Raw genomic sequence first — 57,671 nt, 5'->3', positions numbered from 1 at the left:
GCATCATCAACGGCCCGTTGCTGGCCCACTTCGACAACCTGCGCGCCACCGCCCGGGTCCTCCTGGAGCCGGAGAACTGGGACGGTCGCACCGCCACCGAGTTCCGCACGTCGATCTGGCCGACGTACGAACGCACCCTGACCGACCTGCACACCCAGCTCGACCGGTTGCGCATCCGCCTCGCCGAGATCCAGACCGACATCCAGGCGGCCGGCTGACGAGGTCGTCACCGGGCGCCGCCCTGGCTGGGTGGGCGCTGCCGAGCGGGGGTCGTCAGAGACCGGCCCCCGAGGGCTCCGTAAGCAGGTTGACGGCGTCGTCGGTGTCCAGTTGCACGCATCCGGCGCGGGTCCGGATCGTGGCCTCGGCGAGCTCGATGTCCAGCAGCACCCAGGAGCCGCCGAGCTCGAACAGGTCCCCGGTCGGATGCCGATCGGCGAGGTGCAACGCCAGGTCGGGGACGGATCGCTCGGCTACCGGCGCGACCCATCCGCCGAAGACGACGGACACCCAGTCGCAGCCGTCCGAACGCACCGGTCCGCACATCTGGAACCGGCAGGCCTGGTCCTGATCCCCCAGGACACGTCCCACCGATGCCGGCGCCAGCAGCACGATGCGGGCGGGCACGCCACCGGCTCCGAACAGATCCAGCGATTCGGAGCCGGTCGGAACGGCGTCGGCGGGTCCCGTCGCCTCGGTGCCGGCCGGAGTGGGACCGGTCGCAGTGGGACCGGCGGGAGCAGGGCCGGCCGCAGTGGGGCCAGCGACGGTCGCGAAGCGGAGGCCGTGCACGACCCATCCACCCCACATGACCAGGCTGCCGTAGGCGGCATCGTGGACCAGCTCACGCGCGGCCAGCACGTGCACCGCCCCGGTGGGTGCGGTGCGCGTGCTGATCGACGGGTGCCCCGCGCCGTGCTGATCGATCATGCCGTCCACCACGTACTCCTCCGCGCCCACTATGGTTAGGTTCGCTTTATTTAAGGTTACCTAACCTAAAGGAGGAGGCCCGTGCGCCACAAGCCCGTGGCCAAACTGAGCCGGAGCATCGGCCTGCCGCTGACCGACAAGGCGGCCAGGTACTTCGAGAACCGGCCCTACCCGCCCGGCCCGCACGGCCGCGGCCGCAAGACCATGTCTCCCTACAAGGAGCGCCTGCGGGAGAAGCAGCGGTTGCGCTTCCAGTACCACATCAGTGAGAAGCAGCTCCGGCGCGCGTTCGACGAGGCCGACCGGGGGGCCGGCCGAACAGGCCACCTGCTGATCGAGGATCTCGAGACCCGCCTGGACGCGGTGGTCCTGCGCGCCGGCTTCGCCAAGACGATCTACCAGGCCCGCCAGTTCGTCAGCCACCGCCACGTCCAGGTGAACGGCAGCCGGGTGGACCGCCCCGGGTACCGCGTCCAGCCAGGTGACGTGGTCACGATCGCGGGGCGCAGCCGTCCCATGGCGCCGTTCCGAATCGTCGCGGAGACCCAGCCGGCGGGGACGGCACCGCCCGCCTACCTCGACGTCGACCGCACCGCGCTGGTGGCCGTGCTCAGCCGGCGGCCGACCCGGCCGGAGATCCCGGTCGTCTGTGACGAACAGCTCGTCGTCGAGTACTACGCGCGTTGACAGGATCCGGCCGAGCACGGGTGATCCTCAGCGCTCGGCCTGCTCTGATTTCCCGTCACGGCCGGACGGTGGCGGCGGGCCGGCGGTCACGGCCGGCCTCAGAGTTCGAGTTCGGGCAGCTGCGGGTCATGGATGAACCTGAAGGTCGCGGTCACCTCCTCGAACAGGCCGTGCAGCGCCGGAGCCAGGCCGGTGTTCGGGCTCGCGCAGGAGATCACGGCGACCCGGTCGAGCCCGGGGATGGGCACCGTCGTCCGCATCACGAGGCGGATGGCCGCCGGCCCGCCGTCCATCGGTCGCTGCTGCTCGAACGCGCAGGTCCGCACGGCGCGGCCGGCGGCGGGAAGGTCGACGAATCCGACCCGCCGCCACCAGCGCCGGGACGGCAGGTAGGGCACCGCGCGCCCATGCCACAGCAGGTCGCGCCCCGGACGGCCGAAGTCGCGTCCGTGCCGTGACGATCGCCGGAGGTCAGGCTCGTCCTGGGCGGAGTGCAGGCACACCGTGAGACACGCGGAGAGGCCGGCCCCCCGAACTTCCTCGATCATGACCGCGCAGTAGACGGCGCCACGCCTGTCCGCGTACGCGGCGGCCTCGCGAAGGATGCGGGCGACGGACGAGCCCTGCCCCGCGAGCCGCGGATGATCTCGTACCCGTGCGGCGGCCATCCGGGAGATCGCCACCGAACTGCGCGCGGCCTGTGTGTCCAACGCGAACCAGTTGTCCGGCACCGTGATGGTGAAGCGATCGGGTTTCCACCGCTGCGCCTTCGTATGCCCCTGCACCCAGGTCGTCCTCTGCTCGGATGTGACCTCAGAACACTGCCATCTGTGTTGGAACTCCAACACGTCACGCTCACGCCCGCGCTTCAAACTCCCCAATTGGCAGAGGTATGCACGATCACCCCGAACCATAACAAGTCGGACATCCCAGGCAAGACAAGGGAGTGCGGGACGCGAGGCGCGGGAGGGCGCGCGGGCGCGGAGGCAGCCGGCATCGCCTATGGGCGCGGGGAAGCGCGGAGGCGAAGGCGCCTCCGACGACTCGTTACAGTCAGCAAGCCACGTGTCCTTTGTGTGAACGCTACGGCCGCTCGGCCGGAATATGACCTGTAGTGAGCCCAGACGTGGTGAACTGTCACATTGTGATCCAGGCGGGCAATTCACGACCGACCGCAGGCAACGGGGAGCGCCGGCGCGGCGGCTCCGGCGCCGCGCTCCTGCTGGGGCTCGGCGTGGGTGTTCCCGTTCTCCTGCTCGTCCTCACCGGCACACCGGTCGCCGCGGCGGTCGGCGACGAGGGCGCGTTCACCGGCGAGTTCGGCGCGGGCAAGGTGCTGCGCCTGATGGTCCTGGCCGCCTGGCTGGTCTGGATCCACTTCATGGTGTGCGTCATCGCCGAATGGCGCGCCGAGCGGCGGCAGACGGGGCTCGCCCCGCGGATCCCGTTCGGCGGTGGCAGCCAGGCGCTGGCACGGCGCCTCGTCGACGACGCACTGCGGCTCACCTCGCCGCGGAACGGCTCGACGGGCCGCTCGGGCGCGCGGCACCCCGCCCATGCCCCGGCTCGCGGTGGGTCCGGCGGCCCGGCACGCGGTGGCTACCGGGCCGGCGGCACCAGCCGGACGAACCCCGGCGGGCGCACGAACCCCGGCGGGCGGACGAGCGCAGGTGGGCAGGCGAGCGCGGCTGGGCGGGCAGGCACCGGTGGACGGGCGACCGCCGGCAGCCGCGCGAGCGCCGGCAGCCGAGGCGGTCGACCGTCCACACGGCCGGCGAACGGCCCGGCGGACACCGGCGCCGCCGGGAGTGATGAAGCCACGCCACACGGTGGTTCCGAGCCGGCTACCCGTGCCGGGAGCACTGGGGCCCGGGCCGAACGCGGGTCCCGCACCGACCGGGCGACCCGCACCGAGCGGGCCGCCCCGACGGGGCCGCTACGCCGGTCGGATCCGGCCGCGATCTCACGGCTGGCCCGCGGGCTCACCGGGCAGCAGCCGATCCCCGCCGGGCCGGGCGGGGCCGCGCCGCCGGTGCCCGGTACCAGGCCGGGAACCCGCTCGGCTGCCGGCGGCCTTCTGCCGGCCGGCACCGGCGGTGGCGGGGCCGAGGCGCGTGGCGGGGCGGGCCGGGGCGTCCCGGCCGGTGCCCCATCAGGCGTTCCGGGCCGAACCGCCGGCGCCAACGCCGTTCCGGCCACCCGCGGCACCGCCGGTCAGGCCACCGGCACCAATGCTGGTCCGGCCGCCGGCGACAGGTCGGACCAGGGCGGCGCCTCGGGAGGCTCCGGTCCCGCGACCGACCACTCCGGGGGCTACCGGTGGGATGAACGGGAAGCCGCGCCACGGGCGCTGACCGCCGGCGAAGAGGCCCCGGCGGACCTCTTCCCGGACGGCATGGACGTCAAGTTCTGCGAGGTCCGCCCGCCTGACGGGCGCCAGTACGACACGCTGTGGGCGATCGCCCGGCGGCTCCTCGGCAACAGCCTGCGCTACCACGAGATCTTCGCGCTCAACGAGGGCCGCGCGCAACCCGACGGCCAGACCCTCACCAAGCCCTCCCTCATCGCCCCGGGATGGGTGCTCATGCTTCCCCCGGACGCCGAGGGCGAGGAGGTACGGACCCTGCGGGTCCCGCACCGCGAAGCCTCCTGGGTCGAGGAGGTCCACGCCCGCTTCGCCGCCCAGGGCTCCGCGGCTGGTCGCGGCGGCACCGACGGTGCCCCGGGAGGCGATGACATCGGTGGCGGGCCGGCATCCACCGGGCCGCTGCGCAGCGGTGCGGGCGGCTGGTCCGACGGGCCGGAGGCGGGCCAGGAACCGTCGCCCTACGGGCCGGGTACCGGGAACTCCGGCGAGCGTTCCGCGTGGGGCGGCGAGACGGGCACGCCCGGCGGGATGGGGCCCGGGCGGCTGGGGAGCGGGCGCGGCATCACCGGCGCGACCCTGCTCGCGGCGGGCGTGCTCACCGCGCTGACCAGGCGCCGGCCGGGCGGCGCCGGCGCGGACCCGTTCTCCGCCGAGGTCGAACACGCCCTGCGGCTCGCCGCCGACCTGCCCTCGGCCCGTTTCGTCGACCGGTCCCTGCGGCTGATGTCCGCCGGGCTGACCTCGCGGGGCCGTCCCCTGCCGCCGGTGTACGCCGCGATCCTCACCGACGCCGCGCTCGTCCTGCACATGGCGCCGGCTGTGCCGGAGCCGCCCCCCGCCCCCTGGCGGCAGGGCAACAACCCGGGCTCCTGGCGGATCGAACGCAACCCCGAGGCACCCGACGGGCTGCCCTTCGACGCGAGCGCCAGCCTGTCGGCGGACGTCCCGGCGCCCTACCCTGCGCTGGTCACCCTCGGCCGGGATGCCACCGGCTGCCGCATCCTCGTCGACCTCGAGGGCGCACCCGGGATGATCAGCCTCGTCGGCGACCCGGCCGTCGCCAGCGAGGTGGCCATCTCCGTCGCGGTGGAACTTGCCACCAACATGTGGTCCGACGACCTGCGGGTCTGTCTCGTGGGCTTCGCGGACGACCCCAGCCCGATCGCGCCAGGGCGGCTTCGGACGTCCTCGAGCCTCTCCGACGTCCTCGACGAGCTCGAGGCGCGCGGGCCGCGGGACACCGGATGGGGCAACGAACCGGGCGCCGCGCTGCGCGGGCGGCAGGCCGCCCACATCCAGTCGCTGTGGGCGCCGGATCTCCTGGTGCTGGCCGGGCCACCCGCGCCGCAGCACGCCGAACGGCTGGCCCGGCTCTCCGGTGGGCGCGACGAGACGGTGGGCGTGCTCATGGTCGGCGACAGCCCCGCGGCCCGCTGGCGGTTCGCGGTCGGTCCCGACGCGCGGATGTCCCTCGGGGTGCTCGGCGTCGAGGTCAACGCCCAGACCCTCGCCGCGGCGGAGTACTCCGCCGTTCTGGCGATGTTCCGCATCGCGACCGGCGCGCGCCCGGCGGAGGCTCCGCGCCCGTCCTGGGCCAGCCGGCGCCTGCTGACCACGGGTGCGGACGCTCCCGTCCCCACCGGCCGGCCCTCCGAGCGAAGCGGCGCCTGGGACGACAGCGAGGCCCGGGAGGACGACGAGGTCCGGGGCGACAGCGAGCATCGGTACAACGCCGAGCACCGGTACAACGGCGGAGACCAGCACGGCGACGATAACCAGTACCGCGGCGGACACCAGGACGACGGCGAGGACCAGTACGGCAGCGAGAGCTGGCCCGACGGCACGGACCGGTACGGCAGCGAGGAGTGGGACGGCAGCCCGGGCGGCCAGGCCACGGGCGGCTACCCGCCAGCCGGGGCTGCGGACGATGACCCTTACCGAACCGGGCCCTACCCGATCGCGGGCGGTTCCCTCCACCCGGTGGACCGTCCAGCCGGCCATCCGGCGGACTACGCGGACGACTACTCGGCGGAGTACGCGGCGGAGTACGCGGCGGACGGGCCCGACGGACACGCACCGGAGCCGACCGCGCCGGCGGGCCACTACCCGCCGCCCTACCCCGAGGAGCACCGTCCTCCGGCCCCGGACGGCCCGGAGGGTACCCGTCCGCCCCGGGGCTCGGGTTCGATCCCCGGAGCCGTGCCCTGGCTACCCGTCCCGCAGACCGGGCCCTCCGTCATCCGGATGCCGGTCGACGGGCCGTCCGGGCTGCCCCCGAGCAGCCCGCCTCAGGTCCCCCCGCCGACGGTCACTCCGCCGCCAGTCCCACCAGCCGCCCCGCCGACGGTCGCCGCGCCGCCGGGCTCCCGGCCGCAGGCCGCCACGCCGGACGTGCCGGGCCGCGCGGGGCAGCACCAGCCGTCCGACGCTCCCCCGCCCTACCTGGTCGAATCCGATCGACCGGCCATACAGCCGACGGACGTGCCGCGAGTCCCCCGCACGCTGCTGGTCCGGCCGGCGCACAGGCACGACGAGGCACAGCAGCACAGCCCCGACCCGCTGCAGCCCGCGCACCGGGACGAACCCGCCACGCGGCAATGGCAAGAGCACCCAGGCGTCCCGGCAGCCGCCACCGGCGCCACCAGCGGCGACGTCGGCGACGTCGGCGACGTCGGATGGGACCGGCCCTACCCGCCACCCCCGCCCAACGAGCGCGAACCGTATCAAGCCCAACCGCCGGCGCACCCGGCGCAGCCGTACCCGCAGGCGCCGTCCTCGCAGGAGTCGTATCCGCCCGGCTCTCACCCGTCATATCCGGAACCCCACTCGTCAGAGCAGGGCTATCCGGCGGCTTCGCACCAGGAGGCCGACGCCCCGCCGGCGCCCCTCCACGGGAACGGCCCGCTCGAGACCCTTCCTCGCCTGGACCCGGACCCGGCCGGCGCCACCGAAGCCGAGGTGCACGTGCTCGGCACCCCGTCGGTCGACGCCCCCGGCCGACCCGACCGGAACCAGATCGACCTGCTCACCGAGATCGTCGTCTTCCTCGCGCTGCACCGCGACGGCGCGTACCCCGAGGACGTCAGCGACCTGCTCGACCTCCCCCTCGGCTCGGTCCCCGATCCGCGGTCGCCGGGGGGATCAGGCACCGGCGTGCTGGCCGGGCTCATCGCGGCCCGCACCTGGCTGGGCGTCGACGCCGGCGGGCGGCCCCGGTTGCAGCCCACCTCGGACGGGCGCTGGGTCCTCAGCACGGACGTCCGCTGCGACTGGGAGCTCTTCGTCGCCTACACCCATCGTGCGGCGCGGCCCGACGATGCGAGCGATCCCGAATCCGACCTGCGGGCGGCGCTGAACCTGGTCAGCGGGCCGCTGTGGTCCGGCCTGCCCGAAGGCAGGTATGGGTGGGCCCGGTCGACACCCGTCGAGAGCACGATGCGCTCCGCCGTCATCGACGCCGCGCACCGCCTCGCCATGCTGACCCTGGAAGCCGGCGACACCGTCACCGCGATGGCGGCGTGCCGGACCGGCCTGCGCGCCGCGCCGACCGCGGAAACGCTGTGGCGTGACCTGCTGCGCACCGTGGCCGCCCGGGGTGACCGCCGGACCCTCGAAGCCGTCGCCGGCGAGCTGTACCGGACCGTGTCGGCGCAGTCGACCCGGCGCGGCGGCGCGGCGGAACCGGAGACGGACGCGCTCGTCCAGCAACTCCTGCCGGGCTTTCGCCGCCGCCACCACTGACCGGAATCCCCCGCCGCCGCCAATCGGCCTCGGCGCGTACCGCCGGACGCGCAGGACCGACCGGACGGGCAGCGCCTGCCGGATGACCCGCGGTCACGACATGTCCGCCGAGTCCTGTGGTCTCGGTGGAACAGGCCGCCTCGGCGGGGCTGATGCTCCTCGTTCCCCGGAGGTCCACGACGACCGCGCGGGACCGGCCAGCGTCCCGGCGAACAGCGCGATCGCGCAGGTGAACGCGACCACGCTCCACAGGGCCCCGCGCAGTCCGACGAGTTCGGCCAGGCCTCCGATCAACGGCGGCCCCGTCAGCCATCCCGCGTAGCCGACCGAGCTGACCACGGCGATCACCGCCCCGGCCGGCAGCCCCACCAGGTTCGCGGCGCGGGCCGCGGCGGAGAAGGCCGCCGGGATGACACACGCCAACCCGGCGCCGAGCACCGCGAACCCGACGATCCCCAGCGCGGTTCCCGTCCGCGTCGCTCCGGACGCGAGTGCGACGGCGAACATCACCGCGGCGGTAAGAGCCAGCGGACGGACCACACGCCGGATCCCGAAGGTCTCCACCGCACGATCGCCGACCAGGCGCACCACCAGCATGCAGGCCATGAAGGCCACGTACCCGATCCCGGCGACGCCGGCCGACGCCCCGGTGACATCCGTCAGATAGACGGCGCTCCAGTCCGCCGCCGCGCCCTCCCCGAGGAAACTGGCAAACGCGATCACGCTGAGCGGGACGAAGGGCAGCAGCGCCCGCGGAGTCACAGCAGTCACCGGCCTCGCCGCGGGCACTGGAGGCGGCGCAGGCGCCGCAGACGCTGGGGACAGCCCAGTTGCCGGGGGCGGTGGGAGCATCGACGTGGCCGGCCACGCGTGGGTCTCGGCGCCGGCCTCGACCACACCGTCCCTGGCTCCGACCGCGCTGTCGCCGGTCTCGACCTCCCCGTCGGCGCCATCGACCGCATCGGCGGCGGCGTCGGATACGACGAAGCCGGTGGACGCGGACTCCCGACTACCGTCCCCGCGAAGCATCCATCCGGTGAGAGGTAACGCTCCGGCCACGGTAAGCGCGCCGAGCACCGAGAACTGGATGCTCAGCGGTAGCTCGATCGCCGCCGCGGCGGCGCCCAGGCCCGCGCCCACGAGCGCACCGGCCGTCCAGGCGGCATGGACCATCATCATGATCCGACGTCCGAAGCGGTGTTCGACGGCCGCGGCCTGGGCATTGGCGGAGAGGTCCAGGGCACAGCTCGCACCGCTCAGCAGCGCGAGCGCGGCGAACAGCGACAGCGGGCCGGTCGCGGCAATGATCACCAGCCCGAGGGTCGCGTACGCGACCAGCGAGAACCGGATCACCGGCACGCTGCCCAGCCGGCTCACCAGAACACCGGCGCCCCACAGCGTCACGATCGCACCGACCGGCGCGCCGAGCAGCGCGAGCCCGAGCTCGCCGTCGCCGAGCGCGAGCGCATCCTTGACCTGTGGGATCCGCGGAGCCCACGCGGCGAGCAACAGCGCCAGGAAGAAAAAGACCACCATGGTGGCCACACGAGCCCGTCGCAGTCGCCGCCACTGCGCGGCGGTCCATGCCATGTCGACCGCCGCCCATCCGCTCCCGTCGGCCACCGGCTCGGCACCCATCCGCCGAGTCGACATCCGCCTACCGGCTCGGAATCGGCCCGTCAGCTCGCGACCACCCCGGCCCGCCCGCTCGCCCCGACGCCGCCCGGCCAGGCGGCCGGCCGCTGCACGCTACCCCCGGGCGCACGCTCAGAACACCGAAAATCACGGACACTGGACCAATGCGTCTCGTCGTCCTGGCCGACACTCACGTCCCGGCGCGGGCCCGCGATCTGCCGTCACGGGTGTGGGCCGCGGTCGACGAAGCCGACGCCGTCCTCCACGCGGGCGACTGGGTCGGCCCCGAGCTGCTGCGCCAGCTCACGGAACGATCACGGCGCCTCATCGCGTGCTTCGGCAACAACGACGGACCCGAGATCCGCGCCATCCTGCCCGAGATCGCCCGAGTGACATTGGACGGCCTGCGCTTCGTGATCGTCCACGAGACCGGGGCCGCCGCCGCCCGGGATCGCCGCCTGGCCGCCGCCTACCCGGAAGCCGACGTCATCGTCTTCGGCCACTCCCACATCCCGTGGGACACGACGACGATCCGACCGCAGGACGGCCGCCCGCTGCGGCTGCTGAACCCCGGCTCACCCACGGACCGCCGGCACCAGCCCCATCCGACCTACCTGACAGCGACGATCGAGGACCGGACACTGCTCGATGTCGAGCTGCACCGCCTACCGCAGCCGACCCCCGTCCGAGCACGCTGACGGGCCATCCCGGGCGAAAGGCGCCCCCGCGCGGAGCGTGCCCTGGGCGCCCCGACCCGGGGCGCGGTTGGAGGGGAGGGGGTTCGAAGGCCGCCCTCCGGGTGCTGTAAGCTGGCGAAGCCGGCCGCGAGAGTGACCGGCAGGCGCTCGTAGCTCAACGGATAGAGCACTTGACTACGGATCAAGAGGTTGGGGGTTCGAGTCCCTCCGAGCGCACGTCTGGTTGAGACAGGTCAGAGCCCCGCAGCCGATAACATGGCGCGGGGCTCTGTTCTTTCTGACAGCCAAGAGCCTGTCAGGCTTCCTCAGCGCCGGTCGTACCGTCATCCTCCGTGGGGAACCAGCCGTCGAACTTGGACGCGGCATCCCGGTGCACGGTGTCGATCATGTCCACGTAGATATCCATAGTCGTCGACAGCATCGTGTTACCGACGGTGCTCGGGAAGATCAGCCCATGTTCGCGCCACGATCAGCGAGGTACGACACCTGCGCCACGGCTTGGCGATGCTCGACGGCGTCCTCGACGTCGCGGACCGCTACTACACTGGATGACCTGGCCGGCTAATCCTCGTCAGGCACCGGCCAACGAGGCGGCGCGCCGCAGGTCCTCGGGCGTTGCCGGAACCTGCATGACCAGCAGGAGGTCCGGGTATTCGACCGGCCGCAACTGGTAGACGTCCAGGGCGATCCGACCGGCAGCGGGGTGGTCGACCGAAATGGTCGCTGGCCTGAAGTCGCGGATCGGATAGCCGCTCCACCACTGGCCGAATTCGGGACTTTCCTCGGTCAGCGCGCGGACCAGCTCCACGAACCGGGGGTCGTCCGGGCGCTGCCCCACGGCCGCGCGGAACTGACTCAGCAGGGCGCGCGCGGCCGCTTCCCAGAACGGCATCCGGGCGCGGTTCTCCTCATCGGTGAACATCATCCACAGCAAATTGCGCCGGTCGTCCGGTAACGCGGCGGGATCATGCCTAATCCGAACGTAGGGCGCGTTCCAGGCGATGAAGTCGAAATGCTGGTCGAACATGACGGACGGGTTCGGCGCGGTCGCGTCGACGAGGCGCTGCACCCGGGGCTCGACGTCATCGGGGACGGTTTGTGCCGGCGGCACGGGCAGGCTGGCCAGGATGCGCAGGTGCCTGTGCTGGTCGGTATCGAGTCGCAGCGCGCGGGCCAGCGCGTCCACGACCTGTGCGGAGGCCGCGATCGGGCGGCCCTGCTCCAGCCACGTGTACCAGGTGATCGAGAGCCCGGCCAGCTCGGCGACCTCTTCGCGGCGCAGGCCGGGTGTCCGGCGGTGGCCGATGCCGTCCGGCAGGCCGACGTCCGCAGGCCGCAGGCTCGCCCGCCGCGCGCGCAGGAAGCTGGCCAGTTCGGCGCGGTCCATAGATCCTCGTTTCCTCACTGTCCAGGAGACCTGGGTAGCAGCATTGCCACCAGGTTGTCGGTCGTGACCGGGGCTAGCGTGACGCCCCATGGATGATCACAAAGAATCGGTTCTTATCATCGGCGCGACCGGCCAGCAGGGCGGCGCGGTGGTCCGGGCGCTGCTGGGGCGCGGGCGGACGGTGCACACGCTGGTACGTGACCCCGACCGGCCCGGCGCGCGGGAACTACGCGCGGCGGGGGCGCGGCTCGTCACCGGCGATCTGGACGACCTGGCATCGATGCGTGCGGCCATGGACGGCGTCGGCGGTGTCTTCCTGATGCTGACCAGCGTGACCTCGGGCACCGTGAGCTTGGAGGACGTCGAGGCCGAGGTACGGCGCGGAAAGGCCGTCGCCGACCTCGCGGCGGAAGCCGGCGTCGCGCACTTCGTGTACAGCTCGGTCGCCGGCGCCGGCCAGAACACCGGCATTCCCCACCTGGAGAGCAAGGGGCGCATCGAAGCGCATATCCAGGGTCTTGGCCTGCCGGCCACCGTGCTTCGGCCGGTGTTCTTCATGGAGAACTTCACGACCGTCACCCGACCCGTCCTGGCCGACGGCGGGCTGACCGTCGCCCTGGCCCTGCGCCCGACCAGCCAGCTGCCGCTGATCTCGATCCCCGATATCGGCGAGTTTGCGGCCTTGGCGTTCGACCGCCCCGAGACGTTTATCGGTCAGACCCTCGTGATCGCAGGCGACCACCTCTCCGCCACGGGAATGGCCGAACGGTTCGGCGAAGCAGCCGGGATTCCGGCGCGTTTCCACCAGACCCCGCTCGAGCAGCTGCGTGCCTTCGACGAGGAGGTCGCGAAGATGTTCGCCTGGTTCGATTCCGGCGCGATGGAACGCCCCGACCTGCCGGCCCTGCGCGCCCTGCACCCGAAGGTCATGACGCTGGCGGCGTGGCTGCGCTCGACCGCCTGGCGCCCGTAGGACACGCCGCCAGTCGGGTGTGCCGGTCGGGTTGGTCTCTGATTCTTCGGCGGTGCGGCCCTTTCCGGTCTGGTCCGCCGGCCTGGGCGCCGTTTGCGAGATGCTTCCTGGTCGCGTTGAATCGCGCGTCGGACGAGTGGTACGCCAAGCTCCACACGGCCTGACGTCGCTTGGCAGACCACGATCCTGAACAAGTCAGCCTTGATCTTGAACCGCTCGGCACCCCGGACTTCGCGCACCTGCTCCACGTCAAGCCGAGACGGCAAACGTGTGACTCGGTTCCGACGCCAAAGGAAAGGTTGCCACGTCAACGTACGACCGTCGAGAGTCAAAACCCCGTAACGCCAACGACGAGGGAAGGCGCCTGCGGCGCCGTGTAGGAAACATGTGACGGCCACGGGCTGTCCGATGAGTCGACCCGCGTCCATCTCGGCCACGACCTTGGTGACGGCATCCGGATCAGTTGGTCTCAACAACCCGCGGAGAACGTCGAGGGCGGTCCGGCTGCCAGGTGATCGTCGCACGCGGGACATAACCGCGATGATGGCCCATCAAGCCGCGACAGGTAGGGGGCGGACGAACGCTCTGTAACTACAGCCGGCCGGGTCGCCGTACTGCAGTTGTACTGCAGCCGGGACGGACGCCCGTGGACGTCGGTGGACATCGCCGGGCCCGAGACCTGGACTTACGGACGTCAGTAGCCGTTGGTGGACGGCGCGCCGAGGGCTACGGATCAGATACTCACAGAGGGCAACGCCACCCTTGATCCGACCTGTCGCACCCAGGTGGCAGACTGCCCCCGTGAGTTTCGACCTTGCGATCTGGGAAGGCGAGCGACCAGCAGACGACCTGGCCGCTGGGTCTGCCTTCGAGGAGATACTCCGTCGCTACGACGACGAGGAGCCGGAAACGCCCGCGACGGACCGCATCGCCGCCTACTGCGAGGCTCTGGCGCGCCGGTGGCCGGATGACTACACCGCTCCGTGGTCGGTCACGCCCGGCCCCTCTGGGCCGTTCCTCTACCTTTGCGTCGTGTGGAGCATGGCCGATGAGGTGTCCGCCTACGCAGCCGAACTCGCGGCATCGATGCGTCTGGTCTGCTATGACCCCCAGGCGGAGACATTGCTGCCGTAGCCGATGTCGCCAAGGCACCCGAGCGTCCTTGTTTGGTGCACTTCCGCCATTCGCCACGGAGAGCAGGCCGCAGTGCACGGCAGCCAGAGTGGCAGCCAAGCCCGCGAACAGCGGCGGACGGTCACGGACTCGGCGGACGAGGTCGAGCCCGTGAGCGGCGTCGGCGGACGAACCACCGATGACGCTTCTATGTTTCGTCAAGTGGCATCGCTGTGTTCCTGGGTCATGGGTTGGCGGGTTACTCGTGGTCGGCGGTGCCGGTCATGGTTGCGGTGAGTGTTCGGAAGAGCGCGCGGGCGATGTAGCGTTTGAGGCAGCGGCGGATCTCGGCGCGGTTCTTACCCTCGGCGCTTCAGCGGGTGACGTAGGCCTTCGTGGTGGGACAGGACCGCATCCGGATGACGGTGATCGTGTGGATGGCGCGGTTGAGCGCACGATCGCCCCCTCGGTTGAGCCGGTGACGGATCGTTCGGCCGCTGCTGGCTTCAAGGGGGCTTGTGCCAGCGAGGGCGGCGAAGGCCGCGTCGTTACGGCAGCGGCCGGGGTGGGAGTAGCTCACGACCACCTGCGCGGCGCTGACCGGGCCGACACCGAACCGGTCGAGTAGACCAGGGACAAGGGTCACGGACGATCTCGGCGAGGTCGGCGGCGTTGGTCTTCAACGCGCGAGCGGCGGCACGCAGCGCCTCGGCGAGGCGGCGGATCTCGCGATGGCGCACCATCACGTGGCGGGCGGCATCGCGGGGTGGGCGACGACGCACGAGTGAGGACAGGACGGTGTCGCCGAGCGGGCCGCGGGCGATGGCGCGGTCCGCGTCGTCTCCGTCGAGCAGGAGCGCGCGGAGCCGGTTGGCCTGGGCGGTGCTGGCAGCGGTCAGCTCCCGACGGGTCCCGAGCAGGATCCGCAACGCCTCCCGATCCCCGTCCGCGCGGGGTTGCGGGAGGCGGTCGGCATCCAGGCGCAGCGCGGCCAGAACCGCGAGGTGAGCGTCGATCTGATCGGTCTTTCCTCGACCCCGGCGGGATGTCCGAGCCGGCTGCTCGCACTCGATGACAGGCAGCCCCGCCGCCGTGATCGCGCGGGCTAGACCGACGCCATAGCTGCGCGTGCCCTCTATCGAGACTGCCGCCCTCGGACCCGGGGCGTGTTCACCGATCCAGGCGAGCAGCTCGGTGAAACCCGCGCTGTCGTTGCGCACCGAGCAGGTCGCGATCGCCACACCACTCGGGAGTGCGATCTCGGCCTGATGACTGTCCCGGTGCGTGTCGACACCCACCACGGCGTCGACGATCTCTGCCAGCATGGGCACTGGTCGTGCTCCCTTCCCGAGTGCGGTCACCAACGACACCGGCCTGGATGGGAGTCACCGACGGCACATCTGTGAGGAGTCACGCCCACGGCGGACAGGCTTCTGATCAGGCCAGCAGGTGGACCAGGCCGGTGCCCGTGACAGCGACGGACGGGTCATCGGGAGGGCACGCGAACGCGGCCGGATCTCTTATGAGTCACGTCGAGTCACAGGCCCCAGCCTGGCGGTCCTCGTCCAGGAGCACCGACTCGACACTCACAGATCTCTTAATCCGCGGGTCGCCCACTTTGCGATCCCTAGACATGGGTTGGTTGCGATGACTGGAACACCGATCGGGCTGAGCGGGCCGCACTGCTGCGCCGCCATGCACGACCAGGTCACCTTCGTCTGTGAAGATGGCCATCCCGATCCGGAGGACTGCCCGGACGCACTCGTCGGCTTCGCACCCAAGTTTCAGGAGTACGGGATCTGGATTCATGACGGCGGCTCCTCCTGGATAGCCATCGCCTACTGCCCCTGGTGCGGCACGCAGCTCCCGGACTCCGCCCGGGACCGGTGGTTCGACACCCTTGACCGGCTCGGGCTCGACCGGGACGACGATGCTCTGCCACGGACGGGCATACGAAGACGAACGATGGCTGACCCTGGACCACGGCGCCGTCTGACCGTGCATGTTGACAGCCGCTGACCAGCGCATACGGAACAGTCCGTGACCGCTGGCAGGTGGGCGGCTGTACTGCAGTTAGTGGCGTCCACTGACGTGGTGTACGTACATCGATGATCTAGCGATCCACGTCGAGACTGTCGGCGGCCGTAGTCGTGGGTGCGTTTCAGCGTGTCGCCGGCCGAGTGCCTTCGCGATTAACCGCGCGGAAAGATCTTTGCTCAGCTGCCGGGAAATGAGTTCGCGTTCCTCGACCTCAAACACTCCCGCCGGCCCATCCAGTCCTCGACGCCAAGACGATCATTCTATCGAGGCGTCGCTACGACTATTTGACCCCGCCGAGGTTTGCGTGCCTTTGGGCCTCGGTGTGACGCGGGGTGCTTGCTGATCCGGTGGGGAATGGCGCCGGGCGCGATCGTACAGGGCGAAGACGATGCGGACGACGCCGTAGCAGGCCACGATGGGAGAAGGTAGTCCGAAGAATTCGGCCGCCGCGTTGCCCCAGCCCGCCACCCGAGCATCGGCCGGACGACCGGTGTCGTAAATGATGGGAATCTGTTCACCGATCTTCGGATCTGTTGGGGCCTCCCGGCTCCACATCGGGCTGTCCTGACGGAAAAGGAACTGCGCGTGGCCGTCGCTGAAACGCACGGTGACATGCACGGCGCCTCTCGCGCCGTACTCCACTGACATCACGGTGCCGGTCGCGCGACGCCAGCCCGCCGGAGTGGAGGCCGTGGACCACCAGCATGCCGCGAAGCCCGTTGTCAGAGCCATACCCAGCAGTAGGAGCAGGACCCCGCGAAACAGATTCCGGCGAAAGTCCCGCGCCCTGTAGGCAGCCCGGCGCCGCCCAGCCCTGCTCATCACGCCTCCGCCACCTGCCTCACCTCATGCTAGGCAGACAGGGCCGCGACGCGCAGGACGTGCGCCGCAGAGACGTTCCATCCGGGAGGAAGGCGTCATGGTCGTCGAAGTCCCGCGCCAGCAGGCGCTCCATCGGAGCCCGGCTCAGCGCGGAGCGCGCAGGCTACCCATGCTGTGCCTTGGGCGGCGGGCGAGGACAGGAACACCCCGGGAAGGGGATCATCCAGGGAAGCAGAGAGCGGACCGGGCGGGCAGTGGCGTCCACTGACGCAGGTCGGCCGTCCTGCCGCCGCGAAGCCAACCGCGGTGTTCTGCACGCCGTTCGCATCGCAGACGGAGGGGACATCTCCGAACGAGCTGTCATGGGCCCGGTATGGCCGGGACGCGCGGTTCCTCAACAGCACGCGGATCTCGCTCAGGTCGACGCCGGGCCACGCCGGAGCGGACAGCACGTCTATCAGCGGAACTGTCTACCGGTCGTACCTGGGGGCGGTGACGGGAACCAGATCGGGAGACCTCGCGTCCAACGCGTCATGGCACCCCCACATCCCGCCCGATTCTTCCTGCTTGCCGCGGCTCTAACCGGCTGGCTGACGTTGACCGCCTGTGGTGACAACCCACAGCCGGCACCGCCGGTCGCCGGCAAGCAGTCGTTCACGGCAATGGACGCGTTGAATTGTGGCAGCGAGCGGATCGATCCCAGGAACCTGGCAGCCGGAGACGCCCGGCGGTGTTTCGTCGAGGCGGTCGCGGCTGGTCGGGCCGCGACGCTGACGAGCACCGCGACCACCACCGAGGGCGACCCGATCGTCTACTCCCTCAGCAGCGACACGAGCGGCGCCATCACGATCACCGAAGACACGAGCCAGGACCGCTTCCGCGGCGTCGGCGCCCCAGACCGCACGCGCTACGTCTGCACCTCGATCGACGACAACAGCGAGACACGGCCCCACACGGGCGATGTCATCGTCACTCATCTCCACGGATGCACCACACCCGAGCCGCTCTGACATGGTCTAGGAGGTCGTCGACCGCTCGGACGACTGTGGTCACCAGTCCTGCTTGCCGTCGCCATTCGTGATATCGGCGGAGCGTGTAGCCGGGTCAGAATCCCGTCCATGCTGCGCACGGTCTGGCGATAGGACGCCTGCTCACTGGACCGACGACTTTTTCCATCCGACTACGACGACACAATGCGACCCACCTCGCTTCTCGTAGTTACTGAGCGATCGATAGCCTGTGCGTCTCGTACTGGTTGGAGACGTTTTCCACCCTGGGATGTGCCTGGCATGCGGGCCGCACACTGATCGCCCGCCGCGCATCTCCCACTGACCCTGGAGGTATGCATGGGCTTTCGGCGACTCACCCGTGGGAGTACCGGCGGACCCGCTTCACTCGTCCTCGCCGCGACAGTGACCTGCGGCTTTCTCGTCGCGGGGTGTCAACCGGTAGCTTCCGGCCCGGGTGGCGGTGGGCCGGCGGCCACCGCCACGCCTTCCCCCACCTCGACGACCACCTCCACACCCGACTCGACGGGCGGTGCGACGCCGACCGCTACCAGCCCGGCACCGACTCCGGCGCCGACCACGCCGGCGCCGACTCCGAGTCAGCCGAGCCAGTCGCCATCCGCGGACGACGAGCGGAAGGCCGTGCAGGCCAGAGGCAACGTGCGCACAGGCGGGATCGATGTCGGCGTGGTCGTTGTAGGCGACGTTTCCACTCTCTGGCCGACCGGCACCATCAAAGTGTACGAGGGAAACACCCTCCTCGGTGAGGTGACCATCGAGCACAAAGACATGGATCCGTATTCGATGGGGCGCCTCGACATAAATCTCGCCCCCGGCTACCACACCCTGACACTTGACTACAGTGGCGACGAGAACTACCAGCCGGACCGGCGCACGATGGCGGCGAACATACCGAATGCGCAGATCATCGCGTCGATCCCCGGTTCGACCGTCGTCTTCGCCGAGCCGTACACCGTCGATGTCCAGGTGAAGGCCGTTCCCGGTACCTCTGGAACTCCGACCGGCAAGGTGCGCAACCGGGAGAACTTCGGTCTTCCCTCGTTCGAGGCGACCCTCGACGCGAACGGGCGTGCGACACTCACCATCGACCCGTCGTGGTCGGGCACCGCTCCGTTCACCTCACCCCGCCCAGCCGCTATTTTCATTGAGTACCTGGGCGACACTGACTTCGTGCCCACGAGTGTGATGGTCGAGTTTACCGAGGTGCCCAACGCGGCGTAGCCCATGCCACCGACCGGCAGGTCCGCTAAACGATTACATTTTCGCATGATCTCGGGTTGTGCGGCCTGCCCGGAGATCGAATTTTTCCGGGGAACCGGCGTATCAGGTCCTTTGACGAGGACCGTTCCCGTGGGCCGGGTTCCTCGGCCGGTTCCAGGACGGTGTGAGCCGGGGCGGGCCGGTCTGGTCGGCACAGCAGAGGTGCGGCCTGGTCGCCGTTCCGGGGACAGCGACCGGGGCCGTGCGGGTCGTCATGGCCGTGTGCACGTCAGGTCGAGACGTGTCAGCGGCCACCAGGGTGACAGCCGAGCGCGCGGTCCAGCGTGGACCTCCACGGACGACGATGGACGGAGCGCACCAGGTCAGCGGACAGTATGGATGTCCACGGACGCGGGATTGCGATGGTTCGCGAGCCCACCGGCCGCCACCCGTAGCCGGGCCCGTGACCACTGCCCGGCCCGTCCGCGTCAGCGGCACCCGAAAGGCAATCCGCAGGTATCAGGAAACCCTGAAGAACGTCTCCGAGTCGTCGGGATCGTCGACCGTGAACACGATCCACGTGCCGCCCGCGACCTGGTCCGACGGCACTGACTTGCATACGTTCCCCTGGACCGAGGCACCGGCGTACACATTCCCGGCGTCGATGAGCGGTTGCGGGAGCGCCCCGCAGTTGTCGTCGACGTTGAGGTAGAAAATGTTGCCCTTAGAACCGACGAACTTGAATCCCAGTTCCGCCCATGCCGTGCCCTCGTCGGGTCCTCGATAGGTTGCCTCCAGGGGCACCATCACGTACACCGTGTCCAGCTCCAGTCGCACGACCTTGTGGACCTCCGCAACCATGCCGCTACCGCTGTACAACCCACTTGCAACCACCATCCGGATACTTCTGGTCGCAGCTGAAGGCACGGCACTCGGCAATCATCGTGGAGTCACCCACCTTTACTGGAGTTTTTTGTGACCACTCACCGGATCAAAACACTGCTCTCCCTGCTCTTCACGCTCGTTCTGGCCGCACTCGGCGCACCGTCTGCGGCATACGCCGAAGGCGCGAACTCCACTGCGATACATAGCTCCGCGGCCGACGCGAAATGCGTAGGACTGGCCGACCGGGGCAGTACCGCCGAGGGCACTCACCTCGTCCTGTGGGACTGCCATTACCATCTCGACCAGCTCTGGCACGGCGCCGATACCACTGGTCTGGTAATCAGCACATCCGCAGGAGACAAATGCATGGGGCTGGGGGTCGAGGGTAGCGCAACCAACGGCACCCTGCTGGTCCTGGAGCGCTGCAGCGGAGACCCCGACCAGCAGTGGGAATTCTATCCTCTCGGCGAGAACACCTACATGATTCGCAACTATCCGTCCCGCAGGTGTGTGGGGCTGGCGAACCGCGGCAGCACCATCAATGGTACGGATCTAGTCTTGTGGGACTGCCATCTGCATCCGGACCAGCGGTGGGTTTTCACGGTGCCACCACGAGAGTACGGATTCAGGATGCCGATCGTGGGGAGAATATGAGAACAGGAAGGGCTTCTGCCCTCTCAGTCGTCACCGAACCCACCATAACGCAACGACAGGCAGCGTGAACGTAGGCACGGTGCGTAGCGACCGCGGCCACAGCGGTTGGAGATGCCTGATGTGCGGTGCCGAGCGCACGCCTGGTTGAGACAGGTCGGAGCCCCGCAACCGATCACACGGCGCGGGGCTCTGGTCTTTCCAGACCGCCTGTACTGCAGTTGGAGACGATGTCCTCTCAATCGGACCGCCCTTCTCTTCGCTATCACCGTCCGTAGCTGGCGGCGGCCGCGCTAGGGCTTGCCGGCCTCCACGAAGCCGGACTCGTAGGCGATGATGACCGCCTGGGTGCGGTCACGTGCGCCGAGCTTGGCCAGCACGCTGCTCACGTGGGTCTTGACGGTCTGGGCACCGAGGTACAGCCGGTTGGCGATCTCGTTGTTGGACAGTCCCTCGCTGATCAGCCGGAGTACGTCGGCCTCCCGGTCAGTGAGCACGGCCCGTCGCATCGTCTCGTGGGCCTCCCGGTTCGGTCGCTTGCCTGCCATGTACCGGATCGCTTCGGGAAACAGCAGGCTCTCACTGGAGACAATCGTGCGGACGGCCTGAACGATCTCCGCGGGCCGGGCTCGTTTGAGCAGGAACCCGTTGGCCCCGCTGCGGAGCGCTTCGTAGACGTAGTCGTCCAGCTCGAAGGTGGTGAGCACGAGGATCTTCGGGGGCTCGGCAACGTCTGCGAGGATTTCCCGGATGGCCGCCAGCCCGTCGACCTTCGGCATCCGGATGTCCATGATTACGACGTCCGGGGTATTCTTCCGGATCAGTGGCACGACCTGTGAGCCGTCAGAGGCCTCTCCGACAACGTCGATCTCGCCACCTGACTCCAGGATGACCCGCAGCCCCACACGCACCAGTTCTTCGTCGTCGACGAGGAGGACTGAAACCGGCACCGGGCCAGCCTGGGCGCGTTTCATGTTCGGGGTGTCGCGGACACAACCGGGATCCTCCCAGCGGCCGTCCGCTGTCACGACCGACCGTCCGCTGTGACGGTGCCGCTGTCGTAACTGGAACCGACCAGGTCGCGACGCACGGCCTGAACACCGAATCCCATGCCGAGGGGAAGCCGGGCTTCGACGATCCAGTGGTCGTCCTGGGGCTTCGCGCTGAACTCGCCGCCGAGGAGGACGGCACGTTCCCTCGCTCCTCGCAGGCCTTTGCCGTCCTGCCGCGGTGGGCTGGCGGACCTGGCGGGCAGCGGGTTGACGACACGCAGCTCCAGGCAGGCGTCGTCCACAGCGACGTCGATCGCCACCGTGCGGCCCGGCGCATGCCGCAGTGCGTTGGTCACCGCCTCCTGCAGGATCCGGTAGGCCTCCCGCGACACGACCCCGGGGATGTCGTCGGTCCGTGGACTGACGTCGGCGAGGATCGGGGTTCCTGCGGTCCGTGCGCTGTCCAGCAGGGTGTCGAGCTCGGCCAGCGTGGGACGGGCCCGCGGTCCCACCGGGGCGTCGCGGAGGAGCCCCAGGGTCCGTTCGAGATCGTCCATGGCGCGCCGCCCGGTCTCCTCGATGACTGTCAGGGCACGGTGGACAAACGCGGGGTCGGTGGCCACGAGCTCTCTTGCCGCGCCTGCCTGCAGGATGGTCAGGGTGAGTGCATGGCCGATGGAGTCGTGCAGCTCCGCGGCGAGTCGGTTGCGTTCCAGGAGCTGCTCAGCCCGGTGCTCGACCTCCGCCAGCCGCTCGGCCGGAGACGGGCCGAGGAGGGCCCGGGCCGCTCGCACCTGAAGCGCGCCAGCCGCGACGATCGTCCACATCAGGGCAAGGATCAGGGGCGGCGCCAGGAGTGGCCCCAGGAGAAGGCGATCGCTGTCCAGTACCTGGATTCCGGCGACCTGCAGTGGCCCCTGCCGAAAAGGGGCAAAACCGATCTGGACGGTGAGGGTGAACCCGTTGGCCGTCAGTGCCAGGACGGCAACTCCGAGCCAGACGCGGAAGACCAGCCAAAGCCCGGTCCGCCGCCGGTCATTCAATGAACGCGAGGGCGCGAGGCTGATCTCGGCGCCATCCCGCGGTTTCAGGAGCCATCGCGCCTGGACACCCTCCGCGTGGCGGGTCCCGGGCGCGATCGCGGCGAGCGCCAGCAACGGCAATGGGGAGATCAGGCAGAAAAGCAGGGTGCGTGGCAGGGATTCATCGAAACCGGGTACCACCATGACACAGGCGCCAGCGAAGACCCCGCCCATGGCCAGATGCAGCCAACGCGTGTAGACAGCGGGCCGGAGCAGGGCAGCGACAAAGAGCGGCACTGCTCCATAATGCTCACTGCCACCCCCGAGCACCTCCCCCATGAGAGGGAGCGACGTCAGGACCGCCGGGGGATCCGCCCGTAGCGTGCCATGGCGCTTACTACGACCATGACGGCCAAGAAGGAACGACCGCCCCGGGCTCTCATCGACGTCCGGGATCTCACCAAACGTTACGGGCCGACCCTCGCCGTGGACCGGCTCAGCTTTCGGGTCGAACCGGGTCGCGTGACCGGTTTCCTCGGTCCCAACGGGGCGGGCAAGTCGACCACCATGCGGATGATGCTCGGGCTCGACCGGCCGACGGGCGGCGAGGTGCTCATCAGCGGCCAGCCGTACGCGCAGATCCGGGAGCCGTTGCGGCACGTCGGTGCGCTCCTCGATCCGTCCGCCGTGCATCCAGGGCGGCGGGCTCGTGACCAGCTACTGGTCCTGGCCAGGAGCAACAGGATCCCGGACGCACGGGTGAACGAGATGCTCGACCGGGTGGGCCTGGCCGCCGCGGCCAGACGTCGGATCGGCCGATTCTCCCTGGGGATGCGCCAGCGGCTCGGGCTCGCGGCCGCACTGCTCGGTGATCCTCGGGTGGTCATCCTGGACGAGCCGCTCAACGGCCTCGACCCCGAAGGCATCCAGTGGGTCAGAAGCCTGCTCAAGGAGCTCGCCGAGGATGGGCGGGTGGTCCTGGCCTCCAGTCATCTCATGAACGAGATGGCGGTGACCGCCGACCATCTGATCGTGATCGGCAGGGGCCGTCTGCTGGCCGACGTCAGCATGACCGAGTTCAGCGCCCGGTACGGCCGCGGTCGGGTACGGCTGCGCACACCAAGACCCGAACAGCTGGGCAGGGCCCTGGCCGCCGAGGGGTTCGCCCTGACACCGACGAACAGCGGAACGTGGGAGGTACCTGACGCCCAGCCGGACCAGATCGGCGCGGTCGCCGCACGCGAAGGCGTGCCGCTTCAGGAGCTTGCGCTGCACAGCGACTCCCTGGAGGAGGCGTTCCTGCGCATGACCGCGCACTCCACCGAGTTCGCCGCCGCCGGACGGGAGGGCGCTCTGACATGACCTTGCAACCGGTGCTGTACTCGGAATGGACCAAAATCAGGTCCCTCCGATCCCTCGTCTGGTCGCTGGCACTGGCCGCCGTCATGCTCGTCGGCTTCGGTGCCCTCGCGTGCGGGGCCTACGGCGACGCAGAGGCCGCCGAAGCGGACTACGATCCGCTGGCGGTGGGTTTCTGGAGCTTGAACTTCGCCCAGATCGCGCTGGCTTTCTTCGCCATGCTGTCCCTCGGGGGCGAGTACGAGAAGGGCACCATTAGCACCTCGCTCACCGCCGTTCCCCAGCGAACCCGCTTCTACCTGGGCAAGCTCCTGACCACTGCGGGCCTGTCACTGGCCGTTGCTCTCCCCGCCGCACCGCTGACGTTCTTCCTGACCCAGGGTCTGCTGGACGAGCACGGGGTATCCCTCGGCGATCCCGGAGCGGTGCGCGGCGTGATTTCTCTGATCCTCTACTTTCCGCTGTTGACCCTACTGTGCATGGGCCTCACCGCGATGACCCGTTCCCTGGCCGCGACGTTGGGCCTGTTCCTGCCGTTCCTGTTCCTGCTGTCCCCGTTGAGCATGGAGGTTCCCAGCCTCTGGAAAATCACCCAGTTCCTACCCGACCGGGCCGGACAGTACGCGATCATGAACCTCCAGTCGGACCCCGACGTCTTCTACAACCCGTGGCTGGGCCTGATAATCATGACTTTCTGGACGGCAGCTGCGGTCTTCGGCGGCTGGCATGCGCTGCGCAGCCGTGATACGTGACCACCGGAGCGGACGACGCCAGCCTTGTCCTGACCCTGCCCACCGGTTGCCCGGCCAAAGTCCGCACGTCGGTCCCGCACCTGCACCGCCGACCGACAGCCTCTGCCCACGGCTGGCATCTCGACCAGGCGGGCAGAAGGCTGCGTCGTCTTACGACACGACCTACTGGCACGGTTTGGCGGCCCGAAGCGAGTACATGAGCGGCACCCGCGGGAGCCCTTCCCGCAGCCGGAAGCCATCCGATCCACGGACCAGCGAAGCGAACTGCCGGAACAGCGTCATGTCATGCTCGTGCAAGAAATCAATTCGCAGGCCGGCGCCAGCTACTGCTGAGATCACGCTGCCCAGCCGGTGCTCATACTGCACGGTGGTGTTTTTTCTCGTGGCAGCAGCCGGATCGGCATAGCTACCCGGGTCGGTCCATACGTGCGGACCTTCGTCAAAATAGTCAAAGGCCACCGTCCGACCCGTGGCGTCGTCCAGGGTGTGGGCGAACGGATGGAACTCGACGAGGTACAAGAACCCGCCAGGGGCGAGCAGCCGTTCCACGACCCGGGCCCACCGGGTCAAGTCCGGCAACCAACACAACGCCCCGAGCCCGGTATAGACGACATTGAACGTCTCACCGCCCAGTGCCTCCACCGCCTCGTACACGTCGGCCGCAACGAACCGGGCGCCCGCCTTGACCTCCGCGGCGATCGCCTGCGCTGCCTCGACTGCTGGGACAGAGAAGTCCAGACCCACCACGCTGGCCCCTCGCGCTGCCCAGGACAGGGAGTCCAACCCAATATGACACTGCAGGTGCACCAACCGCTTGCCCGATACGTCACCGACCTCAGTTACCTCGAAGGCGCGGAGCACGTCGGGATGGCGCACGAACCCCGCCACGTCATAAAACTCGCCGGACAGGTGAATCGGGACCCGCTCATCCCAGTGAGACCGGTTCAGCCCCCGCCAATCCAGCTCCTGATCAGTCACGACCCGACCCTACTGGCTGATGCCCTACACCCGTATCCACTCCCAGAGGCCCAACCGACACCGATCAGGGCGGTGTGACGGGTGAGCTCATCGTCAAGCCCGTCGCACCGCCCTGCCGGAGCCTCGGAACGCAGTCGGACCTCAGGCGCATGCTTGTCGGCTGAGGCGAGCCTCTGTTAGTGCTGGATCCAGAGTTCCTCGGGCTGAAGTGAGCCGAGGCCGTACTGAACGAGTCCGCCGACGTTCTTGCTCGAGAAGGCACTGGGTGCCGCCTGCGCGAGGAAGACCACCGGGGTCAGCTCGGCCAGTCGTTCCTGCAGTGTCCCGTAGGCGGATTCGCGCTCGGGCTCCGAAGTCGCGGTGCGCGCGGCCGCGAGGCTTTCGTTGAGTGCCGGGTCGTTGATGCCGGGCAGGTTCGCCGCCGAGCTCCCGTGGAAGGTCGTCCACAGCCGCGGTTCGGGGTCCTGGAAGAAGGCCGACGAGACGAGCACGTCGAAGTCGTGGGTGGTGCGCAGCGCGGCCAGCTCCGTGACCTCGATGGTCCTGATCTTGACGGTGACGTTCTTGAAGCTGCTGAGCTGGGCCTGGATGTTCTCCGCGATCGCCTTGCCGTCCGTCGTGGGGACGCTGGAGAAGACGAAGGACAGCGGTTTGCCGTCGGCGGCCAGCTCGTCGAGGAGCCGTTGCGCCCGTGCGCGGTCGGTTGTCGCCAGCGGCGTGTCCGAGTAGTAGGGAGATTCCTTACTGAACAGGGTGTCGACCGGATGGCCGGTTCCGTTGTAGACGGTCTGGTTGAGTGCGTCCCTGTCGATTGCCGCGGCGAGGGCCTGGCGGGCGCGGATGTCGTCGAAGGGTGCCCTGCGTGTGTTCAGCGCCATGAAGATGCCGCCGCCGGTCGGTATGAGGTTCGTCGGCAGGCCGGCCTGCTCGGCCTTGTCGAGGTTGACCCAGCTCGACTCGACGGCCGCGTCCGCGCCCCCGGTGAGCACCGTGTTGAAGCGCTGGCTGCTGTCGAGGGCCGCGCGGAGGGTGAGACGGTCGAGGTAGGGCTTGGGGGCGTCCCAGTAGCGGGGGTTCTTGACCAGTTCCATGGCGGCCTGGCGTGTCCAGCTCCGCAGGGTGAACGGTCCCGCGCCGATCGGGTTCGCGTCGAAGGCCTGCGGCCCCTTCTCCAGAGCCGCCGGTGAGGCGATCCAGTTCATGGACGAGGTGAGGACGGCCTGGGCGTACTTCGGCACCGGCGTGGCCATGGTGATCTTCAAGGTGGTGCCGTCGACCACGTCGGATGAGGCGATCATCGACGCCTCCGACCGGGAGACGGCAGCCGTCGCCGGGTTCTTGAGCCTGTCCCAGTTGAACTTCACGGCTTCGGCGTCCAGGGAGGTCCCGTCGGAGAACACCAGACCCGACCGCAGTTTCAGCTCGAATGTCGCCCCGGCGTCGGTGGTCTGGAACGACTCGGCCATCGAGTACCGTATTTTGCCGCCCGGGTCGGTCATCAGCGTCCCGTACAGCGCGTTGCCCACGACACCGGTGGTCGCGTAGGCGTTGCCGAGGGCCGCCGGGTCGAGGCTGCGCGGGTCGCTGAGGGTGAGGATTCTTCCCTCGCCACCGGCGACCGGTTCGCTGGAGGCACCCGAGGACGGGGCGGTGTCGCCACCTCCCCCGCAGGCGCCCAGGGCGAGCGTCGCGCAACAGACGGCAGCGGTGACGAGTAATCGTACTTTGGGGATCACAACGGACCTCTTGTCAACGTTCGAGACAGAAGAAAAGGGGCGGAATCGAGAAGACCTGGGTGCGCGCGGGTCCGGGCGGACGGCAGTGACATGGGGTGTTCCGGTGGAAGGCCGGCTGGTAGCCAGCGGGCGGCCACCTGCCGGTCGCAGTCAGTCCGACGCCGGAAGGGTTCTGGGTTTGACCAGTTCCAGGGGCACGCCGTCGAGTTCCAGCGCCCCGGTGCCCTGTCGGACGCAGAGGGCCTCAAAGGCGCCGTCCGGGGACCGGTACCGCTTACCGAGAAGAGTGCGATCCTCCTCCGGCTGGCCCGGCCGGGCGCCGTTGGCGTGGACGTCCTCTGCGGTCATGGGTTTCCCCCCGCAGGTGAGAACGCCACTTCCTCCCTTGGTCACGATCACCTCGGTCGTGCAGGTGACACTGTGCAGGCGGGTACCCGCCCTGAATTCCGTCACCGGGCCCGCCACTAGAGGATTTCCTGATCGCGCAGGTCGGAGATGTCGTCCCAGGTCAGGCCGAGCACGTTGATCAGGATTTCCTCGGTGTGCTCGCCGAACTCGGGCGCCTGGCGCTGGATGCGCGCCGGCGTCTCGGAGAGGGCGACCGGGAAACCGGGGACCCGGGTCTCGCCCAGCACGGGGTGGTCGAACGAGGTGATGTAGTTGTTGGCGATCGCCTGCGGGTCGTTCACGATGTCGGCGGTGGTGTTCACCGCGGTGATCGGCATGTCGCCGGTGGCGAGCAGCCGGCGCAGCCAGACATCCCGGGGTTCGGCTGCGAAGATCTCGTCGAGGAGGGCGACGCAGGCGCGGGCGTTCTCGCAGCGGCTGATGTGGTCGGTGAACCTGGGGTCACCGGCGAGCGGCTCGGGGTTGCCGAGCGCGTGGAGGAGGGTCGCCCAGTGCGGGTCGGACTGGACCATGGCCATCGCGATCAGCTTGCCGTCCGCGCACTGGTAGTAGTTCCACAGCGGGTTGCCCGGGTTCTCCCGTGACGGCGGTTCGTCGCCCAGGTGCTTGCGGAACGTCGAGGTGGCGACCCGTCCGTCCTGGGTCATGAGCTCGAGGGCGAGCGCCAGGCCGCGCAGGGCGAGCATGCTGCCGAACAGGGAGGTGTCGACCCGCTGGCCCACCCCGTGGCGCTCCCGCGCGAGGAGGGCGGCGAGCACGCCGTAGGCGAGCATGATGGCGCCCATCTGGTCGGCGAGGCCGCTGTCGGCGACGTTGACCTGGTCGGAGCCGGGTCTGAGCATCAGACCGGAGCGGGCCTGGCCGAGCAGGTCGTAGGCGCGGGCGGTTCGCTCGGGGCCGTTGGGCCCGTAGGCGCTGCCGGCGCCGTAGACGAGCATCGGGTTGTCGGCGCGCAGCGTCTCGTAGTCCAGCCCCAGCTTCTCCGCGACGGTGGGCCGGAAGTTCTGGATGAACACGTCGGAACGGGCGACCAGCTGGCGTACCAGCGCCACCCCCTCGGGTCGTTTCAGGTCGACGGCGAGGCTGCGCTTGTTGCGGTTGTTGACCTCGAAGTACGGAGAGGTGCCGGTGTCGGGGAAGGCGTACTGGGCCCGGCCCGAGTCACCGCCAAGCCGCTCCTCGATCTTGATGACGTCGGCGCCGAGGTCGCCGAGCATGGCGCCGGCCACCGGGCCGTGCTGCCAGATCGTCCAGTCGATGACGCGGATGCCTGTCAGCGGCCCGTCCGGCTTGCTCATGCCCGGCTCCAGATGCCCTGGCGGCGGTACTCGTCGGCTATCTTGCGCATCGTGGGCAGGTAGGTGGAGGCGAGCCGCATCGCGTGCTTGGGGTTGCCCGGGTCGATCTTCGAGTGAACCTTCGCGGGCGCGCCCACCGCGAAGCAGTACTCGGGGATCTCCACCTGCTCCAGCACGACGGACCCGGCGGCGATGGCACAGTGGGCGCCTACCCGCGACAGCGGCATCAGCGCCGCCGTGTTCCCGATCATGCAGTCGTGGCCGACGAAGGCCTCGATCGTGCAGTTGTGCCCGATCATCACGTTGTCCTCGATGTGCGTGCTGGTGTGCAGCACCGAGTTCTCCTCGATGTGGACGTTGTTGCCGATCCTGATCGGGGTGGTGTCCGACCGGATGACCACACCGGGCCAGATCGAGCACTCCTCGCCGATCTCGACGTCGCCGATGAGGGTGACGTTGTCGGCGACGAGCGCGGACGCCGCCACCTTCGGGCTCTTTCCGTTGAACGGTATGATGATCACTGGAGCTCCTCTGTCGAGGCCGAAGTTCGAAATCCCCGGACCGGGGCGACGCAAGTACCCGGGAGCGCAACGGGAAGCGACACCTTCCCGCGCCCTCTTGCCGTCGCCGGATGGCGGAAGGCAGCTGAAATTTGGCAGGGCTGAAGCCGGGATGGGTAAATTCGGGCGGCAGCGAGAGAAGGCAGCCCGAGAGAGGGCAGCCCAAAAAGGGGCCGGGGTCAAGGCGGCCGATGTGGAGCCTGGGCCGATTCAGGTGCGGCCTGGAGCCGGTCCCGGTCTCCGTCCGCGCGACCACGCGAGAATGTCTGGATTCCGTGCCGGTCGGCCCGCACCGGCGGTGTTCGGTGTTTTCCGGCGGATGGTCTCGAGCGCGCCAGGTGGCCCGGGTTCTCCGCCCGACCCGCGCCGGATCACCCGCGGCCTTCCATGAACCTGAGAGCAGTGGTGATCCGGGGGTAAGGCGGGATCACCTTGTCCGTCTGGACGCATACTGGCTCCACATGTCTGCGTGCCGTGCCACGGCCCGTGTCGCCGCAGGGAGGACGCGCGCCTCCGCCCGAGCCCCGACCTGGTTCGATCTTGTAGTTCAGCCCTGCTACCTGCGAACTTTCCAGCTATGACACTAGTGCAACAGCCGGGGGTGGTCAAGGTGGATGGTGTCGACAGGCGCCGCGGCACCCGAGGGCGGGGCGTCCGCGGTCGCAGGGCGACCGCCATCACCCGCCGGGTCAAGGGGCTAGAATCCTGATGCGTGCCGGAAACACCGACCCGCGAGCGCGATCCGAACGCGAAGCGCGTGCGCATCGCCGACGAGGCCCTCCGCCTGTTCCAAGCACAGGGATATACAGAGACGACGATCGACCAGATCGCTTCGGCAGCACGCGTCGGCCGCCGCACCGTCTTCCATCATTTCCCGACGAAAGAGGCCGTTCTCTTCGACCACCTCGTCGTGCGGCGCGAAACCGCGACCCAACGCCTGCGCGAAAGACCGGCCGATGAAGCGCCCCTGACGAGCCTGCACCTCCTGCTCCGGGAACTCGCCGAGCAGGGTTACGAACGGCGGCTGATCGAGCAGATCCGCTCCGTGGTCGCGACAGAGCCACAGCTCGCGGCGGAGCAGTTCTCGACGGGCAGTAGGGCGTTCGAGACGAGTCTGGCCGCGGTCCTGGAGAGCAGATGTGGCGGCACCATCCCGACACTCGAAATCCGCGCTCTCACAAAAATGGCGCTCGGCTGGTTCAGCACGGCCGCCCACATCTACCTCACCGAGGAACGGCCGTCCCTGCTGGAATGCTTCGACGACGTCGTCGCGATCTGCGCGCAGGCGAGCGTACGGGATCTCCGCTGACCGCGGGCTCGCCCTACGGCGGGCATGGCGTTCGCGCCGTCTCGCTCCGGCCTCAGCCCGAAAGACTCCCTTTCAGGGGCCGGCCAGGCTGGGAGCGAGAGCGAGGAGCTCGACGGCGAGCCGCTCGTCGCCCTCCATCCTCGTGGCCACCGCGTCCACCGTCGCGCGATCGCCGGCCAGCAGACAGAACGGAACGATCCCCGCGGTCACGGCACCCACGGTCACGGCACCCACGGTCACGGCCCCCGCGGTCAGCGGGCCCGACGCCGGGCCGGTCGTGCGCGCCAGATCCGCGGCGGGGCCAGGTTCCACCGGGCCGGCGCCGTTCTCCCACTCGTGCACACCGGAGGGGTCCAGCGACCAGGTACCGCCGCCCGGCCCGGTCAACGTCACGGTGAGCGCGGCCGGCCCGGCCGTCTCCACGACCGCCGTCCACGGGTCGGCCAGCAGGCGCAGCGCGAGATCAGCCATGGTGTGCAGTTCGTCCCCGCCCGGATCCGGTACGGCCAGACCCGCGGCCGCGGCGATGTCCCGGGTGTGGATCCACGTCTCGAACGCCCGGGCGGTCAGGTGGTCCGCCGGGGTGGTCGTCCAGCCGCCCGCCGTCACGGCTGACGGCCCCGAGGCCCGGGTCGCGTCGGCCACGGCCGCGCACACCAACCCCGCGCGTTCGAACCAGCGCAGCCGAACCTGCTCGACCGACCACTCCCGGGTGGCCGCCAGGACGGCCTCGGTGCGCGCCACCGGATCCTCGTCCGGCCGTCCCAGGTCGCCGGGCGCGTCGCTGCCGGTGCCGGTGTCGCTGCCGGCGCCATCGAGGGCGGCCAGCAACAGGCCGTCGACGGCGTACAGGTGCAGCACGAGCTCACGCACCGACCAGCCGGCCGCGGCCGGGCGCCCCCAGTGCTCCGGGGCGAGCTCGGCCAGCAGCCTGTCGAGCGCGGCAGCCCGGCTCCCGTGGGTCGGGGTCCGCGGTCCGCGCGGCCGGGCGGGGCCGGCCTGTGCCGCTGCCGTCAGGCCCGCGACGACCGTGCCGGGCGCGGCGGGCCGGGCGGCGAGCGCCGCGGCGAGGACGGCGTCGAGCGACCCGGGTCGGCCGGGCGTGAGGTCCATGTCGACGTCGGCGGCTGGCGCGTCAGGGGGCCCGGCGGCGGACCAGGCCGGCGGCGCGACGGTGAGGGCGAGCTGTGCCGCGTCGACGGAACAGCTCACGCACCGGCCGAGATGGGTCTCGATGGCGTCCGCCTCGGCGGCCGTGCACTCACCCACCACGTACGCGTCCAGCAGCGCCGTCACACAGTGTTCCGGTGTGGGCGCGGCCGTCGGGTCGACCGTCACGGGGCGGCTCCCAGGCGGGTGAGGGCCAGCGCGAGGGCTGACAGGGCCGCTCGCATGCGCGACTTCGCCGTCCCCTCCGGGATGGCGAGCCGAATGGCCACCTCACGGTAGGTCAACTCCCTGTAGTAGGCCAACTCCACCACCTCGCGCAGCTTCACGGGTAATGCGGCGACGGCGGCCCGCACGGCGTCGGCGTCCTCCCGCGCGAGGAAGTCGCGGTCGGCCGCCGGGCCGTCCGACTGCTCGGCGAGGGCTCGCGCGACCAGGTCGGTAGGGCGCCGGGCGATCTCCCGGCGGACCCAGTCGACGGCGCGCCGATGGGCGAGTACCGCGAGCCAGGTGCGCAGCTCCCCGCGGTCCGGGTCGAACCGGAGCGGATGCTGCCAGAACGCGACCAGCACCTCCTGGAGGACGTCCCGGGCCGCGTCGGCGTCACCGGTCACCCGCGTGGCGACGGCAAGCAGATAGCGGGCGTACCGCTCGTGGACGACGGCGAGCGCCGTGGGATCCCCGGCGACCAGACGGCCGTGCAGCTCGACGACCTCTCGCCGCGAAAGCGGCTGCCGGGCCGCGGCCGGCGTGGCAGGGGTAGGTGCGCCGCCGCCGGTGCCGGCCGCTGACGGCCGGCGCGTCACGGGTGCCGCACCGTCCTGTCCGTGCACGGTAGGCATTCTGCCACGAACACTGCGCCTCCTGGTAGGTGTCCGTGCACGCACCGGCACCGGCACCGGCCGGCCGCATCGCCCGCGGCACCACCCGACCGGATCCGCCCGAGGCGCAGGGCGGGCGCGACGAGGTCGCCGCGCCCGCCCGCCCCTCGCCTGTGGTGTCAGGTGAGCGGCATTACCCGAACGACCCGGATGGACGTGCTGGAAGTGCCGGCGGCGGGGAAGGCGACGCTGCCGTCGGGGTAGGCCTTGGCCTCGACGTAGGTGTGGTCCGGCACGGCGATCGTGAACTGGCCGCCCACGGTGCCGCCACTGGTGGTGTCGTACACCTGGGCGGTGGTCGAGGTTCCGGACTTCCAGGTCAGGAGCATCCTGCCGGTGCCGTAGCCGACCAGGTGCGAGTGTTGGGTCCGGTCGGCGGTGAGGACCGTCCGGTCGGACGCGCCCGTGGAGAAGTGCTCCAGCCGTACCTGGTTGCCGTTGCTCCACGCGGTCCAGTAGCCCGGGGTGCCGGCCAGCACGATGTCGCCGCCGAACAGCGTTCCGTCACAGACCCCGGGCACGACGGTCTGGCCGGTGCCGGGGCGGGCGATGCGGCAGTTGTTGTCCGTGGCGCAGACCATCGCGAAGTGGCCGGTGCGGGCGTCCCAGATGATGTGGGAGTCCCAGGCGTGGCTGCAGCCCCAGTCGAAGCTGTCGTGCCCGGAGACCAGCGCGCCGGTGGCGGCGTTGACCACCTGCATCCGGTCGCCCTCGTGGATGTCGACGCAGCCGCCGTTGGCCACGGTGATCGCCGCCTCGAAGTAGGCGGCGTAGTTGGTGCCGTCGTAGGCCAGGGTGCCGTGGTGGTTGTACCACCAGACGAACAGAGCCCCGGGGTCGTAGCCGCCGCGGCTGCTGCTCAGGTTGGTGACCTGACGCTCCCACAGCTGTCCGCCGGTGTTGTCGAGGCGGACCATCCACATGGTCCTGGTCGGGCTGGACGTCCCGCCGCACAGCGTCCCGCTGCCCTGCGGGCCGGGACGGGTCAGCAGGACCACGACACCGTCCGCATCGGCCTTGATGTCCTGCAGGTCGACCGCGTCGAGGGATGTGGGAGTACCGACCAGCTGGTCACCGCAGTCCAGCTTGCCGAGGCGCACCTTGGAGTCGGTGCCCAGCCAGGCCAGCCAGGATCCCCCGCCCGGCGCGGCGGCGATCGCGGTCGGCAACGGGTCCGTGTCGCCCTGCGGCGCGAAGCTGACCACCGGCGACCCCAGGCTGACCTCGGTGATCCTCGTCGCCGGCGAGGCTCCCGACGTCCGCCCGCAGTCACCGGACGTCGGGCCGGACGGGGACGTGGTCGGCGAAGGCGTCGGGGTCCCCGCCGGGGTGCCGGTCGGCGACGACGGCACGGTCGGCCGGACCGACGGCGAAGCGGTCGGAGTGCCCGCCGGAGTGCCGGACGGCGACGAGGGTGCGGTCGGGGGGACGGACGGCGAGGCGGTCGGGACGGCGCCGCCTCCGCCGCCCGGGCTGACCGGTACGCAGCCGGCGAACGTGGCGGCGGCCACCGCCACCAGCGCCGCGCTCCGGACTGCTCGTTTCAAGGACATGTGACCTCTCCGTCGAATCGGACCCCTCCCCCCGGAAAGTCGTTCCGCGGCTGTGAAGGGTTGCCGATTCGCAGAGGCTTTTTCATTTGGTTGATCCGTTGTGCTCGGTTGCGCACTATGTGTGCCGGACCGCCGGCACTTCTCACGAGTCAGCCACCCCGGTCGTACGCGACCACAGCTGTCCCTACCTGGGAGGACGCCAATTCCTTATCATCGCGGCCAGTCGCCACTCCCGTCACCCCCGACGACCGGCAGCACGCTGGAGCCCGGCTCCGGTGCCCAACAGGTGCCGGCCAGCCGGATTCATCCGTTCACGCATTTCAGAAGGTGTTCGAAAGGCTTGGCATGCCGGGCGATGTCAAGGGATTCAATGCATGGATGCCGCCCTTACGGTTCCGCGGTAGAAGCGGTGGTGGACGGAGCCCCAGCCGCTACCACGGCCGGCCTGGACCAGCTCAGCCAACCTCGACGACGACCTTGACCGCGCCCGACTCGCGGTCGCCCGCCACCCGGAAGGCCTCGGCCGCGTCCTCGAGCGGGAAGCGATGGGTGATGAGCGAGTCCGGGATCTCGGGGCGCGCCGCGAGCATCTCGGCGGCCTGAAGCATCTCCCGCCGGCCGGCGTGCCCGCAGTACCCCATCGACGCGACCAGCGTGACCTCCTTGGTCAGCAACGACGAGTACGGCACGTCGATACCGCCCTGGTGGACGCCCAGGAGCGAGACGGTGCCGCCTGGCTTCACCAGCTCGACGCTGCGCCGCAGGGAGCTGGGCGACCCCGCGGCCTCGATCACCACGTCGTAGCGCTCGCCCGCCCTGGGCTCCCCGACGCCCATCCGCTCGCGGATCGCGTGCTGGTGGGGGTAGCGGGCTTCCATGACGACCTCGGCAGCGCCCTGGGTCTGGGCCGCGACGGCCGCCAGCTGGCCGATCGAACCGCCGCCGACGACGGCGACGGTCCGGCCCGGCGCGGTCCCGCCGACGCGGGCGCCGTGCCAGGCGACCGCGGCGGGCTCGGCCAGCGAGGCGTTCGAGACGTCAAGCCCGGCCGGTATCTCGAGGACCTTGTGGGTCGGCACCCGGAACTGCTCCACCATGCCGCCGTTCTGCATGATGCCGAGAGCCTTCCTGGTGGACTGGTCGCAGAGGTTGTTCCGGCCCTCCCGGCAGAAGTCGCACCTCCCGCACCCGAACTGCCCCTCCACCAGGACGGGCGTCCCGTCCGCCTTCCGCCCGGCGAGCTCGTGGCCGAGGATGAACCGGGTGCCGAGCCGCAGGTAGTTGAGGTCCGAGGCGCAGATCCCGGCCACGGCCATGTTCAGCAGCTCGCCCTCGTCCCAGCCGGGCGGCTCGGCGACGTCGATGACCACCGGGCGTCCCTCATGTCCCCGAACCGCCTTCATCGCCGTCCTCTCCTCCGTGGTGCGTTGTGATTCTGCTCCACTTCCAGCTCCGCGGTCGCCTCGGTCACTGTCCGGAAAGCAGGAACGACCCGCTGTCGAACGAGGCGTGCACACCGCCGTCGATCAGGACGTCGGTCCACCATGGGGGTGTCGATGGTGCCGGGCGACACCGAGCAGACCCGGGCACCGACCGGGCCAAGCCGGACGGCCTCGTGCTTGACCAGGCGGCGGATATCCGGCCGCGCCGATGACGTGGGCAAGCAGGGCACCGGACGGCGCCCCGCCATCGCAGATACTCCTGATATCCATGCGCTGTTCCGGTCCGCGCCCGCTCGGGGCGGAGAGTCAGCGGAGCGCGGTGGTGTCGGGCACTCGGACGTCGAGGATCGCCATGATCACGTCGAAGTCGCTGATCTTCGCGGGGGTGAACGTGGAGGTCGGTTCGCCGTCGTTTATTTCCCTGAAGGAATCCCAGCCCATGCCCTTCGCCGCGCGACCCATGATGATCTTTCGGCATTCATGGACCTCGTCCTGCAGGCCGAGAACAGTGTAGATCCAGATCGCTCGCAGCAGACGGGCCAGAATTTCCTTCGATGTATGAGGTGATTTCACCGGCCGGCTGGTCTGCCAGTATGCCTCGGCGAGCGGAAGCGAGACCAGTGGCCACTCGCCCCTGGCCGCGTCGACCGCCTCCTCGAAGTGCTTCAGCGGTCCGTCCTCCTCCGTGGGATGCAGGCCGCGGGCAGCCGCGTTCCGGCCGAGATTCACGAGGGCGGCGATCCGGAGTCCGGCGAGGTGACGTTCCCCAGCCACCGCCTCGAGCGCCCACTCGAAATGCCCCTTGGCCTCTTCGGGCTTCGCCATCGCACCTAGGGTGGAAAGCGCCAGGAACCTGATTCGGGCTTCGACATCTGGCTGCTGGACCAGCCGCAGCAGTTTGCGGTACGCGTCGTCCCAGAACGTTCTGCCGCGTGCGAACGACCCCATCCCGATCTCCAGGTCGCACCGGGCGCGGAGAGCGCGGTCCCGGCCGGCGTTCTGGTGGACCTCGACCAGGAGTGGCCGTGCCTCCTGGACGTCGTCGAGGAGACGGAGCACGACCGCCTTCGCCAGCCGCAGCCGCTGCCCGTCCGGGGACAGGGGTTCGATCAGCCCGAGCCGGTCCACCTCGTCTATGGCCCGGCGAAGGGGACGCAGATCATTGCGGTAGAGCCTGGACGACGTCAGGGTGCTCCTGGCGTGGATTCCGCCGCGGGAACTGTTGGGGTCGATGGCGCCACGGATGTCGGTGGCGTCGGAGAGATCGGCGATGGTGTCGGAGTCCACCAGCCGCATGGTCTCCTCGACCGCGCGCACGGCGGTCTGTCGGGGCCGGCCGGTACGCCGCCGCTGTGGTAGTTGCTCTTCCGAAAACTCGGCGTAGGCGAGCTCGAACCCGGTGAGAGCGGCCACGAGGCTGTCCCGCCTGTCGCGGGCGAGCCGGTTCGCCTCCCTCAGATGCTGGACGGCCTGGGAGGTCGAGGTCGTACCGTGATGCTCCAGCTTCTCCTGGGCGAGCTGGCGCAGGGTCGCCACCCGTTCCGCCGTCACGGCGTTCGCCCTTTCGAGCTCGTCAGCCCGCTCCTGGTAACGGCGGACGAGATCCTCCGGGCTCCCGGGAAACTCCACAGGCGTCAGGACCGCGGACTCACGCTCGTCCCACGTGTCGGCCAGCTCCGCCAGCAGCGTCGTTCTGGCTGTCTCCTCGTCGAGTTTGACCAGGCTCACCGGTTGGATCTCGGCGAACGGTGCCGTCTCCGGGGCGTGGGAGGAGATGAGGACGGGCAGGAGGCTCCATCGGCTGGAGCCACGGTCGGCCGGGTCCGCCCTGGTGTAACGGCTGGCGGCCCACCGCCAGGTGGCCCGGCCGAAGTCGGATTCGACGTATCTGGGGCTGAGCAGGATCAGCACACAGAGTTTCCCGCCGTCGATGTCCGTGCCCGGATCGCCGCCGGCGTCCCGGAGCCGGTCGTCGAGGAAGCCCGTCCCGTCCCGGCTCGCGTTGTGCTGCCGTACCCGCGCGGAGATCCGGCACAGCTGTTCGTACACCCAGGCCGCCCAGAGCGGATCCCGGCCGCCTTCGGCGTAGCTGATCACGAACTCGTCGTACTGCAGCTTGCGCGCGGGACGGTCGAAGCCCGCCACCATTTTCGCCCATGCCGTCCGCGACGGCGGGTTCAGGCGGATTGTGTCATCCCGCCCGATGTTCTGGGCGAGAAATTCGCAGGCCCGCTGCAGACGATCCCGGTCGATTCCGTGCGGCGGACCCTCCTGGAACGCATACCGCGGGGTGTGCGGCAACGCCACCTGCTCCCAGTACTTCTGCGTGCCGCCCAGGATTCTGGGCCCTATCAACGGCTGACGCGGCAGCGTCGTGGAGACCTCCTCGAACTCCTCCCACGGCAGTTCGAACACCCGCTGGTAGCGGTCCTTTGCCTTTCCCGCCGCCGCCCGCGCGGAGGTCTCGATCCGTGACGGCAACGGCAGGATTCTCAGTTCACGCCGCTCACGGGCGCCCGCCGCACGGGCCTGGGCGGCGACCCGTGCGGTGTTGATGATGCCCTGCTCGTTCATACCGAAACAGGCGACCATGACATCGGGGAGAACCTGCGTGCAGGTGGCCGACACATCCCCCATGCCCGTCCGCGAATCCACCAGGACGAAATCGTAGTAGTCCGTCCATCTGGACTTGAGGGTTCGGAAGAAGCGGTGCCCGGCGAACTTCGTGTACAGCTCGTTCCAGTCCAGGAGCGCCAGCTTTGCGGCGTATTCAGCGTCGAGGCGGCCGGATCGCATGAGGTCGACCGAGCCACCGGGCTGGAAAACGTCGTCGATGTCCAGCTCCTCGACGAACGAGGCCCAGCTGGTGCAGTCCCTCAACCGCTGCTTCATTGGGTCGGAATCAGCCTCGCCGCCGGGCGAATCCCTGGTGAGCTCGGCGCGGGTCGCATCCAGATCCACCCTGGTGATTCGCTCCCGGACCCACTCCCGCAGGTCGGGATCGGCCAGCTCCGCGCGCGCCTGCTCGGCGGTCGACGGGTCCGCCCAGTCCTCCCCGGACCAGTCCGGGTGGGCGGCGAGCGGCTGCCATGAATGACGTTCCAGGTACCGCGCCAGTGCGTCCGCGTCGAGGCGGTCGCGGTAGTCGATGACGAGATCCACGAGACCGGGCCTGGTCCGCATCCCCTTGACGGCCGCGGCCGGCCAGAAGTAGTTCTCCAGGCCGGGGGCCTCCAGATCCCAGTCGACGACGAGGACCTTTTTCCCGGCCGAGGCGAGGATCCAGGCTACCCAGGCGAGTGCGAGAGAACGCCCGACGCCGCCCTTGTACGAGTAGAAGGTGACCACCGTGCCGGGCATCTCAGGTGCCCAGATCGTAGGGGTTGGTCACCAGCGGCCCGCCGTCGCCGCCCGACCCGTCGGGCCAGTGGTGCTCCACACTGCGCCGGACAGCGGCGACGATCTCAGTCGTCGCCCGCACGCACTCGAATATGTAGCGAGGGTCGCTGCGGGCGGCTCCGGCGGCACCGGCGGCACCGGCGGAATCCGCGGCGCTCGCGGCACTTGCGACACTTGCGACACTTGCGGCGCTCTGCACGCTCACGGCGCCCGTGGTGCTCTCGGTCCCGGCGACAGCTTCGGGCAGTGGAGAAATCACGACCCTTTTTCGAGCCTGCGTCGACTGAATTGTAGATATCATCCAGATTCGAGCCCCGATAGGATCCGTGCGGTCGAACAAAGCGATCATCGGCGTCCCCTTTCGCCTGATCGATCTCACTGTCGCAGCACTCCATTCCTCGAAGGCGGGTAGCGGCTCGCCGATCACCTCTACGTTCAGCATGTGAAGTGCCCAGCTCAGACCGAGCGCCGGGTAGCTCGTCATCGCGTCCCAGTGGGTCATCGGATGCCCCGAGGAGGCCGCGCGCCTGTGGAACGGGTCCCACTCGTCGACGGACTCATGATACGCGCCCTCATCCGGGACCGACCGTCCGTTCAGCTGCTCTTTCTTGGCCACCGCATATACCAGATGGCACTTCAGGATGTCGTCCCTGCCGAACTGGCCCGGCTCGAACGCAAAGTTCCGCCCGTCCATCCTCAGCTGCGGACTTCGCGGCTGCCAGTCCCTCGAGGCTTTTGCCTTGTGCACTTTCTTGATCTGCTCGGCGAGATGCTGGACGGCCATCGGGTACGCTCCGAAATCCCGATTCTCGATCAGGTCATCAAAGAGGCCCCTCTTCGTGGTGTGCGGGTTACCGTCGATCGTGAGCTGGTAAGCCTTGACGATCGGCGGTATATAGCTCATCCGCTTCCACCAGACAGGGATGATCCGGGACGGCCGCTTGTCGCCGTACCTCACCGCCTCGAACAGACGGCGACGGAACAGCCCCCACTCCTCGGCACAGGCCGCGGACTGGAAATAGCTCTCGGTGCAGATGGGGATGAAGAAATCGCACGTGTTGAGCTCGTTCTCGATGTCCGACTTCCAGTCGGCCCCCGGCGTGAGATCCCGGTCGAGAAAAACCTCGACCGGTTCCCCACCTATCTGCTGATCGAGCTCGTTCTGCAGATCCTGCCGGAAGATTGTAATGTGCTTGCGCCGGTCGTTCTTCCGGGCATAGCTGATGAAAACTTTCAGCGTCATGCCCGGTTCACCTCCCCGACCCGCGATCCGCCCGGCGGCGGGGCCACCGGTTCCGTGGCGGGATCCGGTTCCCCATCCACCGCGGGCGCAGGCCCGGTGCCGGGCTCAACGGCTTGAGCCGTCGACTCAACGGCTTGAGCCGTCGGCTGGACCGCCGCGGATGGTGCGCCGTCCCCGCCTACCGCGTGCCTGTCCGCGTTCGCCCGGTCGGCCGGGTTGACGTCCGGCTCGGCTGGTTCCCAGGTGTCCATCACCGCGAGGTCGAAGGCGTTCTCGGCGCGGTGCAGGACCGTGAGCCCCACCGGGAAGGTGAGCTCGCGCTGGCCCGGCCGACGGATCCGGATATCCGTCGATTCCGGATCCTCCACCCGCCGGATGACGAAGTCAGGCTCGGCACCGTCGGCCGGTCGCGCCAACTGGGGCGGCGAATCGGGCCTGGGTAGCCGGAGGGCCAGTCGGGCGCCGTCCGACTCCTCCGCGTCGAGGTAGTCGACGGGCGTTCCGTGGTCGTACAGGTACACGGTCAGGCCGAGCACCCCCCGCGGCTCGGGCGACGCGGGGGTACCGGGCGGCACCGGCTGATCACTGGGTATGTCCGACGGATCCGCGACGTCCCTGTCGGGCCTGCCCTCCATGCTCCTCCGTTTCCTGGAGCTGCCCCACGCCATCAGACCCCCGGAGACGATGGCGGCGAACAGGGCAGCTGATACCAGCGCGACGATCAGACGCACCCATCCGGATGTGCCGCCGGTCGGTGCCGGGCGCACGGTGATGTCGAAGTCACCGATGGCCATCCCCATGTTCGGCGGGGCGTTGAGGTTGGTCACCGCGACGCTGCCGCGCAGCGGCCCCGGCCGTGCCGACGAGTCCACGCGCAGGGTGAAGCGCACGGTGGTACCGGTACCGGTACCGGAGCCGCCGCCGGCCGGCGGCGGCTGGATCCGGGCCGGGCTCACCGTCACTCCCGGATCCTGGTCGAGCAGTGCGATGCCGAGTAGCGGCAGCCTGCCGGTTCCCAGGGCGTGGATGGTGATCTCACCGCTGATCTCGCCGCCCGCGACGACGGATCCCGCCGGAGGGCGGATGCGGATATGCGGGCCGGCGGCGCCGACTCCGCCGGCGGATCCGCTGACGGCACTCATGAACGTCCACTCGCCGCATACCTGGCGGGCGCAGAGCGCCTGCCCGAAACTCGTACCGCCGAGCCGCGCGACGAAGATGACGCGTTCGGAGGCGTCCTTCGGGACGGCCACGGAACCGCTGAACACGCCGTCACCGCGGCCGCTCTCAGTCCCGCTTCCGCCCCCGTTCCCGGCCCCGTTCCCGGCCCCGCCGCCACGCTCGGCCCCTGGGACGTCCTGCTTCCCGCCGTCGTCCCTGAGGATGCCGGCGGGGATCCCGTCGGCCGGGTTCTGCCCCGGCCGCAGTGTCGTCACGTCGACCCGCAGGCCGGCCGTGCCTGCCGCGTCGGCGAAGGCGTCCCGGCGGCCGAACAGGCGCAGGTGCGCGCTGGCCTGCGAACCCGGGTACGGCGCCGGCCCATCGATCTCAAGGTTCCCGAGCAGCCGCCAGACCGGGACGACCGTGATCACCCCGCCGGGTTCGCCGGGGGCCGGTTCGGCCTTCACGACCCAGGTGCCGGGCGGCGGATTGACGATCCGCAGGGATTCCACCCATCCGGAGCCTCCACGCCGGACATAACTGCTGCCCGCCTCGTCGAAGTCGCGCGGGAGGGGCACGTCCTTGTCTCCGACGCCGCCCGGGCCCGGGGGGTGGAACGTGAGCCGGGTGCCCTGGCTCGGTTTGAGGACGGTGATCGCCGCATCGGCGACGCCGGCGGGTATGACCACGCCGACCTCGGACCCGAGGTCGAGACCGTACGACTTCACCGGGCCGGCGAACTCGCAGCGCAGCAGGCCGAGCGTGGTCAGCAGCGGCCCGGTCAGATCGGCGGACGTGGCCAGCGGCACGACCCGCTCCGTAGCCGGATCGTAGCCCGGGCACGGCGTGGGTGGCGGACTGGCGTCGCGTGCCAGCGTGGCCAGGTCGACCGTGTGGCCGGTGGGATCGGTGATGTTCGGCTTCGCCCCGAAGCCGAACGGCCAGATCTCGATGCCGGCTTTCCTGGCCGCGGGGAGGATCTCATCACGGATCTGGCCGCTCTCGGACCGGTCGGTGGACGAGCCCCCGCTCGAGTCGGTTCCGGCCGTGCTGAGCTGGCCGTCGGTAAGAATGAAAATCACTTTCCGGGCTGGGCCGGAGCCGGTGGCAGGCGCGGACAGAAGCGTGTCGAAGCCCGATTTCAGGGCGGCGACGTAGTCGGTGTCCTGGCCCTGGCCGGCGGTGCGCCGCATGATCCCGGAGAGGCAGCCGCTGATGCGGTCCCGGTCGTCCGGGTCGTCCACCGGGGCGAGCGGGCAGAGGGTCTCGGCGGCTGGTCTCGCCGTGCTACTCCCGGACGGCCCCATGCTGGCGAACGCGGTCACCGCGATCCTGGTGCGGGTCGACAGGTCGGTTGCGGCGATCACGCCGGCGGCACGCGCCTCCAGGGCGATCGTGGGCTCGTCGAGCGAGCGGGACACATCGACCAGGATCACCGCGTCCATCGCTCCGCCGTCGGCGGCACCGGCCGAGCCGGGCAGCGGCACCGCCTCCGGCATCGGGCTCGTCGCCGCCTGGGCGCCGCCCACGAAAGCTGCCGTCCGGGCCTGAATCACCGGCGCGGCCGGCAGCACTTCCCGCGCGCCCGTGGCCGACGTTCCGACGGCCACGGGAACGACAAACACGCAGGTCAGAAGGCCTATCAAGTACTTCTCTAACGCCCGGCGCGGATGGCCGAGCCCCCCCGTACGCAATGGACCCCCCGAAAATCTCGTCCATCAAGTTATGCACCATACCGGATGGCATGACGTTAAACACGAGTACGGAGCGACCTGCATCCGCGAACCCCGGGCGACAAACCACTGCTCCATCTGCGCTCCACAGAGGAACTACACAGGTAATGCCAGCAAAGGGCAGGCCACGTGGTCACGCACACGCTGGACCATCGTTCCTGGGCGCGCCTGGCCGAGAAACACTCATTCGACGGTTTCGTCTAGGCGGCACGGTCCGCTCCGCCGCTACTCCCGCACAGCGACAAACCTCTGGTAGCTGTCGCGGCGTTGCCGGCGCGCGGACCGCACCGGCCAGGATGCCGTGCTCGTCACGGAATCGCTGGGACGAGCGGGAACAAGCCCGTGGACGTCGACCCGGCACAGGATGGCCATGGCACGGTCACCGGATGTCCGTCCAGATACGTACGGGCGGGGCGCCGGTGAAGCACGACCGGGAACAGGTCCGGCTGGTGACCCGGGCACGGAAGGACGGCGGAGGCGGGCAGCCATGTCAGTTCGGCCAGCCTTGTCAGCTCGGCCAGCCATGTCGGTTAGGGAAAGCAGGTCGGTTCGGAGAGCGGTGTCGCTTCGGGCCGGAATGCGCTGGGCGGTCCGGCACGGCGTCGTCCGAGGGGCGTTGTGGCAAGCCAGGCGGTCGGGTGACCTGGCGACGCTGGCGATGGCGCAGCCTGCCCTTCTCGCGGATCCCTACGGGGCCTACGACGAAATCCGTTCCCAGGGGTTGTTCGTCGACCGCCGGCTGGCAATGGTGACCGCCAGCCACCGGGCGGCGTCGGCCGTCCTGCGCGACAACGCGCTCGGCATGGTCCTCGACATGTCGGCGCTGCCCGCGCCGCTGCGGCTGATGGCCCGGCTCTCCCCCGACCCGGCGGTGAACGGGCCGCTGGACCCGCCGTCGCTGCTGGCTATCGACCCACCGGACCACACCCGTCTGCGCCGGCTCGTGTCGAAGGTGTTCACGCCCCGCGCGGTCGACGGGCTGCGCGGGGAGGTGGAACGGGCCGCCGATGCGCTGCTCGACGCCATGGCCGGCGAGGGCACCGTCGATCTCGTCGACCGCTACGCGAGCCGGCTGCCGGTGACCGTGATCGCCACGATTCTCGGCGTACCCGCGGCGATGCACGCGCAGTTCCTCGCCTGGGGCACCGCGGCCGCGGCCACCCTCGACTTCGGCCTTCCCTACGGCACATTCCGGCGGGTGGAACGGGCGCAGCAGGCCATCAACACCTGGCTGCGGGGTCATTTCGAGGGGCTGCGCCGCGATCCCGGCGAGGACATCCTCAGCCAGCTCGTCAGGCTCGTCGACGACGGTGACCGGCTGACCGAGACGGAGCTCATCGCGACCGCCCAGCTCCTGCTCGCCGCCGGCTTCGAGACGACCGTCAATCTGCTGGGAAACGGCGCGGCGTTGCTGATGGAGCATCCCGACCAGCTGGAGTATCTGCGGTCCGGGCCCGACCGGTGGCCGAACGCGGTCGAGGAGATCCTGCGTTTCGAGGGGCCGGTGCAGATGACCGCCCGTGTCGCCTATGAGGACGTCGACGTCCTCGGCACCGCGATCCCCGCCGGCAGACTCGTCGCCATCCTGCTCGGCGGCGCGAACCGGGATCCGGCGGTGTTCGCCGAACCGGATGTCCTCGACGTCACGCGACCCAATGCGCGCGAGCACCTGGCCTTCTCCGGCGGCATCCACTACTGCGTCGGCGCCGCCCTGGCCCGCATGGAGGGTGAGGTGGGCCTGCGGGCCCTGTTCGAGCGATACCCGGGCCTGGCCCGGGCGGGCCAGGCCCGGCGCCGGCCCACCCAGGTGCTGCACGGCTACGCCACGCTGCCGGTCATCCTCCAGCCGCCCGGCGGTTGAGCGAATCCAGGGCTATCCGGAGTTCACTCAACCGCCAGTCATGCCTCATCCGCCGAATGTCCCGCTGTTCGGCCGGGTTGGCCGTCGCGAGGTGCGTCATAATCCGCCGTTGAGAGCGCGCAGGAGCGCTGGTCCCCGGTCGGCCGCGGTGGTCGCGTTCGCCGCCGCGAGGACGATCAGGCCCAGCGTCAGCAACGCGGACAGGACACCGAAGGACCCCACCACGCGTCTCGTTCGCCTGTCGGACGAGGCCGTTCCCGCGAACCTCTTCCACAACAGCACGCTGGTGCCGAGGAGGGAAGCCGCCGCGATCGTGGCAATCACGCCCATCACCGCGTGGTATCGAGAAAAGTCGTCGATCATCACGTCGATGGCCGGCGGGGTCCGTGCACCCGCGCGAGAGGCGTCAGCCAACTGTTGCCTGGCCTGGTCGAGCGTGGTCGCGAACTCCTGGTCGGTTGCGCCTTCCGTCAGCATCGGCATCAGGGAGGAGAACGGCGCTTTCGCACCCTGGATGTTGGCCATCACCGCCGTCAGAGAGAGCAGCACGAGCATCACCGCAAGAACGCCGGCCGACGCGAGGGCCGCTCGTGTTACGGCCCCGAGGCCGCCTGCCTTCAGAAATGCCTTCCAGACGAGGACGGTCAGCGCGACGAGCACGACCAGCAGGACCGCGGCGATCACAGCCTTGGCCACGTGGTAGCGGAACCAGTAGTCGACAACCCTCGCGAGGTCCGGGGAGAGATCTCGGTCGCCAGAACGCCAGTACTCGATGAAAGCGCTGTGTAGGGCTTCGACGAGGTGGCGGTGGTCGGCGAGGTCGCTGGAAGCGCCGTCTGCCGCCAGCCGGCCCGGGGCGATGACGAAGGCGACGACAAGGGCCGCGGCAAGGGCGACGAGTGCCACGAGCGCGCGACCGGAGGTGCCCGCGGACCGTGCGGGCGACACGGAACTGCGCACGGGATTCCTTCGGCTCGATCCAGCCCGGTGGCGGCGCGCTGACCCGCGCGTCGGTTGACGATGCGGGTCCGCGGCATCCGGGGGCGAGGTGGCGCTGCGAGCAACCAGTGCCCGTTTCGTGGCCGGATCCGCGTTCGGGTCTGTCGGGTGTGGCGGGATGACCATGGCCACCACGGTTTCGTGGAAGGGTCACCGGGTCACCGGAGTGTGCCGGACAAACCGGGGTGTGGCAGGCCCCACCCCGGTGGCCGCGCCGCGGCGGGCAACGGGCCGCGCGCCGGTCGCCGTCAGGCGCGCAGGTAGGCGAGCACGGCGAGCACGCGGCGGTGCTGGGCGTCGTCGGGCGGCAGGCCGAGCTTGGCGAAGATGCTGCCGATGTGCTTTTCGACCGCGCTGGCGGACAGGACCAGTCGCCGGGCGATGGCCGTGTTGGAATGGCCTTCGGCCATCAGCGCCAGCAGCTCTCGTTCCCGAGGGGTCAGCGACTCCAACGCCGTGGCGCGGCGCTGCCCGGTCAGCAGCCGCGCGACGACCCTCGGGTCGAGCACCGTCGCGCCGCCGGCGACCCGCTCCAGGGCGTCCAGGAACTCCCCGACCCGGGCGACCCGGTCCTTCAACAGGTAGCCGACCCCGCCGGAGCCGTCCGCGAGCAGCTCCGCGGCGTAGGACGTCTCCACGTACTGGCTGAGCACCAGCACCGGCGAGCCGGGCAGGCGCGAACGGACGCGGATCGCCGCCCGCAGGCCCTCGTCGGTGTGCGTCGGCGGCATGCGGACATCGACGACCGAGACGTCCGGGCGGTGGCGCAACGCCGCCTCGACGAAAGCGGGCGCGTCGCCGACCGCCGCCACGACCTGGTGCCCCTCCTCGGCGAGCAGCCGGATCAGGCCCTCCCGCAGCAGCACCGCGTCGTCGGCCACGACGATCCGCAGCCCACCACCGGCCGCACGTCCCGACCATGGTTCGGGGGTCGTGTCGTCCGCGGTCAACCGCACGGCAGCTCCACGGTGATCGTCGTCGGGCCGCCGGGGGGACTGAGGACCCGCAGCTCGCCGCCGACCGCCCGCACCCGGTCGTCCAACCCTCGCAGTCCGTGCCCCTTGTCGAACGCCGCGCCGCCCACCCCGTCATCCGCTACCCAGACCCGCAAAGCTCCCGCATCGTGACGCAGTCCGATCACGCACCGGCCGGCACGGCTGTGCTTGGCCACGTTCGTCAGGGCCTCGGAAACGACGAAATACGCGGCCGTCTCGACGGCGGCCTCCGGCCGGTGGCTCAGGGGCCCGGCATCGAGCTGGGCGGGCACCGTCGAGCGCGCGGCCAGCTCGGCGAGCGCCTCGCGCAGGCCGCGGTCGACGAGAATCGGTGGGGCGATGCCACGTGACAGGGCCCGTAGCTCGTCCAACGTCTCCTCGGCCTGGACGATCGCGTCGGCGAGCGCCTCCCGGACGACCTCCGGCCTGCGGTCGAAATGGCGTTGAGCGCGGCCCAGCTCCATCGCCAGCCGGACCAGTCGCTGCTGAGGCCCATCATGGATGTCACGTTCAAGTCGGCGCAGCGCGGCCGCCTCGGCCGTCACCGCGGCAACGGTCTGCGCGCGAGCAGTGTCGCGCTCCTGCTCCAGCCCGCTGATCCTGCGGTGCAACGGGGACGCATCCGACAGCAGCGCCCGCCCCAGCCCAGCCTGCGCGGCGACGCACACCCGAGTCATCAGCGGCAGCGACATCAGCAGCAGCAGCCCTGCCACGGTCCCGAAGGTCATCCGCTCGGCCGGCGAGGTCAGGCCCAGGCTTACGTCGATGTGGGACTGGGCGCCACCCGCGCTCAAGGTCATGGGCTGCAACGTCCCGGTGGGCGCGCCCCAGTTACGCACAGCCGTCGTCGCGGTAGCGACCCCGACGAGCCACCACAGCGCCGTCACCACCGCGGTGACCAGGGCGACAGGCAGCACCACCACCGCATGGGCCAGGCCGAGCCACAGCCCCGGCGCCGCGACACCAGCCGCGACCGGCGCCCTGCCCGCAACCAGCCGACCCACCGTTCCCACGCACAGCCCGCCGAGCACCAGCAACAGGCCAGCAGCCGCGCACACCGGGGCAGTCAGCAGGTACAGCGACTCCACAATCACGCGACGCCCTACCCGGACGAGAAAGCTGACGCCCGGCAAAGATCGACTCCAGACCGCAGAATGCAACGACCCGGCCATAGCCCCACCCTAACGCGGAAGGCAGGTCGGCAATCAGCGGAAGACGATTGCCGCAGCGCAACCGAGCAGCGCGCTATATCAGCCTCATGGCCGTCGCCCGGCACGGATTCGTGTCACCTCCGCTGTCGAGCGGCGCGCTCCCGCGCAACACCGCAATCTCATACCCGGCCCATCCGCGGACGGCGCGAAGAACTCCCGCTCCCCGGCAGTTGGCGCGGATGGCCGATCAGCCGGCCTCCACGTTCTTCTCCGCCCGGCGGACGAGGCCGGCTATGTCGCCGGCGAGCCGCGACCACAGTTCGCGGGGCAGGCCGTGGCCCATGCCCTCGACGAGCACCAGCTCCACGCCGGCGACGGAGGAGACGCATGCCACGCCGGCTCCCCCGGGCCGCGCCCGGCGCGGTAGAAGGACTGCATGGGCGCGACGCACGACCCCGCGAGGACACAGCTGGCGAACTACCCGTTCGTCATGACGCTGCAACCCCGCTTCGGCGACATGGACAGCCTCGGGCACGTGAACAACGTGGCCATCGCGGCGCTCTTCGAGGAGGCCCGGGTCGGGATGAACCGGGCCATGCTCGGCGACAGCCACGTGGCGCCGGCGCTGAGCCGCCCGCTACCGGTGGTCGCGGCCCGCGTGGAGATCGACTATCTGGGCGAGGTCCGCTACCCCGGGGAGTACCGCGTCGGCGTGGGCGTCGGCAGGGTCGGCACCAGCTCCGTCCTGCAGGTGTGCGCGATGTTCGACGGCGAGACCTGTGTCGCGCTGTGCGACGCCGTGCTGGTGCACCGCCCGGCCACCGGGCCGGCGCCGGTACCGCAGGAGGTGCGCGAGCTCCTGACGACGGTCATGGCCTTCCCCGTCCGGGTCGACGCCGGGGTCTGACCCGCCCGGCGGCACGAAGGAACACTACGGAGTATCGCGCGGTGTCATACCGTCCGGATTCCATTCCAGTGACCAGCCGTACCGCGCCGCGGCATCGGCCTGGGTCCCCTCGACGAAATCGTTCTCCCGCCGGATGACCAGGTCGTCGCCCACCATGTGAAAAGAGGCGACAACACAGGTTCGGGCACTTGGCGAAGCCCCGCCGGGGCGAATGGCGAGCTGTTCGCCCGACCGCCCGGCGACGGTGAGCACCGGCCGCAGCGACGCCCACTCCGGAGCGCTGTGCAGCCCGTAGGCGAAGACGAAGAACCGCTTGAACGTGGCGAGGGTGCTCAGGTCGACGAAAATCGTCTGGCCGTCCCGCTCGTCGCGGCTGCCCAGGCGCAGCACCTGCCGGCCCGCGCGCCCGGCGCTGCTGGCGGAGTGCCCCAGGTGCTGGATGACGCCGGCGGCGCCGTCCAGGGCCTGCCAGAGGCAGCCGAGGTAGATGTTGCTCGGGCGCGGCAGCCCCGTGCGGGTCGTCAGGGTCTCCCAGCGCAGGGTCACGGTCAGGGCGCCGGAGCCGCGCTGCTCCGCCGTCCAGATGGTGGCCGGGTGATCGTCGTCGAGCGCGCTGACGTGTTCGTTGCGCTGCCGGTGGCGGGAGGACCGCTCGCCGACCTCGGCCGGGGTCGACGGGCGGCGCTCCGGGACGCCGGCCGCCGGCGTTGCCGGCCGCGCGGTGTCCTCGTCGTCCCCGCCGAGGTCCAGCGGCGACCGCGCGCCGCTGGCCACCGGTGGAGATGACGGCGGGGCCGGCCGTGGTGGTGCCGGCCGTGGTGGTGCCGGAGGTCGAGATGGTGCCGGAGGCCGAGATGGTGGTGGCGGAGGCGGCGATGGTGCCGGGGAAGGCGGCGGTGCCTGCGGCGAAGGCGGTGGTGACGCTGGCCGCTGTGGCGATGAAGGCGGGAATGGCGGCGGTGAAGCCGGCGCCGGAGTGGGCCGTGCTCCCGGCGCGGGTGGCTGCGGCCCCGGCTGTGAGGTCGGCCCCGGCTGTGAGGTCGGTGCCGGCCGAGCCGGTGTGGACGGGCCGGTTGGGTGGGCGAGATGCGCCGGGTGCAGGTGATCGACGATCTTGCGGCGGCTCCGGGCCCGAGAGGTCCGGGTGAGGAACGGGGCCACGTCGGCGGGCCGCGCCGCCGGCACACCGCCTCCGTTCGCGACGGCGGCATTCGCGCCGGCACCGTTCGCACCGGCACCGTTCGCACCGGCTCCGTTCGCGCCGGCTCCGTTCGCGCCGGCGAGGCCGGGCAGGCCGCCCGCGTACCCCTGGCCGACCGCCCGGAACTTCCACCCCGTCGGGTGCCGGTACAACTCGCCGAAGATCAGGGCGGTCTCGAGGCCGGTCTCCACGTCGAAGGCGTAGCTGACGATCTCCCGGCCGTCGGCGTCGTCGAGCACCCGGATGTGGCCGCGGGGCACCGACCGGAACGTCTGCCCGCGGCCGGCCGAGTCGTAGATCGCGGCCCCGAACTGCAGCCGGCTGACGGTGGCGGGCACCGCGGCCAGGGTGACGACGACGTCCTCGACGGCCTCGGCCTCTCCGCTGGTCGGGCGGGGCGGTGCCAGGGAGCCGAGCCGTTCCGCGGGGTTCGGCACCTGGTGGGCGAGGAGCAGCCGGGTGGACGCGCCGCCGCCGTCGACGAGGGCGATGACGCCATCCACGTCGACGGCCGAGCCGGGCGCCTCGCTCCAGCCGAACGCGACGCGCACCCGTGCCACGCCCGGCGCGGACCGGGACAGCAGCACGTTGCCGCCCCTGGGCAGGGTGACGGTCACGAGTCGAGGTCGGAGCGCCGGAACTTGGCGTCCAGGAAGCGCGCCTGGATCGCCAGCTTCGCCGCGTCCCCGGTGTAGACGAGATCCTGCAGCTCGTTGGCGCCCTCGTCGAGGAGCTGCAGCTGGCGGATCAGGTCGTCGGCGGGCGTGGTCCCCGTGACCCCGGGGCGGTCGGCGTAGTGGGCCGGCAGGGCGACGAAATCCCCGAGTGCCTGCGGCAAGTACTCGTGCACGATCGCGGTGAGGTACCTCATCTCCTCCTCGCTCGCCGACTGGACCTCGATGTAGCGCAGCAACGGGCGCAGGACGTCGTCGATGTCGCGCACGGTCGGCACCGCCCCGGGCGGCAGCCTCCCGCCGTTCGCGTTCGCGCCCGCGACGAGCTCGGCGAGCTCACGCTGGAGCTGGCGGACCGGCCGGACGACGTCGTCGCCCGGCCCCCGGGCACCGCCGGCCACCGCGGCGGGATCGTCGTTCGCCGAGCTCCCGGCACTGTCGGAACGCCGCCGGAAGATCACGGCGTCCTCCTCTCCCCACCGGCCGCGGCGCCGGCCCCAGGGCCGGCCGCGGCGCGGGCGTCAGGACGGGTCATCCGCGGGCACGGTCAGCTCTCGCCGGCGCGGGACCGCTCCAGGTACGCCTTCGACCGCCCCACCTGGGTCTCGAGCGCGGCGACGGTCGTCGCCATGCTCTCGACCGCCTTCGCCTTGTACGTGTCGATGGCGTCCATCGTCGCGAAGACGTTGTCGAACGCCTTCTGCAGCGTCTCGACGTCCACCGTGCTGGACGACGCCTGTTCCTGGATGCGGCCGGACTGCTGGCGCAGCAGCTCGCTCGTCGACATGATCATGCTGTTCGTCGTGGCGTTCAGCGCGTTGATCTGGTCGAGCACGAGCTTCTGGTTCGCCAGGGCCTGCGCGACAATCACCGCGGTGCGCAGCGCGGCGACCGTGGTCGTCTGCGCCCGGTCGACGCCCTTGATCAGCTCGATGTTGTTCTTGCGGACGAGGTCGAGGGCCAGGTAGCCCTGCACGCTCACCGCCAGCTGGGTGAGCAGGTCCTGCTGGCGCTGGCGGATGGGGAACAGCGCGTCGGAGGTGAGCCCGTCGGCGGTCGCCGGGTCGGTGGCCCGCATGTGGTCGATCTTCGTCGAGACGGCTCCGTCGAGGGCCTTCGCGAGGGTCGCGTACTCGGTGAGCTTGCCCATCGCCGCCCACAGGTTCGCCTTCTCCTGCTCGATGGCGGCGTTGTCCTTGCGCAGCTCGTCCTGGCCCGAGTCGAGCGCCCTGATGATGGCGTCGAGCTGCTTCTGCGCCGACTGGTAGCGCTGGAAGTACCGGGAGATCCGGTTGCCGAACGGGACCACGCCGAGCAGCCGGCGGGTGCCCTTGAGGTCGGCCCCGGCCGGGTCGAGATCCGTCACCGTCTGGCGCAGCTCGACGAGGGTGTGGGCCACCCGGGCCTGGGCGTCGCCGCCGCTGCCGGAGCCGCGGCCACCACGGGTGCCGCGCAGCGCCGCCGCGGGTCGCTCGAGCATCCGGCTGGACACCCGGGCGCTCGCGACGATCTCGCGTTCGCCCATGCGCACGATGTCGTTGATCTTGTCCTGGAACGCCGGACTGCGCGGGTCCTGCGCGGCGAGGTCGTCGGCGAAGGCCGCGGCCCGCGTGCGCAGCTGCGCCCGCGTCTTCTCGTCGAGCGGGACCATGCTGTCCACCTGGTCGTCCGCGACGACCGGCACTGGAGCCGGTGGGGCGAGCTCGAGCACCCCGCCGGTGGTGCCGGCGGCGACCACGCCGACGGGTGAGGGCGGTGGCCCGCCCAGGTCCAGCGAATCCGACATGGCGTCCCCTTCCGGCACCCGCGCCCGGCGGGTGCACATGCCGGAGGAAGTCTCTGCCCCCACCGACCCTACGCGACATGCCCTGTCGATCATCCGACTACGCGGGCTCTTCTCCGTGCCTTCCCGACACCTCCCGGCCCGCGCCTAGCCCGGGAACGCCGGGCGGGTCGGGGGCTTCTCCCGGCCGCCGCGGGCCGCGGCGAGCACCCTGGCGGCCGCGACCTCCTCGGTGACCCCGAAGAGGTCGACGCTGACGAGCTGGCCCAGCAGACCCGGCCGGGGGCAGTCCTCGATCCGGAACGCCAGAAGCTTGCGCAGCCGCCCGTCGGGATCGTCCGCCCAGGCCGCCTGCCATTCCGCCGCGCCGAACCGCGAGTCGAGATACTCCGACGACAGGACGGCGACGGTGCGCTCCGCCGCACCCGCCGCGCGGTGCATCTCCTCGACGAACCGGCTCCCCGGGCCGAAGTCCCACACCTGCAGCAGCGTCGAGTAACCGTTCTCCTCCAGCACCCAGGCGATCCACTCCGCCCAGCGGCGGTCAGCCCGCGTGTAGGAGACGAAGAAGGCCACGCCTGCCGGACCGCCCGAGGCCTCGCGGCCCGCCACGCCCCCCGTGCCCACGTTCATGGTCCACAGCTTCCCATCCCGAACCGGTGACCGGCGGTGCCGGCGTTCGCCTAGCTTCCAATCATGACGATCGACGGCACGTCGCCGCGGTTCGCCGTCGGCCTGCCCAATGTCGGCGTCTTCGCCGACCCGGCTCTGCTCACCGAGCTGGCCGGCCGGGCCGAGCAGGCCGGGTGGGACGGCGCGTTCGTATGGGATCACGTCCTGTACCACCACGACTGGCCGGTCGTGGACCCGACCGTGGTCGCCGCCGCGATCGCCGCGACGACCACGCGGATCCGGCTCGGAATCCTGATGACCGCGGTTCCCCGGCGCCGGGTCGGCAAGCTCGCCCGCGAGATCGCCTCCCTGGACGTCCTCTCCGGCGGCCGGCTGGTCTTCGGGGCCGGCCTGGGCTCGATGCCGTCCGAGTACACCGCGTTCGGGGAGCCCGCCGACCCGCGGCTGCGGGCGGCCCGGCTGGACGAGTCGCTTGCGGCGCTCGCCGCGCTGTGGAGCGGCGAGTCGGTGACCGCCCACGGCGAGCACGTCGTCGTGGACGGCGTGTCGATGGCGCCGACCCCCGTGCAGCGCCCGCGGCCACCGGTGTGGTGCGCGGGCCGGTGGCCGCTGCGCGCGCCGTTCCGCCGCGCCGCCCGGTGGGACGGCGTGATGCCCGTCCACGCCGACTACGGCCGCCCGACCACCATGCCCGCGCCGATGCTCGCCGACATCGTCCGGTACGTGCACGCCCTGCGCGTGTCCGCGGGGACGCACGGACGCCCGTTCGACATCGTCCTCGAGGGGGCGACCGACGCGGATGCGCCCGACCGCGGCGCCGCGGTCGTCCGGCCCTATGCCGATGCCGGGCTGACCTGGTGGGTCGAGGCTCTCGGCTGGTGGCGCGGCGGTCCCGACGACGCCCGCGCCCGCATCGACGCCGGGCCGCCGATCGTCACCGAGGCGGAGGCGGACGCGGACGCCTGACCGCGCGGTCGGGAAAGGCCCGCCGGGCCGGGTGGTGGGGGCACGACGGGGCGTGTGTCGGGGCCGCGGCGGGATCTCAGGCGATCTCAGGCGATCTCAGCCGAGCGGAGGCGCGATGCCGTCGATCCAGCGGTCGTAGTCGGTCAGCTTGGCCAGCATCGCGTCCGGCCCCTGCTCCGAGTCGACGATGAGGAACCGCTCCTCGTCGATCGCCCGCACGAGCCGGTCGGCCTGCGCGTCCGGTGTCGGCGCGGAGCGGAGCACCGGATGGTCGGCGGGCAGGCCGTTCGCGAGGAGCATCGGTGTCAGCATCGCGCCGGGGCAGAAACAGGAGACCTTGATGCCGCGCGGGCGGTACGCGGCCGCCAGCCACTCGGAGAGCGCGAGCGCCGCGTGTTTCGTCACCGAGTACGCCGCCTTCTCCGCCTGCGTCGACAGCGCGACGACCGACGCCGTCTGCAGCAGATACCCGTCGCCCCGTTCGAGCATCGCCGGCAGAACCTCGCGGACCGCGTACACGTGTGACATCACGTGCAGCTGCCAGGACGAATCCCACAGGGGGTTCGCCTGGACGTCGCCGGGCTGGCGGGGGCCGGCGGCCCCGGCGTTGCTGAACCAGACGTCGATCTCGCCGTAGGCGCGGCGAGCGAGGTCGGCGACGGCGCGGACGTTGTCCTCGACCGTGATGTCGGCCGCCAGGCCGACACCGCCGATCGCGCTCGACACCCGCTCGACGCCGGCGGGGTCGACGTCCGTCACGACGACCTTCGCGCCCTCGGCGGTGAACCGGCGCGCGCAGGCCTCGCCGAGACCACCCCCCGAGCCGGTGATCACGACGACCCTGCCGGCGAGTTTCACAGCGCGGTTCCCCTCACGAGTCTCTCAGCGCGGTCAGGACTGTGTCGGTGAGCTCGGGGCGGCAGATTAGCAGGTCGGGCAGGTACGGATTGGGCTCGTTGTAGCGCAGGGGCGAGCCGTCGAGGCGGGAGACGTGCAGCCCGGCGGCGGCGGCGACGGCGACGGGTGCACAGGAGTCCCACTCGTACTGGCCGCCGGAGTGGGCGTAGACGTCGACGTCGCCGCGGACGACGGCCATCGCCTTGGCGCCGGCGGAGCCCATGGGGACCAGGGTCGCGTCGAGCCGGGTGAGGAGGTGGTCGACGCAGGCGGGTGGACGGGTGCGGGAGACCGCGAGCCGGATCGGCCCGCCCACCGGTGCGGGGAGGACCGGCGGTGTGCCGGTGTGCAGGACGAGGCCGGCCGCGGGGAGCGCGACCGCCCCGGCGATGGGCGTCCCGCCGCTGGTGAGGGCGACGTGGACGGCCCAGTCCTCCCGCGGTGGCTCGCCGTACTCGCGGGTGCCGTCGAGCGGGTCGATGATCCACACCCGGTCGTGTTCGAGGCGGATGTGGTTGTCGGTGCTCTCCTCGGAGAGGACGGCGTCGCGCGGGCGGGTCTGGGCGAGCAGGTGCAGCAGCAACTCGTTGGACTGCCGGTCCCCCTCGGCGCCGCCCTGGTCGCGGATCGCGAGGAGCAGTTCGCCGGCCTCGTGGGCGAGGGCGGCGGCCAGGGTGTGGTCGTCCATCCCGGCCGCGGGAATCGTGCGCGCCCCGCCGGTGGCGCCGTCAGCCGTGGCGGGGGCGATGTCACTGGTCATGGGCCGGTCTCCACACGGGTCGTGGTGGGGGCGGGGGTGGCGGTGGACCCCGCGACACGCGCGGGGCCCACGGCGGGCCTGGGGATCATGGCGCGTCCGGCGGGGTGAGGATGCCGGTGGTGCGCAGGTGCTCGACGACGAGGTCGGCGGAGGCCTCGGGGGTGATCGTGCCGCTGGCGTCGAGACGGAGCTCGGGGTGCTCGGGAGGCTCGTAGGGCGAGTCGATCCCGGTGAAGTTCACCAGCTGACCGGCGCGGGCCTTGGCGTAGAGCCCCTTGCGGTCCCGGGACTCGGCGACGTCCAGGGGGGTGTCGACGTGGATCTCGATGAACTCGCCGGGCTCGAGCAGGTCACGGGCGAGCTGGCGTTCCGCGTGGAACGGGGAGATGAACGAGGCGAGCACGATCACCCCGGCGTCGACCATGAGCCGGGCGACCTCGGTGACCCGGCGGATGTTCTCCACCCGGTCGGCGTCGGTGAACCCGAGGTCCTTGTTCAGCCCGTGCCGGACGTTGTCGCCGTCCAGCAGGTAGGTGTGGAAACCCTGCTCGTGCAGCCGCTTCTCGACCAGGTTCGCGATCGTCGACTTCCCCGCACCGGACAGGCCGGTGAACCACAGCACCGCCGGGCGCTGCCCCTTCGCCCGCGCCCGGGCGGTCTTGTCGACCTCGACGGCCTGCCAGTGCACGTTGTCCGCGCGGCGCAGGGCGAAGTGCAGCAGCCCGGCCGCGACCGTGGCCCGGGTGAACCGGTCGATCAGGATGAACCCGCCGGTGTGCCGGTTCGTCGTGTACGGATCGAACGGGATCTGCCGGTCGACGTTGATGTTGCACACGCCGATCTCGTTCAGGTCCAGGGTGCGCGCGGCGGTGTGTTCCAGGGTGTTGACGTTGACCTTGTACTTGGGTTGGGCGACCGTGACACTGCTTGTCCGCGCCCCGATTTTCATCAGGTAGGGGCGGCCGGGCAGCATCGGCTCGTCGGCCATCCACACCAGATGGCACTCGAACTGGTCCGCGACCCCGGGCGGGTCGATCGCGGTGGCGAGCACGTCACCGCGGCTGACATCGATCTCGTCGGCCAGGGTGAGGGTGATCGACTGGCCGGCGATCGCTTCGTCCAGGTCCCCGTCGGCGGCGACGATCCGCTCCACGGTGCTTTCCTGCCCGGAGGGCAGGGCCCGGACCCGGTCCCCGGGGCGGACCGTGCCCCCGGCGATCTGCCCGGAGAACCCGCGGAAGTCCAGGTTCGGCCGGTTCACCCACTGCACGGGCAGGCGGAACGCCCCGGTGTGCGCGTCGTCGTCGACCGCCACCGTCTCCAGATGGCCGACCAGGGTCGGCCCGCTGTACCAGGGGGTGTTCGGGCTGGATTCGGTGATGTTGTCACCGGCCAGCGCCGACAGCGGGATCGCGACGATGTCGCTCAGGCCGATCCGGGTCGCGAACTCCCGGTAGTCCGCCTCGATCCGGTTGAACACGTCCTGCGAGTAGTCGACCAGGTCGAGCTTGTTCACCGCGAGCACGATGTGCCGGATCCCCAGCAGCGACACCAGATAGCTGTGCCGGCGGGTCTGCGTCAGCACACCCTTACGCGCGTCGATGAGGATCACCGCGAGATCCGCGGTGGACGCCCCGGTGACCATGTTCCGGGTGTACTGCTCGTGCCCGGGGGTGTCCGCGACGATGAACTT

51 protein-coding genes and 1 tRNA gene (1 of these 52 running past the window's edge) are annotated in these 57,671 nt (G+C 70.4%); 18 read left to right on the top strand and 34 right to left on the bottom strand.

Translation table 11 applies throughout. The features are described 5' to 3' along the window. Positions 1–218 carry the 3' portion of a hypothetical protein gene (locus MXD62_RS14815; RefSeq protein ID WP_020463715.1) on the top strand. The gene continues 70 nt to the left of window position 1, outside the view, so 218 of the gene's 288 nt are visible here — the last part of the coding sequence; its start codon lies off the left edge, out of view; it ends in the stop codon at positions 216–218. Between the two features lie 55 nt (positions 219–273). Here MXD62_RS14815 and MXD62_RS14810 read toward each other — a convergent pair whose 3' ends face one another. Then, a complete protein-coding gene (locus tag MXD62_RS14810) occupies positions 274–942 on the bottom strand; it encodes a hypothetical protein (RefSeq protein WP_248829839.1) in 669 nt (222 codons plus the stop codon). 69 nt (positions 943–1,011) lie between these two features. Here MXD62_RS14810 and rpsD point away from each other — a divergent pair, with 69 nt between their 5' ends. Beyond that, the gene (gene rpsD / locus MXD62_RS14805) at positions 1,012–1,617 is read left to right on the top strand and encodes a 30S ribosomal protein S4 (RefSeq protein ID WP_112104952.1); all 606 of its coding nucleotides are present in this window, start codon (positions 1,012–1,014) and stop codon (positions 1,615–1,617) included. 98 nt (positions 1,618–1,715) lie between these two features. Here the strand turns inward: rpsD and MXD62_RS14800 are convergent, their stop codons facing one another. Next, the gene (locus MXD62_RS14800; RefSeq protein WP_248829838.1) at positions 1,716–2,402 is read right to left on the bottom strand and encodes a hypothetical protein; all 687 of its coding nucleotides are present in this window, start codon (positions 2,400–2,402) and stop codon (positions 1,716–1,718) included. Between the two features lie 329 nt (positions 2,403–2,731). On the opposite strand from MXD62_RS14800, the gene MXD62_RS39760 reads away from it, so the two are divergent. Further along, on the top strand, positions 2,732–7,726 hold the full coding sequence (locus MXD62_RS39760) for a BTAD domain-containing putative transcriptional regulator (RefSeq protein ID WP_308301262.1): 4,995 nt from the start codon (positions 2,732–2,734) through the stop codon (positions 7,724–7,726). A 93-nt stretch (positions 7,727–7,819) separates the two neighbouring features. Here MXD62_RS39760 and MXD62_RS14780 read toward each other — a convergent pair whose 3' ends face one another. Next, entirely contained in the window at positions 7,820–9,379 is a 1,560-nt protein-coding gene (locus MXD62_RS14780) for an MFS transporter (protein WP_248829836.1), read from the bottom strand. 146 nt (positions 9,380–9,525) lie between these two features. Between MXD62_RS14780 and MXD62_RS14775 the strand changes: the two genes are divergently transcribed. Together MXD62_RS14775 and MXD62_RS14770 are read left to right on the top strand one after the other, a co-directional pair. Beyond that, complete coding sequence (locus tag MXD62_RS14775; protein ID WP_248829835.1) at positions 9,526–10,059, top strand: metallophosphoesterase; 534 nt, start codon at positions 9,526–9,528, stop codon at positions 10,057–10,059. A gap of 143 nt (positions 10,060–10,202) precedes the next feature. Further along, positions 10,203–10,275, top strand: a tRNA-Arg gene (locus MXD62_RS14770). 79 nt (positions 10,276–10,354) lie between these two features. On the opposite strand, the gene MXD62_RS39210 is transcribed toward MXD62_RS14770, so the two are convergent. Both MXD62_RS39210 and MXD62_RS14765 read right to left on the bottom strand, forming a co-directional pair. Beyond that, on the bottom strand, positions 10,355–10,480 hold the full coding sequence (locus MXD62_RS39210) for a hypothetical protein (protein ID WP_285224080.1): 126 nt from the start codon (positions 10,478–10,480) through the stop codon (positions 10,355–10,357). Positions 10,481–10,630: 150 nt separating this feature from the next. After that, positions 10,631–11,446, bottom strand: a complete 816-nt coding sequence (locus tag MXD62_RS14765; protein ID WP_248829834.1) for a helix-turn-helix transcriptional regulator — start codon at positions 11,444–11,446, stop codon at positions 10,631–10,633. 88 nt (positions 11,447–11,534) lie between these two features. Here MXD62_RS14765 and MXD62_RS14760 point away from each other — a divergent pair, with 88 nt between their 5' ends. Together MXD62_RS14760 and MXD62_RS14755 are read left to right on the top strand one after the other, a co-directional pair. After that, a complete protein-coding gene (locus MXD62_RS14760) occupies positions 11,535–12,419 on the top strand; it encodes an NmrA/HSCARG family protein (RefSeq protein ID WP_251081712.1) in 885 nt (294 codons plus the stop codon). An 801-nt stretch (positions 12,420–13,220) separates the two neighbouring features. Continuing rightward, positions 13,221–13,553, top strand: coding sequence for a hypothetical protein (locus MXD62_RS14755; protein WP_248829832.1), 333 nt, complete (start codon positions 13,221–13,223; stop codon positions 13,551–13,553). A 352-nt stretch (positions 13,554–13,905) separates the two neighbouring features. On the opposite strand, the gene MXD62_RS40700 is transcribed toward MXD62_RS14755, so the two are convergent. Next, the gene (locus MXD62_RS40700; RefSeq protein WP_368862402.1) at positions 13,906–14,112 is read right to left on the bottom strand and encodes a transposase; all 207 of its coding nucleotides are present in this window, start codon (positions 14,110–14,112) and stop codon (positions 13,906–13,908) included. Further along, complete coding sequence (locus MXD62_RS14750; RefSeq protein ID WP_248829893.1) at positions 14,081–14,857, bottom strand: transposase; 777 nt, start codon at positions 14,855–14,857, stop codon at positions 14,081–14,083. The genes MXD62_RS40700 and MXD62_RS14750 overlap by 32 nt, the downstream gene beginning before the upstream one ends. 322 nt (positions 14,858–15,179) lie before the next feature. Here MXD62_RS14750 and MXD62_RS14745 point away from each other — a divergent pair, with 322 nt between their 5' ends. Continuing rightward, a complete protein-coding gene (locus tag MXD62_RS14745; protein ID WP_248829831.1) occupies positions 15,180–15,551 on the top strand; it encodes a hypothetical protein in 372 nt (123 codons plus the stop codon). A gap of 276 nt (positions 15,552–15,827) precedes the next feature. On the opposite strand, the gene MXD62_RS14740 is transcribed toward MXD62_RS14745, so the two are convergent. Further along, positions 15,828–16,394, bottom strand: coding sequence for a DUF3592 domain-containing protein (locus MXD62_RS14740; protein WP_285224079.1), 567 nt, complete (start codon positions 16,392–16,394; stop codon positions 15,828–15,830). Positions 16,395–16,927: 533 nt separating this feature from the next. On the opposite strand from MXD62_RS14740, the gene MXD62_RS14735 reads away from it, so the two are divergent. Both MXD62_RS14735 and MXD62_RS14730 read left to right on the top strand, forming a co-directional pair. Then, positions 16,928–17,404 carry a DUF4362 domain-containing protein gene (locus tag MXD62_RS14735; RefSeq protein WP_248829829.1) on the top strand — a complete coding sequence of 159 codons (477 nt, stop codon included), beginning with the start codon at positions 16,928–16,930 and terminating at the stop codon, positions 17,402–17,404. Positions 17,405–18,043: 639 nt separating this feature from the next. Beyond that, positions 18,044–18,643 (top strand): hypothetical protein, encoded by a 600-nt coding sequence (locus MXD62_RS14730; protein WP_248829828.1) that lies wholly within the window; start codon positions 18,044–18,046, stop codon positions 18,641–18,643. A 498-nt stretch (positions 18,644–19,141) separates the two neighbouring features. Here the strand turns inward: MXD62_RS14730 and MXD62_RS14725 are convergent, their stop codons facing one another. Next, complete coding sequence (locus MXD62_RS14725) at positions 19,142–19,483, bottom strand: hypothetical protein (RefSeq protein WP_248829827.1); 342 nt, start codon at positions 19,481–19,483, stop codon at positions 19,142–19,144. Positions 19,484–19,597: 114 nt separating this feature from the next. Between MXD62_RS14725 and MXD62_RS14720 the strand changes: the two genes are divergently transcribed. Continuing rightward, entirely contained in the window at positions 19,598–20,161 is a 564-nt protein-coding gene (locus MXD62_RS14720; protein ID WP_248829826.1) for an RICIN domain-containing protein, read from the top strand. A gap of 290 nt (positions 20,162–20,451) precedes the next feature. Here the strand turns inward: MXD62_RS14720 and MXD62_RS14715 are convergent, their stop codons facing one another. Together MXD62_RS14715 and MXD62_RS14710 are read right to left on the bottom strand one after the other, a co-directional pair. Continuing rightward, entirely contained in the window at positions 20,452–21,108 is a 657-nt protein-coding gene (locus MXD62_RS14715; protein WP_368862405.1) for a response regulator, read from the bottom strand. A 74-nt stretch (positions 21,109–21,182) separates the two neighbouring features. Then, on the bottom strand, positions 21,183–22,469 hold the full coding sequence (locus MXD62_RS14710; protein WP_248829824.1) for a sensor histidine kinase: 1,287 nt from the start codon (positions 22,467–22,469) through the stop codon (positions 21,183–21,185). A gap of 108 nt (positions 22,470–22,577) precedes the next feature. Here MXD62_RS14710 and MXD62_RS14705 point away from each other — a divergent pair, with 108 nt between their 5' ends. Continuing rightward, positions 22,578–23,534, top strand: a complete 957-nt coding sequence (locus tag MXD62_RS14705; protein ID WP_248829823.1) for an ABC transporter ATP-binding protein — start codon at positions 22,578–22,580, stop codon at positions 23,532–23,534. Continuing rightward, a complete protein-coding gene (locus MXD62_RS14700; protein ID WP_248829822.1) occupies positions 23,531–24,283 on the top strand; it encodes an ABC transporter permease in 753 nt (250 codons plus the stop codon). The genes MXD62_RS14705 and MXD62_RS14700 overlap by 4 nt, the downstream gene beginning before the upstream one ends. Before the next feature lie 162 nt (positions 24,284–24,445). On the opposite strand, the gene MXD62_RS14695 is transcribed toward MXD62_RS14700, so the two are convergent. The 5 genes from MXD62_RS14695 to MXD62_RS14675 form a co-directional block, all read right to left on the bottom strand. Further along, positions 24,446–25,261 (bottom strand): methyltransferase, encoded by an 816-nt coding sequence (locus MXD62_RS14695; protein WP_248829821.1) that lies wholly within the window; start codon positions 25,259–25,261, stop codon positions 24,446–24,448. Positions 25,262–25,437: 176 nt separating this feature from the next. Next, positions 25,438–26,997, bottom strand: coding sequence for an ABC transporter substrate-binding protein (locus tag MXD62_RS14690; RefSeq protein WP_248829820.1), 1,560 nt, complete (start codon positions 26,995–26,997; stop codon positions 25,438–25,440). A gap of 150 nt (positions 26,998–27,147) precedes the next feature. After that, positions 27,148–27,345: a hypothetical protein gene (locus MXD62_RS14685; protein WP_248829819.1), complete on the bottom strand. Its 198-nt coding sequence runs from the start codon at positions 27,343–27,345 to the stop codon at positions 27,148–27,150. 116 nt (positions 27,346–27,461) lie between these two features. Beyond that, positions 27,462–28,703: a CaiB/BaiF CoA-transferase family protein gene (locus MXD62_RS14680; RefSeq protein ID WP_248829818.1), complete on the bottom strand. Its 1,242-nt coding sequence runs from the start codon at positions 28,701–28,703 to the stop codon at positions 27,462–27,464. Beyond that, positions 28,700–29,224: a gamma carbonic anhydrase family protein gene (locus MXD62_RS14675; RefSeq protein WP_020463771.1), complete on the bottom strand. Its 525-nt coding sequence runs from the start codon at positions 29,222–29,224 to the stop codon at positions 28,700–28,702. The genes MXD62_RS14680 and MXD62_RS14675 overlap by 4 nt, the downstream gene beginning before the upstream one ends. 751 nt (positions 29,225–29,975) lie before the next feature. On the opposite strand from MXD62_RS14675, the gene MXD62_RS14670 reads away from it, so the two are divergent. Continuing rightward, on the top strand, positions 29,976–30,572 hold the full coding sequence (locus tag MXD62_RS14670) for a TetR/AcrR family transcriptional regulator (RefSeq protein WP_248829817.1): 597 nt from the start codon (positions 29,976–29,978) through the stop codon (positions 30,570–30,572). Positions 30,573–30,644: 72 nt separating this feature from the next. On the opposite strand, the gene MXD62_RS14665 is transcribed toward MXD62_RS14670, so the two are convergent. The 3 genes from MXD62_RS14665 to MXD62_RS14655 all read right to left on the bottom strand — a co-directional run bounded on the left by MXD62_RS14665 (position 30,645) and on the right by MXD62_RS14655 (position 33,825). Continuing rightward, a complete protein-coding gene (locus tag MXD62_RS14665; RefSeq protein WP_248829816.1) occupies positions 30,645–31,910 on the bottom strand; it encodes a maleylpyruvate isomerase N-terminal domain-containing protein in 1,266 nt (421 codons plus the stop codon). Then, positions 31,907–32,581, bottom strand: coding sequence for a sigma-70 family RNA polymerase sigma factor (locus MXD62_RS14660; protein ID WP_251081709.1), 675 nt, complete (start codon positions 32,579–32,581; stop codon positions 31,907–31,909). The genes MXD62_RS14665 and MXD62_RS14660 overlap by 4 nt, the downstream gene beginning before the upstream one ends. 158 nt (positions 32,582–32,739) lie before the next feature. Then, entirely contained in the window at positions 32,740–33,825 is a 1,086-nt protein-coding gene (locus MXD62_RS14655) for a hypothetical protein (protein ID WP_248829814.1), read from the bottom strand. Between MXD62_RS14655 and MXD62_RS14650 the strand changes: the two genes are divergently transcribed. Then, entirely contained in the window at positions 33,797–34,177 is a 381-nt protein-coding gene (locus MXD62_RS14650) for a hypothetical protein (protein WP_248829813.1), read from the top strand. The genes MXD62_RS14655 and MXD62_RS14650 overlap by 29 nt on opposite strands. Before the next feature lie 451 nt (positions 34,178–34,628). On the opposite strand, the gene MXD62_RS14645 is transcribed toward MXD62_RS14650, so the two are convergent. From MXD62_RS14645 to MXD62_RS14630, 4 genes are all read right to left on the bottom strand, one after another. Then, positions 34,629–35,576, bottom strand: coding sequence for a zinc-binding dehydrogenase (locus MXD62_RS14645; RefSeq protein WP_248829812.1), 948 nt, complete (start codon positions 35,574–35,576; stop codon positions 34,629–34,631). Between the two features lie 345 nt (positions 35,577–35,921). Continuing rightward, on the bottom strand, positions 35,922–38,975 hold the full coding sequence (locus MXD62_RS14640; protein WP_248829811.1) for a hypothetical protein: 3,054 nt from the start codon (positions 38,973–38,975) through the stop codon (positions 35,922–35,924). A 1-nt stretch (position 38,976) separates the two neighbouring features. After that, on the bottom strand, positions 38,977–40,257 hold the full coding sequence (locus MXD62_RS14635; RefSeq protein WP_248829810.1) for a toll/interleukin-1 receptor domain-containing protein: 1,281 nt from the start codon (positions 40,255–40,257) through the stop codon (positions 38,977–38,979). Continuing rightward, positions 40,254–42,947, bottom strand: coding sequence for a vWA domain-containing protein (locus MXD62_RS14630; protein ID WP_248829809.1), 2,694 nt, complete (start codon positions 42,945–42,947; stop codon positions 40,254–40,256). Before MXD62_RS14630 ends, MXD62_RS14635 begins: the two co-directional genes overlap by 4 nt. 862 nt (positions 42,948–43,809) lie before the next feature. Here MXD62_RS14630 and MXD62_RS14625 point away from each other — a divergent pair. After that, complete coding sequence (locus MXD62_RS14625) at positions 43,810–45,012, top strand: cytochrome P450 (RefSeq protein WP_248829808.1); 1,203 nt, start codon at positions 43,810–43,812, stop codon at positions 45,010–45,012. A 96-nt stretch (positions 45,013–45,108) separates the two neighbouring features. Here MXD62_RS14625 and MXD62_RS14620 read toward each other — a convergent pair whose 3' ends face one another. From MXD62_RS14620 to MXD62_RS14605, 4 genes are all read right to left on the bottom strand, one after another. Beyond that, entirely contained in the window at positions 45,109–45,918 is an 810-nt protein-coding gene (locus tag MXD62_RS14620) for a hypothetical protein (RefSeq protein WP_248829807.1), read from the bottom strand. A 341-nt stretch (positions 45,919–46,259) separates the two neighbouring features. Beyond that, the gene (locus tag MXD62_RS14615) at positions 46,260–46,904 is read right to left on the bottom strand and encodes a response regulator transcription factor (protein ID WP_248829892.1); all 645 of its coding nucleotides are present in this window, start codon (positions 46,902–46,904) and stop codon (positions 46,260–46,262) included. 53 nt (positions 46,905–46,957) lie between these two features. After that, complete coding sequence (locus tag MXD62_RS14610; RefSeq protein WP_368862404.1) at positions 46,958–48,094, bottom strand: sensor histidine kinase; 1,137 nt, start codon at positions 48,092–48,094, stop codon at positions 46,958–46,960. Positions 48,095–48,404: 310 nt separating this feature from the next. Beyond that, entirely contained in the window at positions 48,405–48,551 is a 147-nt protein-coding gene (locus tag MXD62_RS14605) for a hypothetical protein (protein WP_248829805.1), read from the bottom strand. 42 nt (positions 48,552–48,593) lie between these two features. On the opposite strand from MXD62_RS14605, the gene MXD62_RS14600 reads away from it, so the two are divergent. Then, positions 48,594–49,064: a thioesterase family protein gene (locus MXD62_RS14600; protein ID WP_248829804.1), complete on the top strand. Its 471-nt coding sequence runs from the start codon at positions 48,594–48,596 to the stop codon at positions 49,062–49,064. 24 nt (positions 49,065–49,088) lie between these two features. Here MXD62_RS14600 and MXD62_RS14595 read toward each other — a convergent pair whose 3' ends face one another. From MXD62_RS14595 to MXD62_RS14580, 4 genes are all read right to left on the bottom strand, one after another. Continuing rightward, a complete protein-coding gene (locus MXD62_RS14595; RefSeq protein ID WP_248829803.1) occupies positions 49,089–50,882 on the bottom strand; it encodes a TerD family protein in 1,794 nt (597 codons plus the stop codon). After that, positions 50,879–51,400 carry a hypothetical protein gene (locus tag MXD62_RS14590; RefSeq protein WP_112106223.1) on the bottom strand — a complete coding sequence of 174 codons (522 nt, stop codon included), beginning with the start codon at positions 51,398–51,400 and terminating at the stop codon, positions 50,879–50,881. The genes MXD62_RS14595 and MXD62_RS14590 overlap by 4 nt, the downstream gene beginning before the upstream one ends. Positions 51,401–51,486: 86 nt before the next feature. Further along, positions 51,487–52,725: a toxic anion resistance protein gene (locus tag MXD62_RS14585; RefSeq protein WP_248829802.1), complete on the bottom strand. Its 1,239-nt coding sequence runs from the start codon at positions 52,723–52,725 to the stop codon at positions 51,487–51,489. Between the two features lie 144 nt (positions 52,726–52,869). Next, on the bottom strand, positions 52,870–53,355 hold the full coding sequence (locus MXD62_RS14580) for a toll/interleukin-1 receptor domain-containing protein (RefSeq protein ID WP_071062246.1): 486 nt from the start codon (positions 53,353–53,355) through the stop codon (positions 52,870–52,872). Positions 53,356–53,418: 63 nt separating this feature from the next. Here MXD62_RS14580 and MXD62_RS14575 point away from each other — a divergent pair, with 63 nt between their 5' ends. Beyond that, positions 53,419–54,321, top strand: coding sequence for an LLM class flavin-dependent oxidoreductase (locus MXD62_RS14575; protein ID WP_248829801.1), 903 nt, complete (start codon positions 53,419–53,421; stop codon positions 54,319–54,321). Positions 54,322–54,417: 96 nt separating this feature from the next. On the opposite strand, the gene MXD62_RS14570 is transcribed toward MXD62_RS14575, so the two are convergent. The 3 genes from MXD62_RS14570 to cysC all read right to left on the bottom strand — a co-directional run. Beyond that, entirely contained in the window at positions 54,418–55,179 is a 762-nt protein-coding gene (locus MXD62_RS14570; protein ID WP_248829800.1) for an SDR family oxidoreductase, read from the bottom strand. Between the two features lie 13 nt (positions 55,180–55,192). After that, positions 55,193–55,906, bottom strand: coding sequence for a 3'(2'),5'-bisphosphate nucleotidase CysQ (locus MXD62_RS14565; protein WP_248829891.1), 714 nt, complete (start codon positions 55,904–55,906; stop codon positions 55,193–55,195). Positions 55,907–56,063: 157 nt separating this feature from the next. Then, positions 56,064–57,671: adenylyl-sulfate kinase (cysC, locus tag MXD62_RS14560; protein ID WP_248829799.1), on the bottom strand; the 1,608-nt coding region annotated here is incomplete at its 5' end.

The sequence above is a fragment of the Frankia sp. Mgl5 genome, from assembly GCF_023242985.1.
Classification (GTDB): Bacteria; Actinomycetota; Actinomycetes; order Frankiales; family Frankiaceae; genus Parafrankia; species Parafrankia soli.
The sequence above is the reverse complement of the archived record's forward strand: the minus strand, read 5'-3'. Positions and strand labels throughout refer to the sequence as shown.

Coding starts and splice junctions, on each gene's coding strand:
- MXD62_RS14780 (WP_248829836.1), bottom strand. CDS start 9,379: ATGTCGACTCGGCGGATGGGTGCCGAGCCGGTGGCCGACGGGAGCGGA.
- MXD62_RS14645 (WP_248829812.1), bottom strand. CDS start 35,576: ATGAAGGCGGTTCGGGGACATGAGGGACGCCCGGTGGTCATCGACGTC.
- MXD62_RS14760 (WP_251081712.1), top strand. CDS start 11,535: ATGGATGATCACAAAGAATCGGTTCTTATCATCGGCGCGACCGGCCAG.
- MXD62_RS14580 (WP_071062246.1), bottom strand. CDS start 53,355: ATGAACGTGGGCACGGGGGGCGTGGCGGGCCGCGAGGCCTCGGGCGGT.
- MXD62_RS14600 (WP_248829804.1), top strand. CDS start 48,594: ATGGGCGCGACGCACGACCCCGCGAGGACACAGCTGGCGAACTACCCG.
- MXD62_RS14740 (WP_285224079.1), bottom strand. CDS start 16,394: ATGAGCAGGGCTGGGCGGCGCCGGGCTGCCTACAGGGCGCGGGACTTT.
- MXD62_RS14745 (WP_248829831.1), top strand. CDS start 15,180: ATGACTGGAACACCGATCGGGCTGAGCGGGCCGCACTGCTGCGCCGCC.
- MXD62_RS14700 (WP_248829822.1), top strand. CDS start 23,531: ATGACCTTGCAACCGGTGCTGTACTCGGAATGGACCAAAATCAGGTCC.
- MXD62_RS14565 (WP_248829891.1), bottom strand. CDS start 55,906: ATGGACGACCACACCCTGGCCGCCGCCCTCGCCCACGAGGCCGGCGAA.
- MXD62_RS14705 (WP_248829823.1), top strand. CDS start 22,578: ATGACGGCCAAGAAGGAACGACCGCCCCGGGCTCTCATCGACGTCCGG.
- MXD62_RS14685 (WP_248829819.1), bottom strand. CDS start 27,345: ATGACCGCAGAGGACGTCCACGCCAACGGCGCCCGGCCGGGCCAGCCG.
- MXD62_RS14765 (WP_248829834.1), bottom strand. CDS start 11,446: ATGGACCGCGCCGAACTGGCCAGCTTCCTGCGCGCGCGGCGGGCGAGC.
- MXD62_RS14775 (WP_248829835.1), top strand. CDS start 9,526: ATGCGTCTCGTCGTCCTGGCCGACACTCACGTCCCGGCGCGGGCCCGC.
- MXD62_RS14575 (WP_248829801.1), top strand. CDS start 53,419: ATGACGATCGACGGCACGTCGCCGCGGTTCGCCGTCGGCCTGCCCAAT.
- MXD62_RS14625 (WP_248829808.1), top strand. CDS start 43,810: ATGGCGCAGCCTGCCCTTCTCGCGGATCCCTACGGGGCCTACGACGAA.
- MXD62_RS14735 (WP_248829829.1), top strand. CDS start 16,928: ATGGCACCCCCACATCCCGCCCGATTCTTCCTGCTTGCCGCGGCTCTA.
- MXD62_RS14660 (WP_251081709.1), bottom strand. CDS start 32,581: ATGCCTACCGTGCACGGACAGGACGGTGCGGCACCCGTGACGCGCCGG.
- MXD62_RS39210 (WP_285224080.1), bottom strand. CDS start 10,480: ATGCTGTCGACGACTATGGATATCTACGTGGACATGATCGACACCGTG.
- MXD62_RS14585 (WP_248829802.1), bottom strand. CDS start 52,725: ATGTCGGATTCGCTGGACCTGGGCGGGCCACCGCCCTCACCCGTCGGC.
- MXD62_RS14725 (WP_248829827.1), bottom strand. CDS start 19,483: ATGGTTGCGGAGGTCCACAAGGTCGTGCGACTGGAGCTGGACACGGTG.
- MXD62_RS14640 (WP_248829811.1), bottom strand. CDS start 38,975: ATGCCCGGCACGGTGGTCACCTTCTACTCGTACAAGGGCGGCGTCGGG.
- MXD62_RS14750 (WP_248829893.1), bottom strand. CDS start 14,857: ATGCTGGCAGAGATCGTCGACGCCGTGGTGGGTGTCGACACGCACCGG.
- MXD62_RS14635 (WP_248829810.1), bottom strand. CDS start 40,257: ATGACGCTGAAAGTTTTCATCAGCTATGCCCGGAAGAACGACCGGCGC.
- MXD62_RS14680 (WP_248829818.1), bottom strand. CDS start 28,703: ATGAGCAAGCCGGACGGGCCGCTGACAGGCATCCGCGTCATCGACTGG.